Here is a 41577-nt window from a genome sequence, read left to right on the forward strand (position 1 = left end):
ATGCGATGACGAGTGGATGAGCGGAAAAATCTATTTGAACATGAACACCTGATGCACGACCTCAAGAATTTTGCTCGTGAGAACTTTTACAGAAAAGGTGTTGCACAATCGGTTTGGAACCGGTTGAAGGTAATACTATTTGGCTTCGATTTACAGAAAAATTCAAACGGGAAATTGCGGATAACAAGAACACATAACCTGTCATTCGAGAGGGACAGCCCAGAAGCGGGCTGCCCCTCAATTTTACGTTGTACCCTTTTTTAACCCACCACGAAAGGAAACATCATGAAACTGAAACTCACGTCACTCTCCATCATGCTGTGCGCTGGCAGTGCAATGGCTGACACGACGGTGCAATTGTCCATGGTTGATGCAAATGGTGTTGGCTCGAGTGTTGGGCAGGTATCAATCTCCGAATCAAAGTACGGCATGGTGTTTACCCCTTCACTGAAAGGGCTCCCGCCTGGAGTACATGGGTTCCATTTACACCAGAACCCGAGTTGTGACGCAAAGGAGAAGGATGGGAAAATGGTTCCCGCGCTCGCTGCGGGTGGTCATTACGACCCGCTCGACACAAAACGCCATGACACGCCTTGGGGTGAAGGCCACTTGGGTGATCTGCCCGCACTCTTTGTGGACGCAGAAGGCAACGCTAGCCAGCCGGTGCTTGCTCCTCGACTTAAGGCGACAGATATCGCAGGCCGTTCGCTAATGGTGCACGTGGGTGGAGACAATCACTCGGATCATCCTGCCCCCCTTGGCGGCGGTGGCGTGCGAATGGCATGTGGCATTATCAAATAAAAGACTTCGAGGCCCAACCCATCAATCCACCTGACCGCCTCCGGCGGCAGGTGATTTCCACGTTAGGCCATTCAAGGACTGTTTCTATGACACGACTTTTTTATCTAATATCAATATTGGCCTATGGCTTAGTGGCTTCAGGATGCACCACAACCCCTGCGCTACATGTAATCGGAATATACGAGGCGCGCTCAAAGGAAGTTATTGTAAATATCACTGACAACACAAGGCCTGTTGTGCTCGCGCTCACGGCTTACGATAAAACTCTCTGGAAAGTTAACCTCAAAGATGGGGTCAAACTCAAGAGAATCATTCTCGCAGGCTATCACTCGCAGCATGTAATAGGTCTACCACCAAATACTCCCATTGAGGTATATACCTATGATCCATCTCCTTGCGAACTATGTTGGCAAGGGCCAAGCATCATTCATTCCTACGAAAACTCCTATCAAGAGCCAGCTGTAGAGCTAGAAAAAATCACTGGTCTTGAGGTCACTTCGTATCAAGGCGGTTATCAAGGAGCTGAATTCTCCATATTCCCTGGCATGAAAAAATGGTCAGCGCAAAAGGATAAAGTTTTGACGCAACATAACTCACTTAGAGGATCTGTTGCTCCAATTCCAATGGCGTGCGGTTGCCCTGAGGGAACGCCATTTGGGAAATGTAAATGTTCAGTTAGCTCACAGGGCTGTTCTTGTGTAATTGAGCAATAACATTAAGAAGTGCCATATCATTCTGATAGCGAGTGATTGGTGTGAGTTAAGCAATATACCTAACCTTGTAGTCAAGTGGAACTGCGCAAAAGCGCGCAGCCCCTTACTTTTACGTTGAACTAAACCGCTACGCGGTGGCGCTCCCACTGTATCTTCGCGCTGCTTGCCATATCACCTTACTGCAAATGACGTAAAAATCTTCGATCCTTGTCCGACGCCCACCACTCCTTGTTCGCCATGGCCTTCTCCCTTCCTCTTGGTTAAAAATCCTTGACTGGAAGCGCTTCCGCCTCCCCGTGTTCGGCGGCATGCGTCCCGACACACAAGTGCCAGATCGCGTGCGGCGCCAACAGGTAACCGACCAACATGAAAACAACGACCGTCGCCCACAGGGGGGACGCCAGCAGATTGGCGGCGTTCGCCAGCAACAGGGTGAAGGCAAACAATCCGGCATATGAAACGTAAGCCAATGGCATCAGCAACAGCATGGCTTTGATGCGGGAATAGGCGAACAGCAGGGCGTACAGGGCACCGAGCATGATCACCATCGCGGAGCTGAAGAAAATGGTGAAGAAATTGGCGAGATTGGCGGGTTCGATCATATTGCCCCCTGCAAACGAATGTTAATAATGATTCATCAGTTGTCAATGTATTCCTGTTTTTTGAAAGATGCAATAGCCATGAATGTATTAACATGCAACTGCTGACCGCCTTGCTCTCGCCTATAATTGAACCAGCCTACTCAAGGAGCTCCGGATGCAACTCAATCTTTCCACCGATATCGCCCTGCGCACCCTGATCTATCTGGGGCAAAAGAATGCGCCGGCCACGATCGCCGAAATCGCCGAGGCCTTCGACATCGTCAAGACGCACCTGATGAAGGTCGTCATGATGCTGGTCGCTGCCAATCTGGTCAGCAGCGAACGCGGGCGCAACGGCGGTATTCGTTTGGCGCGGGCCGCCAACGAGATTCGCATCGGAGAGGTGGTGCAGGTGATGGAGCCAGGCATGGCGCTGGTGTTCTGCATGAAAGAGGATGCCAGCGACGACGACTGCCCCCTGCTGCCCAGTTGCAAACTGCGCAAGGTATTCGTCAAGGCGCAGAAATCCCTGCTCGCCACCCTGAACGAAACCACGCTGGCCGACCTGCTCGGCAGCAAGACACAGGCGCTGATCAAATGAATCTGCGCGAATTCTTGCGGGCATTCCGGCCTCACCCTTCCCCCGCCCTGTTCTCCGAACGCCTGAAGAGCGGTCTCGCGGGCGGACTGGGCATCCTGTTGCTGGCGTGGGCGCTGCACCTGCTGGCGCAGCCGCAGTTTCCATTGATGCTATTGGGCTCGATGGCGGCCTCGGCGGTATTGCTGTATGCGGTGCCGCACAGTCCGCTGGCGCAGCCGTGGAACCTGATCGGTGGCCACCTCATCTCGGCGCTCGCCGGCTGGCTCACCATCTCCTTCGTGCACGATCCACTGGCGGCCGCCGGCCTCGCCGTGGGCCTGGCCATCTTCCTGATGTATGTGCTGGATTGCCTGCACCCGCCCGGCGCGGCCACCGCGCTAACCCTGGTGCTCGGTGCAACGCAGTTCCAGCAGATGGGCATGGCGTGGACGCTGATCCTCGTCGCGGCCAACGCCTTCGGCTCGCTGCTGCTGGCGTTGCTCATCAACAACGCCCTGCCGCGCCGCCACTACCCGCAAAGGCAGGCCGCTCTTCCCCCCGTGCACGCACCGGAAAAAATGCTCATGATCTTGCCGGAGCAGCAGGATATGGAGTGGGCGCTAACGCAAATGGACAGCGCGCTCGACATCAGCGTTGATGACCTCTCCGAAATCTACTGGATGTCGCAACAGCAGGCGCAAGCCCGTTACGATGCCGCGAAACAACGCGCCTGACCCCGCGATGCCCCTCCTCAAAATCATTCATCTCGGTGCGGTCCTGTGCAGCTTTGCGCTATTCTTCCTGCGCGGCGTGTGGCTGTTGCGCGCCTCGCCCGGGATGCGGCAACGCTGGGTGAAGATCGCCCCGCACGGCGTGGACACCGTGCTGCTCGGCAGTGCGGTCATGCTGGCCTGGCAGCTCTGTGTCACCCCGTTCAACGCGCCCTGGCTGGCCGCCAAGATCATCGCGCTGTTGATCTACATCGCCCTCGGCATGCTGGCGTTCCGCTTCGCGCGCACGACCGCGCAGCGCCTCGGCGCATGGCTGGCCGCGCTGCTCGTGTTCGGCTACATCGTGGCCGCCGCGATCACGCACGACCCGCTCCTTTCACTGTAAAACGCGAACCATGAACGATCCTTTCAACACCCCGGCCGCTCCCGGATTTGACGACCCGCTGGAAATGCTGCGCGCCTGCCACGGCCGCATCACCGCGCAGTGCGACACCCTGAACCGACTGGTGACCCATTTGCAGACGCACGGCAACGACGAACAGGCGGCGCAGGCGGCACGCGCCATCCTGCGCTACTTCGATACGGCCGGTCGGCACCACCATCAGGACGAGGAACAGGACCTGTTCCCCGTGCTGCGCGCCAGCGGCGATGCGCGGGCTGCGCAATACATCGTCCGCCTGCTGGCCGAACACAAGGAACTGGAATCCGCCTGGCGAGCCTTGCGCCCGCTACTGGCGGCGATCGCCGAAGACCGCGCCAACACGCTGGATGCAGACGTTGCCGCATCTTTCATCAACGGCTACGCGCGCCATATCGAATTCGAGAACGGCACCCTGCTGCCGCTGGCTGCAACCCTGCTGCACGCCGCGCAACTGCAAACGCTGGGGCGCAGCATGGCGGCGCGGCGCGGAGCGTCAAAGTGAACAAGGCAGCACCCGTCGCCGTGATTGGCGGCGGACCCGCCGGATTGATGGCGGCGGAAGTGCTGGCGCAAGTCGGGATTCGCGTCGATATCTATGACGCCATGCCCAGCGTGGGACGCAAGCTGCTGATGGCGGGCAAGGGCGGTCTGAACCTCACGCATGCCGAGCCGTTCGCCAGTTTCGTCACCCGTTACGGCACTCGCCGGAAATGGCTTGAGCCAATGCTCGAAGCCTTTTCGCCGCAATCCCTGCGCGCATGGGCACAAGAGCTCGGCGTCGAAACGTTCGTCGGCACCTCGGGGCGCGTATTCCCGCAAGAGATGAAAGCCGCTCCGCTGCTGCGGGCCTGGCTGCACCGGCTGCGCAAACAGGGGGTGCGCTTCCACATGCGCCATCGCTGGCTGGGGTGGGATGAATCAGGCGCCTTGCGTTTTGCCACCCCGCACGGTGAACAGATATTGTATGTCGGGGCCACCCTGCTCGCGCTCGGCGGGGGCAGTTGGCCGCAACTCGGTTCTGATGGCAGATGGGTGGCGTTGCTCACCCGGCGCGGCATCCCCATTGCGCCACTGCGCCCAAGCAACTGCGGCTTCGACATCGGCTGGAGTGAACACTTCCGCCAGCGCTTCAGCGGCGAACCTCTGAAATCCGTGGCTGCCACCTGCGGCACCCTGCACCAACGAGGCGAATGCCTCATCACCGAACACGACATCGAGGGCGGGCTGATTTACGCCCTCTCCGCCCCTTTGCGCGATGCAATCGAGACCAACGGGCACGCCATGCTGATGCTCGACCTGCTGCCGGACTGGACGGCGGAGCGCGTGCAAGAGGCGATTGCGCATCCGCGCGGATCGCGTTCGCTCTCCAGCCATCTCGCCAGCCGCCTCGGATTGAAGGGCGCGAAGGCCAATCTGCTGCGCGAAGTGTTGAGTGCAGCGCAGATGCAGGACGCGCAACGTTTGGCGCAGACCCTCAAACAGTTACCGTTGCGCCTCACCGCTCCGCGCCCGCTCGCCGAAGCCATCAGCAGCGCCGGCGGCGTCCCGTTCGAAGAACTGGATGCAAACCTGATGCTGCGCAAACTACCCGGCGTGTTCGTCGCCGGCGAAATGCTGGACTGGGAAGCGCCCACCGGCGGCTATCTGTTGAGCGCCTGTTTCGCCAGCGGTCGTGCCGCCGGCAATGGATTTCTTAGCTGGCTATCTCAGCCACATCCATGATGGTTGATTAAGAACCCCCGCCCAAAGGCGATGGGTTTGCGGATCCCTATAGCGGGCTTTAACCCCCCCGTTTTTAGCGGCGGCGGTTGCACGATACGCCCGCTTGCCACATGGGGTGTTCACTCAAAACAGACACCGTATTAGAATGGCGCCACTCGCTCTCACCCCTGCTTATACCTTATGTTCGATCCGCTCAAAATATCCCCGGCTGCGCAGTTGAACTCGGCCGCGCGATTCTCCCCCCCTGTCGATGCGGCTGTTGCCGGCGTGAGCCTTTTGAACATCATTCGATACGCACTCTTCCATATCGTGTTTGCGCTGCTGGGTTTGGGTCTGGTCACCTCCGCCAATAGCGCACCGATGCCGCCCGTCAGCGGAGATATCCGGGGACTTTGGGTCAATCATGCGCTTCGCGAAAAACAGAAGTTCGCGGTGTGGATCGACGATTGCGAGGGACGCCTGTGCGGGCGCATTTACTGGCTGAAAAAACCTCTGGCAGCCGACGGTCAGCCCAAACAGGATGCGCATAATCCGGATGACACACTCCGCGCACGCTCGTTGTGCGGACTGAACATCCTGGACGGGTTTCATCGCGTCAAACAAAATTCATGGGCTAAAGGGAAGCTTTACAATCCGCTTGATGGAAAAACCTTTGACGCCGCAATCAACCTGTTGCAGGACGGATCGATCAGCGTTCGGCCTTATATCGGCACCCCTTTATTTGGCAAGACGCTGCGCTGGGTACGCACGCAAAAAACACTCCCGAAGTGTGATTCATCTTCCTGACCCTCAAGGGTGTGGCGGACCACACCAAAAAATGAAGGGCCGCTGACCTTCAGTGGGGAGGGGGGGGACGGACCGATTGCTACGCGCGTTTCACGATGCTAATGTTCCAGCCCGATGCCGGAGCGTCTTGAAGCCCGTTCCCACAATCGCCGCCGCGCCACTCGCTAATTTATAAGTCCCTGCGCCGGATGCTTTTACGAATCAGCATCACCATGAACAGCAGCGGCAAAGCGGCGGCGATGCAAGCAGCCGCGCCCGCGCCGACCAGCCCCATCCATGCGCTAAGCACGACAAACAAAAACAGGTACAGCATGGTTGATACGACGTACATGCGCAAGACTTTTCCGGCATGGCCGATGGCATAGGAGGCCGCGCGCAGGGGTGAGGCCGCAAGATCAAAGGTGGCCGCCAGCAGCAGCAGGGTGAGTATCGGCGCAGCCGCCATATACACCTTGCCCAGCAGTACACCCAGTAGCAGATCCCCCAGAAAATAGCCCGCCAGTACAAATAGCAGGCCCAATGCCCCACCCAGCAACGCAGCGGAATAGGCAACCTGCGCAAAGGCATGCGTGCGCTGCTGCCAATGGCGGGTCAGGTCTGGCAGTGCCACCTCGCGGATGAGCACGCTCGCTTTTGACAATAGACTGGAAAAATCACGTGCCATACGCAACAGCCCCGCTTCGGCGGGGCCGAGCAGGTAACCTGCCAGCAGCATGGCCAGGTGCTTGGGTGCAATGTCCATGTTGGACTGCCAGTAGGTCACCCAGATAAAATGGCGCAACCCGGGAAAATCAGACAGGCGCGCAGCCATGCGTTCACCTTCGGGGGGGCGGCCAACATGCTGGCGGAAAATCTGCCGGCCGTAGTAATGCGCAAAAAGATTATCGGTCACAAAAGCGCCGGCCAGAATCACCACAAACACCCCCAGCGGGGCATCAAACCACCAGGCCAGCAGCACCCCGAAAAAACGGATGGTCGGCGCAATGGTCATCAGCCTTCCAATCAGATCGAATTGGTCATACAGGCGCAGAATGCCACCGGCGGTGCTGTTGCCGCTGGACAGCAGCACCAGACTATAGGCAGCCAGCAAAACAACGTGATCCGATGAAATACTCATCAACGGACCTGCCAGAGGGGCGCCTATCAGCGCGAGTGCGGTGGCCCCCAGACTGGCGCGCAAATCGACACGATGGCAAACTTTGACCAAGCGGCGCAGGGCAGAGGTATCTCGGGCATCGTGGAGCGGCACCCCCACACGGATGACCGCCTCAAACAAGCGAAAGTCGAGCAGGCCGCGCACGAGAAGAACATAGGACTGCATCAGGACCACCATGCCGAATTCGATCGGACCGAGTGCCCGCGCCATCAGCACGAGGGAACCGAACTGCATCACGGCGGCGATACCGCGCCCGCGCACGAGGTGTCCAAAATTACCCAGCAGGCGTCGCATGGGACTTTTCCTGCGCGGGGTCATTTCAGATTCACTCACGTGATTTTTCGGAATATTGAGCGGAGCGGGCAGCCCTTACACGGTGGGTGGGTGTGGCGCTCTAAAGCGAGGAACGCAATTCGGCGAACACCGCGCATACGGCATCGATTTGCTCGGTGGTATGGGCCGCGCTGACACTGCAGCGAATCAGCGATACCCCGTCCGGGGTTGCCGGCGGCAGCATCAGGTTCACATAGACGCCACGGTGCAACAATTGTTTCCAGAATTGCAACGCCTCCAAGGTGCCCTCCACAACGACCGCAATCACCGGGCTGGCTGGTGCACCCAACTTATACCCCAACTTCGTCAGTCCGGTATGCAGGCGTTCGGCATTTTCATGCAGACGTTGGCGCAAATGTGTCCCAGCTTCGAGCTTGCGCAATGCACAACGGGTCGAGGCAATCGTCGCGGGCGAAGGCGATGCGGTAAAGATGTAAGGTCGGCTCGAATAGCGGATCAGATCGAGCTCGACGTGATCGCTGACGCAGAAGCCCCCTGCTCCGCCCAGGCTCTTGCTAAAAGTCCCCACAATAAAGTCGGCGTCAGCCAGCAAGCCCAGCTCCTCAACCAGCCCGCCGCCCTTTTCGCCCAACACCCCGAGCGAATGCGCCTCATCCACCATGAGATAGCCGCCAAACTCGCGTTTCACGTCCACGATTTCCTTCAGCGGAGCGCGATCACCCAACATGCTGTAGATGCCTTCAACCAGAATCAAGGCATCGGCAGCGCGACGCCCCAAACGACGCAGGCGCTTCGCCAAATCTTCCGGATTGTTATGGCGGAAGCGAATGATTTCAGCACCGCCCAGGCGACATCCATCGTAAATACTGGCGTGGCAATCCGCATCCAGCAGCACCACGTCGTCCGGCCCGGCCAGCGCCGCCAACATGCCCAGATTGGCTTGATACCCGGTTGAAAAAATGATGGTGTCACGCTTGCCGTAAAAAGCGGCAAGCTCTTGTTCGAGCTTGCGGTGCCCGGAGTAGCTCCCGTTCGCCATCCGCGAGCCGGTCGTGCCGGTTCCCTCGAACTCCAGTGCCGTGCGCGCGGCGGCAATGCATTCGGGATCCAGGGTCAGACCCAGATAGTTGTTGGTTCCGGCCAGGATGGTGGGACGCCCGTCAATAATCCCTTCAGTCGGTGTAATGATCCGCTCGATCTGGACCCCAAACGGATTGATGCCCAATGCATCCAGTTGCTGCCGGGTGGCGGAAAGCGCCTTGAATTTGTCAAAGATTGCCATTATTGCTCGCTGGTATTGGTAAGTTTTACAACTTGGATCGCAAGATCCCGCACTGTTTTCACATCCGGAAGAATGCTGACCGGAATGGAGATATCAAAACGATCCTCCACAAACAACAACAAATTCATCAGTTGCAGCGAATCCAAATCCAGCTCGCCGACCAATTCAGTATTTTCCTCAACTTTAACGCGGCCATGCGTGAAAGACGCCAACTCTTCGTAAAGTTGGGCGAGAACTCTCTGGTATTCCATTGTTAACTCCTTGTTACCCTGCTGTATTCTGTTTTTTCGAAGGTGGAAGCCAATCCCTGCTCAAGTCTGAAGGCGGGCTGCCAGCCCACGATGCGCATAAATTCTTCACTGTCGCTCACCCAGTCAGCATGCGTGATTTCCTTCACCTTCCCGGGCGTCAGCATCGGGGCATACCCCAACAGCCTGGACGAAGCAAGATTCATATACGCGACCAGATTCAGGAGTGCCACAGGAATCGGTATTCGACGCACCGGAGCGCCGCTGTGCAAGACTCGCCCCGCAATGTCCAACACCATACCCCAGTCGTATCCCCCGACACAGCCATCATCGACCTCAAAAACCCCACCGTACCCGGCATCTGCTTTGAGCCATTCTAGCACAGCGCCCGCCAAATCCTCCACGTATATCATGGAGAAACGCCGTCCCGCGCCCGCAGGAATCGGCGCATAGCCGCGCGCGATACTGCGGAAGAGCGGAAGCAATTCACGGTCTCCCGGCCCGAACACTGCGGGGGGGCGTATCACGGTCCAACGCAAATTTTCAGCAACCGATTTAAGCGCACATTCACCGCGCCACTTGCTCCCGGCATAGTGCGACAACTCCGGCGCACGAGCAGCCAACGAAGATATCAGGAGAAACCGCGGGGATTGGGTCTGGCGCGCCGCAGCCTGGGCGATGCGCAGGGTGCCACGCTCATTGACGCGGTCGAAATCGGCCCGGCTGGCACCGCGCACGACGCCCGCGCAATGAATCACGGCATGCGTGTCCGCCACCAGCGCATTCAAGGCCGCGTCATCGTCAAGATCACCCGGAAGCCATTCAACCCCGGGCAACTCGGGTGGGGTTCGCCCGTTTCGCGGCCGATATAGCGCACGCACCCGCCATCCCGCTGCATTCAGGCGAAAAAGGATGGATCGCCCCACGAATCCAGTCGCACCCGTCAGTGCAAGCACGGCAGGAATGCTCAAACACCGGCACCTGATGCAGAATTTCGCAGGGCCGACCCCGCCGAAGCGCCTGCATTGCCGACCGCCCCCTGCTCGCGCCGCCGCAAATAATCGATTCGTGTTGCAGAGCGCGAAAGCTTCCCGGAAGAAGTGCGCGGCAAGGTGTGGCGCGGAACAAACTCGACGGCGCAACTAATCCCCAGCTCCTCGTGAATCTCACGATGCAGGCGCCGGGTCAGCAGCAGCAATTCCTTCTCCTCGGTTATGTTGCATTGAACCACAACGACCGCTTCCTCGACGCCGTCGTTCACGATCGAAAAGGCCGATGCATCCAACGAGCGCAGCTCCGGCTGCCGCTCCACGATAAGCTCGATGTCCTGTGGCCAAATGTTGCGTCCGTTAATGATCAGCATATCCTTGTGGCGTCCCGTCACGACAATGTTGCCGTCAACCAGATACCCGATATCTCCAGTATCGAGCCAGCCGTCCGGAGAAAGCGCGAGCCGGGTTTGTTCGGGTAACCGGAAGTAGCCCGACATCACGCTCGGACCTCGGACTTTGATCCGACCGACACACAGATCAGGCACGACCCGATCCTGCTCGTCACGGATCTCAACCTCATGCCCGGCCAACGCCACGCCGCAACGCACAAAAGCGCTGCCCATGCCAACGGGCACAGGAACGGCACGCAAATTATCCGCAAGTGCATCGGAATCGATCCAGTCAACTACAACGCCTTGCCGCAACGGGGCGAAACTGATGGCCACCGTTGCTTCCGCCATACCATAACTGGGGACGAAAGCCAGCGGATCAAAACCGGCCGGAATGAGCAGATTGGCAAAACGCTCCAGCACTTCGGCGCGAATCGGCTCCGCACCGATCCCGGCAACGCGCCAGGAGGAAAGGTCGTAACGGGCCACATCTTCCGGGCGAATCCGGCGCGCGCACAGCTCGTAACCAAACGGCGGGCTGAACGCAATCGTTGCCCGGTTCGCGCTCATCAATTCCAGCCAGCGCCGGGGGCGCATGGCAAAATCTCGAGTATCGATATAATCAACCGAACGCTGGGTGGCGACCAGGACCAACAGACAGCCAACCAGCCCCATGTCGTGATAGAACGGCAGCCAGGATGCACAGCGATCATCCGCACGCATCATGACCCCTTGTTGCGCCACCCCAACCAGGTTGGCCATGACCGTCTGCTGCGTGATCACCACCCCCCGGGGGAAGCCGGTACTGCCGGACGTGAATTGCAGGTAAGCCGTTTCGTTCGGACCACTGGGCTGCAACACCACATCCAGCTCCGGCAATTCATCGAATTCGTCCGGCGTACCAACAAAAATGAGGCCAACCCCTTCGGCTGCCTCAATCAGAAAACGCGCCAATTGGTTCGATGCCATTGCGACAGAAGCGCCCGCCCCCTGCAAAAGCCCACGCAACTTGCTGACGTAGGCTGCGTGTCCGCCCAGATTAACCACCGCCGGCAACGCCACCGGAACCAGGCCGGCATATTGGCAGGCAAAAAAGAACCGCACAAAGTCAGGACTCGTCTCCGCGACAATCGCAACCCGCGCGCCCCGCTCCAGATGCAGGGAGCACAGACGCCGCGCCAGGGTAATCGCCTGCAGACGAAGTTCGCGATAGGGGAGGACCGCGGTCAACTTGCCCCCGCCGGAATAAAAATTCGCCCCGGTTTTACCTTGGGCCGCATAGTCGAGCGCATCTGCCAGGGTGGCAAAATCCGCGCCTCTCAACGGCAATGAGCTCTCTATCGGCGTTGGCAACACAGCGCCTTTAACATCAGCCTTCTGATTCAATTTACATTCCCCTATACCGTCGACGCATGAGTCGAACCAACCCGCCCGCAATTCCAAATGGTGCCACCATACTCCCGAACGCCATCCCGATGAAGGTGCTGCCAAAAAAGATTCCCGTACCCAAAGCCCTCAATTGTCAATTGGAACTCGTGTTGCGAAGCGTCAAACACGCTCTGGCATTTTTTCGCAATCTTGCAGTGCGCTGAAAATTTCAAAGCCGATCGGTGGCAAACTGCAAAAAAACGCCCCGCACCCGGAAAAAAATTCACCTTCAAAACCATTTTGATGCCGAATGGTCACAACGCCCAATTTCGGGCTTTGGAATTATAATGTCCCCGGGAGCAAGTCGCAAACCCAAGCGCACAAAGCTCGTGCGGGCAACTCGGCAGAAATACGCCGACACCGCTTCCGGTCAGGCCACCGCAAACGCGCGCAATTCTCACGAACGCCTGTAGCAGGGCAGAATCGACGCGCTTTTTTACCCCGCATGTTGGTATAGTGCGATTTTCCGCGCCCAGCCTGACACGAGCGATGTTGTTTTGGGTTGGCGCGCCAATGAACTGAAGGAACGGGTGGTAATTTACGGGTACGGGAGGGGCTCGCGACCCATATATATTCAGGAAGGCAGTGGCCGGAACTCCCCTTGCAACTCCAGAACACGCCCGGAAGATCAATTTTATCGAGAGCCGCTTTACTTCAACCGTTCAGCCGCACTAATCTATCTATGACACCAGACCCGACCCAAAAACCCACGGTATTCATGAAAATTTCGTTACTCCTGCGGCACCGGCGCCAGATGGTTCCGGTATTCGTTGTCGGGCTACTATCCCTCCTGGGTGCGGCGTGGTACACCGGCTCAACCTCCGCCCAGGATGCAAAAAAAACGGGGGGCGCTGATGCTGCACAGGCAGTGCCTGTTATCGCCGTGCCAGCGCGCAGCGGCCCCTTCAAAATCTACCAGGATGCGCTCGGCACCGTGACGCCGCTCAATGCGACGGTCGTTCGCAGCCGGGTGGAAGGCTATCTGGTCAGTATCGCCTTCGAAGAAGGCACCATGGTCAAGACCGGCCAGATCCTGGCGCAGATCGACTCCCAACCGTTTGAAGTGCAAAACACGCTCGCCCAGATGCAGTTGAATCGCGCCCAGGCCCTGCTCGAAACTGCACGCGCCACGCTGGAACGCTATCGTACCTTGCTGGCACAGAATTCCATTTCCCGGCAGCAGGTCGATACCCAGGAATCCCTGGTGCGCCAATACGAGGCGACAGCGCAGGCGGAACAGGCTGCGTTTGAAAACGCGCAACGTCAGCTCGCCTATACCCGGATCAGTGCACCGATCAGTGGCCGTGTGGGCCTGCGTCAGGCAAGCCCGGGCAATGTGGTGCATCCATCGGATGCCAACGGCATCACTTCGATCACGCAATTGCAACCCATCGGGGTTGTTTTCCCGATCCAGGAAGATGCCCTGCCGCGCGTGCTGCAACGAATGCGTGGGGGCAAAACCATCACCGTCGATGTCTATGATCGCAGCGGAAAGGAAAAGCTCGGTCAAGGCCGGTTGCGGGCAGTGGATAATCAGATTGATCCCAGCACCGGAACCATCAAGCTCAAAGCCGAATTCAAAAATAGTGAAAGCACGCTTTTCCCCAATCAGTTCGTCAACGTCAAAATGCTGATTGACACGCGCCCCAAGGCCATCCAGGTTCCGACGGCGGCCATCCAGCACGGCGTGTCAGGAACGTTTGTTTATGTCGTTAAAGCGGATCAGACCGTCGCCGTCACCCCCGTAAAAATCGGGCCGGCGCAAGGTGACACCACAGTCATCGAGGACGGTATCAGCGCGGGTGCAATGATTGTGGTCGAGGGCGCAGACCGGCTGCGCGACGGCGCCCCGGTTGAACAGATCAAACGCGACAGTACCGCCGCCCCTGCCATACCGGACAAAAGCAACCCCTGAATGGGCCGACCCGCGCACTGCCCGCCCATCCCACGCTCATGAATCTTTCGCGCCCCTTCATTCTCCGCCCTGTGGCGACCTCGTTGCTGATGGTCGCGATTCTGCTGCTGGGCATATTCGCTTACCGGCTGCTGCCTTTATCGGCGCTGCCCAAGTTCGATTACCCGACCATTCAGGTGGTCACCCTCTACCCCGGCGCCAGTCCGGAAGTGGTCACCGCCACCCTCACCGCACCCCTTGAACGGCAATTCAGCCGCATGCCGGGCCTCAACCAGATGACGTCGACCAGTTCCGGCGGCGCGTCGATCATCACCCTGCAATTCAGTCTGGATCTGCCGCTCGATGTGGCCGAACAAGACGTGCAGGCCGCCCTCAACGCCGCCCTCAATATGCTGCCGCCGGACCTGCCCCAACTCCCGGTTTACAGCAAGATCAACCCGGCAGACACGCCCATCATCACGCTCGCATTGACGTCAAAAACCTTGCCGTTGTCGCAGCTGCAACAATTGGCCGAAACCCGCTTGACGGCAAAACTTTCCCAACTCTCCGGGGTGGGACTGGTCAGTGTCAGCGGCGGGCAACGCCCGGCCATTCGGGTTCAGGCCAATCCAAAGATTCTCGCCGCCTACCAGCTTTCGCTCGACGACCTGCGTGGCGCCATCCACACTGCCAATGCCAATCAGGCCAAGGGCGGTTTCGACGGGCCTGCGCTGGCATCCACGCTCAACGCCAACGACCAGCTTAAATCGGCCGACGAATTCCGGCGCATCATTGTCGCGTATCGCAACGGGGCGCCGGTGCGTTTGGCCGATGTAGCCAACGTCGCTGAGGGCGTCGAAAATGCATATCTCGCCGCATGGGCCAACGAATCGCCCGCACTCATCGTCAACATCCAGCGCCAGCCCGGTGCCAATGTCATCGAAGTGGTCGATCGGATCAAGCGGCTATTGCCGCAACTGGAAGCGACACTCCCGCCGGCGGTGGACGTGGCGATACTGACTGACCGCACCGAGACCATTCGCACCTCGGTGCATGATGTACAGTTCGAGTTGCTGCTCGCGGTGGCGCTGGTGGTGATGGTCATCTTCCTGTTTCTGCGCAACGTATCGGCGACTCTCATTCCGGCCGTGGCGGTGCCGCTGTCGCTCATCGGCACGTTTGCCGTCATGTATCTCGCGGGTTTCTCGATCAACAATCTCACCCTGATGGCGCTCATCATCGCCACCGGATTCGTGGTGGACGATGCGATCGTGATGATCGAAAACATCATGCGCCACATCGAGGCCGGCGAAACCCCTCTGGAGGCGGCGCTCAAAGGCGCGCGCCAGATCGGCTTTACCATCGTCTCGCTGACGCTGTCATTGATTGCGGTGTTGATTCCCCTGCTCTTCATGGGTGATGTGGCGGGCCGCCTGTTCCGCGAGTTTGCCATCACCCTGGCGATTGCCATTCTGATTTCGGCACTGGTTTCGCTGACGCTGACCCCCATGCTGTGCGCGCGCCTTCTGCGCCCTGTTCCAGAGGATCAGCAGGGTCGCTGGTTCCGCGCCAGTGGTGCCTGGCTGGATCGCCTCATTGCCCGCTATGGCCAAATACTCGAGTGGGTCCTTGATCGCCGCAGCCAGACTTTGCTGGTCGCGCTGGCAACGCTGGTGTTGACGATTGGCTTGTACCTGATCGTCCCCAAAGGCTTCTTCCCGATCCAGGATACCGGTGCGATTCAGGGGATCTCACAGGCACCCGCCTCTATTTCTTTTGGCGCCATGGCCGAACGCCAACAGGCCATCGGGCGCGTCATCCTGCGCGATCCCGCAGTGCAGAGTCTGTCCTCTTTCATCGGTGTGGACGGCAACAACCCCACCCTCAACAGCGGGCGCTTCCTGATCAACCTGAAACCCCTGGCCCAACGCGATGCCCGCGCCGACGAGGTGATGCGCCGCTTGCAGACCGAGCTTGCCAGCATCGATGGCATCGAATTATTTATGCAGCCGGTGCAGGATCTCACAGTCGAAGATCAGATCAGTCGCACGCAATTTCAGCTCTCGCTCGAATCAGCCGACACCGGCTTGCTGCGCGAATGGCTGCCGCGCCTGATGCAGCGCCTGCGCGATGAACCCAGGCTGGCTGATGTGGCCAGCGACCAGCAGGAAGGCGGGCTGCAGGCGCACGTTGACATGGACCGCGCGCGCGCCAGCCGACTGGGGGTCACGCCGCAGGCGGTGGACGATGCCTTGTACAGCGCGTTCGGCCAGCGCCAGGTCGCCACCCTGTTCACCCCAACCCGGCAACAAAGCGTCATCATCGAAGTCGCGCCCGAATTTCGCCGCAGCCTGGCCGACCTCGACAATATCTACATTGGCGCGTCCAATGGAAGCACGGCGTCCCCGCCGATGCAAATTCCTCTGGCGTCAATCGCGCAGATCAGTGAGCGCACGGCACCGCTGCTGCTGACCCGCATCGGCCAGTTTCCGGCGGCCATGATTTCGTTCAACCTCGCCCCGGGCGTCTCCCTCGGCGAGGCGGTTGACGTGATCGAGCGTGCCCGGCACGAGATTGGATTGCCCCCGGCAGTGGAACTCAAATTCAAGGGGTCGGCACTCGCCTTTCGCGCCTCGCTAACCAGCCAACTGGCCTTGATCCTGGCCGCAATCATCACGGTTTACATCGTGCTGGGGGTGCTCTACGAGAGTTATATTCACCCGCTCACGATTCTATCCACCCTGCCTTCGGCCGGCGTGGGCGCGCTGCTGGCGCTGATGCTTGCCGGCAATGACCTCAATGTGATTTCGGTCATTGGCATCATTCTCCTGATTGGCATTGTCATGAAGAACGCGATCATGATGATTGATTTCGCGCTTGATGCGCAACGCGAGCAGGGAATGCCGCCTCGCGCGGCCATCTTCCAGGCGTGCCTGTTGCGTTTCCGCCCGATCCTGATGACCACGCTGGCGGCGCTATTGGCCGCGCTGCCTCTCATGTTCAGTTGGGGCATGGGTTCCGAACTGCGCCACCCCTTGGGCATTACGCTGGTGGGCGGGCTGATTGTCAGCCAGATGCTGACCTTGTTCACCACACCGGTGGTCTATCTGGCCTTTGACCGCCTGGCACACCCGCCGCATCGGTCGAATGCGGTGCAACCGGTGACCCAGAACGGCGAAGAAACGAGCTGAAGGGGCCCCATGAATTTCAGCGCACCGTTCATCGCCCGTCCTGTCGCCACCACGCTGCTTACGCTCGGGCTGGTCCTGCTGGGCGCGTCCGCCCTGCGCCTGTTATCGATTGCGCCATTGCCCCGGGTGGATATCCCGACGATCAAGGTGACCGCTTCCTTGCCGGGCGCCAGTCCGGAAACCATGGCGGCCGCAGTGACCACGCCGCTCGAACGCTCGCTGGCCCGCATCGCCGGGATCACCGAAATGACTTCAAGCAGCGCGCTTGGCGCGACCCGAATCGTGCTGCAATTCGATCTCGACCGCGACATCAACGGTGCGGCACGCGACGTGCAGGCGGCATTGAATTCGGCACGCACGCTGCTACCCGCCGGGCTGCCGACCACCCCAAGCTATCGCAAAGTGAATCCGGGCGATGCGCCGATCGTGATTTTAAGCCTCACTTCGGACACCCTGAGCCAGGGCCAGATCTACGATGCCGCCTCAACCATCATTTCGCAAAAACTGTCACGCCTCACAGGCGTTGGCGAAATCGAGATCGGCGGCAGTGCATTGCCGGCCGTGCGCGTCGAACTCAATCCGCAAGCCATGCGCCAATACGACATCGGGTTCGAGCAAGTGCGCACAGCGATCGCGGCGGCCAACTCGAATCGTCCCCATGGGATGCTCGACGATGGCACGCGACGCTGGCAGATCTCCAGCAACGGCCAGGCACGCGACGCGGCCGAGTACCTGCCGCTGTTCGTGAAATACAGCCGCAGCGGTACGGCGGTGCAACTCAACGCGGTCGCCGACGTCATTGACTCGGTGGAAAACGTCCGCACTGCCGGCCGAACCAATGGCAAGCCTGCGGTGCTGGTCATTATTCGGCGGGAAGCCGGTGCCAATATCATTGAAACCGTGGAACGCATCCGGCATGCCCTGCCCGCGTTACATGCAGCAATCCCGGCGGCCATTGATCTGACCACCGTCATGGAACGCACCAGCACCATTCGCGCCTCCCTCCTCGACGCCGGGCACACCCTGGTCCTGGCCGTGGTGCTGGTCGCCTTGGTCGTGCTGCTATTCCTGCGCAATGTCCGCGCCGCCCTCATTCCCGCCATCGCAGTGCCGGTTTCGCTGATCGGCACGTTCGCCTTTATGTATTTGCTTGATTACAGCCTCGATACCCTGTCGCTGATGGCGCTCACCATCGCGGTCGGCTTCGTGGTTGACGACACCATCGTGGTGCTCGAAAACATTTCACGCCATGTTGAAAACGGCACACCGCCGTTCGCCGCCGCACTGATTGGCGCACGGGAAGTCGGCTCCACGGTGTTGAGCATGACGCTGGTGCTGATCGCCGTGTTCATTCCGATGCTGTTCATGGGCGGCTACGTCGGCTTGTTCGTTCGCGAGTTTGCCGTGACCCTGACCATCGCGATTCTGATTTCGTTGCTGGTGGCGCTGACCACCGCGCCCATGCTGTGCGCGCGCCTGCTCAAACCGGCCGGTCACCATCCCCGCACCGGCCGTTTCCACGCCTGGAGTGAAAATGCGTTTGCCGCCCTGTCGCAGCGCTATGCGCGCAGTCTGGACTGGACCCTCCATCATGCGCCGCTCGCACTGTTCATCCTGCTCGCCACCATCGGTCTCAACCTCTATCTGTACGTCATCATCCCCAAGAGTTTCTTCCCGCCCCAGGACACCGGCCAACTGACCGGCGGTATTCAAGGGGATCAGAGCGCTTCTTTCCAGATCATGCGAAAAAAACTGGAGGACGTCGTCAACATCGTGCGTGCCGACCGCGCGGTCGAAAATGCGATGGGTTATACCGGCGGCGGCCCGCGCAACACCGGATCGCTGTTCGTCATGCTCAAACCGCTGGCGCAACGCACCGATAGCGCGGAGCAGGTCGTCGCCCGCCTGAACACCCGCCTTGCCCGGGAAGCCGGCGTCAGTGTCTTTCTGAATCCGGTGCAGGACATCCGGGTGGGTGGCCGCCAGAGCCGCTCCTCCTACGAATACACGATCCAGGCGGACGATCTCGAACTGCTGCAACGCTGGGAACCCAGAATTCGCCAGGCGCTGGCGCACGTGCCGCAACTGATGGATGTCAACACCGACACCCAAAGCAAGGGGCTGCAAACGACGCTGGATATCGATCGCGACACCGCGGCCCGTCTCGGCGTCAGCCTGCGGGAGATCGATGCTGTACTCAACGACGCTTTTACCCAGCGGCCCGTCTCGACCCGCTACCTGCCGATGAACCAATACCAGGTGGTGATGGGAGTCGCCCCCGAGTACGCGCAGTCGCCGGCCGCGCTTGACCCTCTTGCGGTCAGTGATGCACAGGGACGGCAAGTGCCGCTGTCGATGCTGGCCCGCCATCAACAAACCGAAACCTCACTCGGCGTCAACCACCATTCCATGCTTGCCGCCTCCACCATTTCGTTCAATCTGCCCCGCGGCGTTTCGTTGTCGCAAGCGACGCAGGCCATTGAAAACGCCATGCGCAATATCGCGGTTCCCAGCACGATACGCGGCGCCTTTCAGGGCTCGGCCCGCGCCTTCCGGGAAGTGCTTGACAGCCAGCCCGCGCTCATCCTGGCCGCCGTGCTGACGCTGTACATCGTGCTCGGCATCCTGTACGAAAGTTTTGTGCACCCGCTGACCATCCTCTCGACCCTGCCCTCTGCCGGGGTCGGTGCCTTGCTGGCGCTGATCGTGTTCCAGACCGACTTCAGTGTCATCGCCCTGATTGGCATCTTCATGCTGATCGGCATCGTCATGAAGAATGCAATCATGATGATCGACGTCGCGCTCGAGACCCAACGCAATTCGGCCGCCGCTCCCCGCGACGCGATTTTCCACGCATCTTTGCTGCGTTTTCGCCCGATTCTGATGACCACGCTGGCCGCGCTGCTAGCGGCGATTCCGCTGGCATTGGGCAGCGGCGACGGCGCCGAGATGCGCCAGCCGCTGGGCATCGCCATCGGCGGCGGTCTGGTGGCCAGCCAGTTGCTGACGCTTTACACCACCCCCGTGGTTTATCTTTATCTCGACCGCGTCAGCCGGTGGCTCAGTACGCTGTTCCGTCGCCGGTCGCGGCATGCGCTAGGCACCGCATCCCCTTTCATGGCAGACTCGACCCAATGACATCCCTGCTCAAATATCCCATCTCGCGCACGCTGTTGCTGACCGGCCTGGCGTTGGTCAACGCCGCCTGCACGGTCGGCCCCGACTATGTGCGCCCCCCCCTCAACCTCCCTCCGGCCTACAAGGAACACACGTTCTCGCAGCCGGGGGCATTGCGCGCCGTACCGGCAGAGGGGCGCTGGTGGAAAATTTACAATGATCGCGAACTCGACGGCCTGCTGGAACAGATCGAGATGCAAAACCCGTCGTTGCAGGCCGCCGAAGCGCGCGTGCGGCAAGCCCGCGCGCTGACCGGTCTGGCACGCTCGCAACAGGTCCCCACCGTCACCGCCGGCGGTACCAATGACCTGGGGCTGATCGCCAATTGGGAAATCGATTTGTGGGGGCGCATCCGGCGCACCATCGAAGCCAACGGCGCATCTGCCGAAGCCAGTGCCGCCGATTTCGCTGCGGCAAAACTGTCGTTCCAGGCACAATTGGCGCAGGACTATTTTCTGCTGCGCGCGCGCGACGCGGAGATTCACCTGCTGCAGGACCTGCTCGCTTTGCACACGCGCGGCGTGCAGATTGTCCATAACCAATACGCGGCGGGAATCCTGGATCGCAGCCAGGTCAGCCAGGCCCAGGCGCAACTCGGCAACACTCAAGTCAAACTCCAGGATGCGCGCCTGGCCCGCGCCCAGCTTGAGCATGCGATTGCATTACTCGTCGGCAAAGCACCGGCAGACTTTTCGCTCACGGAGACGGCGCTGGCTGCCGAAGTACCCGAGTTGCCGCCCACCCTGCCCGCAGAATTGCTGCAACGGCGTCCCGATATTCAAGCCACCGAGCGCAGGATGGCCGCCGCCAGTGCGCAAATCGGTGCCGCCGAAGCCACCGGTTACCCATCGCTCAATCTCTTTGCCGGGGTGAGCATTGGCAAAGGGCTTCTGGGCGGCGCAGAAGTGGCGGCACCGGTGTATGCCGGCGAAGCGCCGCAGGCGCGGCGCATGCAAGCCTCGGCTGCATATGACGAAGCCGTTGCCAATTACCGGCAGACGGTTTTCAACGCCCTGCGCGAAGTTGAAGACAACCTGGCCGCGCAGCGGATTCTTGAAACGGCAGCCGGCGCGCAGCACGATGCCGTCAGTGCGGTACGTGAAGCGGCGCGCATCAGCGACAATCAATACCAGGCAGGCATCCTCGATTTTTTGGCGGTGGTGGATGTCCACACCTCGGCCACTGAAAGTGAACGTGTCGCGCTGGACCTGTTGAGCCGCCGCTTGGTCACCAGTGTGACCCTGATCAAGGCGCTGGGCGGAAGCTGGTTGGACACAACCGGCGAAACCCACCAGGCTCCCTAATCCGCGCGTCAATCGGCGTCCAACTCCCGCTCGAAAACGCGATAGCGCTTGTAGGCAATCCCGCCGATCGACTCGATGATATGACACATGCCGATGTTGTCCTCCAGAATCCAGGACAGTTCGATTTGTTTCGCGCCATGGCGGTGTAAGGGTACGCGCACCGCATCAATGACCAGAAAAGCCAGGGCGGAGCCAAGACGGGTGCGTTGAAATTTGCGCCTGACTCCCATCAGGGGAACCCGGGCGGTACCGGGGAAACGCACTTTCAGGCGCCACAGGAGCTTGAGCCAGCCGAAGGGCAACAGGCGGCCGCCGAGATCACGGATGGCCTCGTTGATATTGGGCAGCCCCACAATGAAAGCGGCCGCCTCGCCGTCCACTTCGGCGATCTGGATCAAGTCGCGGGCAACCAGAAAACGCAGGTTCTGCCCCAGCGCATCAAACTCGGCCGCAGTGAACGGCACAAACCCCCAGTTTTCCGACCAGGAATCGTTGAATATGTCGCGCAACAGCGCGATCTCGCGCGCAAAGTTCTTCAGATCGATCGGACGAATCCGGATGCGCTCCGAATGGATGCTGACCAGGCGCTGCATGACCGCAGGCGCTGCAAAATTCGGCGCCACCATGTAAGCCAGCACATCCTTGGCCTTGCGGTAACCGCAGGCTTCAAGATGATCGCGGTAATACGGCCTGGCATGCCCCATCATGAATACCGGTGGGGTGTCGAACCCTTCGACCAGCAGTCCCGTTTCTTCGTTGATCGACAGGCTGAACGGGCCGCGCACGCGCCGCATCCCCTGGGCGCGCAACCACTGTTCCGCCGTGGCAACCAGCGCGGCAAACGTCTCGGCGCGATCTTCGGCATCCAGCATCCCGAAAAAACCGGTCGCATCGGCATAGCGCTCCAGATGCAGCGCGTCCACCTGGGCACTGATGCGGCCCACGGTCAGGTTGCCGCGGACGGCGATCCACGCTTGCCAGCGGGCGTGCTGAAAATACGGATTGTGCTTCGCTGAAAGATGCATGCGGCGCTCGACCCGCAGCGGCGAAATCCAGACCGGATCCGATTTTAGGACGTTATTCTGAACGTCAATAAAACGCTCCAGATCGGCATTACCACTGACCGGAATGATGCGCAGCGCAGAAGAATCACTGGACACGGCGTTCGTCATTGTCATTGATGATGGGCGCACCGGGGTGCAAACAGGAAAGTGTTCATCGATACCACCGTGTTGAAGTATATGCGGGAATCCAGACCAAGCTTGAATTCTCGCCGTGGATTGTATCACCCCCCCTTTGGCGACTAAACAATGCTTCATGCGGGCACACCAACGCAGTGCACGCTTGGGTACACCTGGTGTAGTGCTGCACTCTTAACGATACTTATTGCAAACCTTTGTGGGTCGGACTTCAGTCCGACATGTCGGGTTAAAACCCGACCCACAAGGGCTTCCCGCACCTTGGCATAAGTTCCAGATAGCGTGCAACACTACACCAGCTCCTTGCGCTTCATCCAGTACAGGTAAATTTCTGAAGATTCCCATCAAGCATGGGTACAGCTTAATGAAAGATCGACAGAGGAACGCCCCCTGCAGCCGCGTCCCGGCCCCACGTCTGAAGACCGGCTTGTTCTACTCCGCAGGGCGGTAAAGATGTCCCGACAACAGACTCGCGGCAACGATCAATACCGCCCCCAGCCAGTCTCGAATTTCCAGCACCTCCTGTGCCAGCAGGCTGGATGAAATGGCGGCGAACACCAACTCCGACAGAAACAGCACGATGGCACGATTGGCAGGCAAGCGCGTGACCCCGTATTGCACGGCAAAACTGGTCGCGCACAGCACCACGCCCATCAGTGCCAGCAACAGCCACGACCCGGCGGTGAGCGTGGCAACCTGAGCCGGCATCCCACCTTGCCACCCTAAAAATGGCGCGGTCAGTGCAACCGTTCCGATCCACAGACTAAATGATTTCACTTCGACCGAGAGGTGTCCGGCACGGCGCGAAACGACGTTCGACAACGCAAAGCCCATGCCGGCGGACAGCCCCAGCCATTCAGCCGGACCTTGTGGCAACGGAAAACCGAATCCCGGTCGCCACAGCATGATGAATGCGCCGCCCAAGGACAGCGCAACGATGGCATAGCCATAACGATTGAGCCGCTCACCCAGCAGCCAGTACGAGAACAGGATTGTCCAGACTGGCGCAAGGTAAAACAACAACAGCACCCGCATCACCTCGCCCTGCAACATCCCCAGCACATAGCCCAGGTTGGCCCATCCGGCACTGAATACCAACAGCAACGCCCAGCCCCCCAGGGTTGCGCGTTCGCGCCAAACGCGCGGCAACACAAAAGCGCCGCACAACAGTGCCAGCAAGTAGGTCAGGAAAGTCGCCGTCACGCCGGAGATGCCGGCATCCTGGAGTGCGCGATAGGGATACCAGATCAAGCCCCACACCAGCGCCCCACTCAATACACCCGCGACCGGCAATACATTTCGTTTTGTAGGCAATTGGCCGACCCTTATAATGCCCGCTCTTTCGCAACGCGAGTTTGCAGATGAATCCAGACCTGGAGAAGCTTCAACCCTACCCGTTTCAAAAACTCGCCAGATTGCTCGGCGAAGTTGGCACCAACACCGCGTACCCGCCGATCAGCCTGCATATCGGGGAACCGAAACATGCGACGCCCGCGTTCATCCGCGACGCATTGAGCGCGGGGCTGGATGGCCTTGCCCATTATCCCACAACGATCGGCAGCCCCGCGTTGCGCAACGCCATCGCGGGCTGGTTGGCGCGCCGCTACGGCATCCCCGTACCGGATGCCCAAAGCCAGGTTCTGCCGGTGAACGGCAGCCGCGAGGCATTGTTTGCTTTTGCCCAGGCCGTGGTTGACCGCGGCCGACCCGACCCGGTCGTGGTCTGCCCCAACCCCTTCTATCAAATTTACGAAGGTGCGGCATACCTCGCCGGTGCGACGCCGCATTTTTTGAACGCCGACCCCGCAGACAATTACGCACTGAATTTTGCACAGTTGCCGCCGGCCATCTGGCAACGCGCGCAACTGGTCTATGTCTGCTCGCCTGGCAACCCGACCGGGCGCGTAATGACGCAGACCGAATGGAAACTTTTGTTCGAAATGAGCGACCGCTACGGCTTTATCATCGCGGCGGACGAGTGCTATTCCGAAATCTATTTTGGCGAAAACAAGCCGCTGGGCGCATTGCAAGCTGCACGCCAGCTCGGTCGCCACGATTACCAGAATCTGGTGGTGTTCTCCAGTCTGTCAAAACGTTCCAACGTACCCGGTATGCGTTCCGGCTTCGTCGCGGGAGATGCGAAAATACTGGAACGGTTCGCCCTGTATCGCACCTATCACGGCTGCGCGATGAATCCCGCGATCCAGGCCGCGACCATTGCGGCCTGGAACGACGAAGCGCACGTGGCGGAAAACCGCCGGCTGTACGCGCAAAAATTCGATCAAGCCATCCAACTGCTCGCGCCGATATTGCCCGTAACACAACCCGATGCCGGCTTTTATCTTTGGGCACGCACCCCCATCGCCGATCCCCTCTTCGCGCAACACCTCTACCGAGACTACAACGTATCCGTTTTGCCGGGCAGCTTCCTCGCCCGGGAAGCGCACGGGATCAACCCCGGTGCAAATTTCATCCGAATGGCATTGGTGGCCGGTCTCGACGAGACGCTGGAGGCCGTACGACGCATCGTGCAATTTGTTGCAAGGATAGGTTGAATAGCCGGGTATTCCTGTTCCGGTTTTTCGTTTTCCAACCAGCGTCGGTCAGATGCCCCCAGCTTCGAGGGAAAATCAGAACAGGGCGTGATTGAAGATAAGATGGGTGGCGATGCTGCCGGCGTAGCCGAGCGCGATGACCGGCGTCCATTTGAGGTGGGCGAAGAACGTATAGGTGCCGCGCGCCTGCCCCATCAGCGCCACCCCCGCCGCCGAGCCGATGGACAACAGCGAGCCGCCGACCCCGGCGGTCATCGTGACCAGCAGCCATTGGCCGATGGACATATCCGGCTGCATGGTAAGCACCGCAAACATGACAGGAATGTTATCCACCACCGCCGAGATCAGGCCAATCGCGATGTTGGCGTTGGTCGCCCCCCAGTCGCCGTAGATCACTTGCGAGACCAGGCCGAGGTAGCCGATGAACCCAAGCCCCCCGACGCACATCACCACGCCGTAGAAAAAGAACAACGTATCCCATTCGCTGCGCGCCACTTCGCGATAGATATCGAAGGCCGCCGGACTGCCGATCTCGCCGACCCCCTTCTGCGCGCGACCACTTGTGGATTTGCGCAAAAAGAACGCATAGAACTTGAGGATTGCCATGCCGGTGAGCATGCCGATCACTGGCGGCAATTCGAGCACGCTGTGGAAACTCACCGCCAGCGCGATGGTGCACAGGAACAGCGCGGCGATGACCAGCGCGCCGCGCTTCATCTCGACCATCTTGCCGCCGCTTCCGGGCTTGGCCCGGGGCAGGAACCCATGCATGATCGCTGCCGGAATCAGCCAGTTCATGAGCGACGGCAAAAAAAGATGGAAGAACGTCCAGAAGCCGATCGGGCCATTGCTGGCCACGATGTTCTTCTGCCACACCATCAGCGTGGTGATGTCGCCGAACGGCGAGAAGGCACCGCCTGCGTTGGCGGCGACGACCAGATTGATCAAGGCCAGCACCACGAATTTCGGGTTGTCCTTGCCCACAGCCAACACCACCGCCCCCATCAGCAAGGCGGTGGTCAGATTGTCGGCAACGGCGGAAATGAAGAACGCCAGCACGCCGGTGACCCAGAACAGGGCGCGGTAGCTGAAGCCCTTGCGGATCAGCCAGGAGCGCAGCGCCTCGAATACATTACGCTCATCCATCGCGTTGATGTAGGTCATCGCCACGATCAGGAACAGCATCAGCTCGGCATATTCCTCCAGATTGTGGCGCAGTGCCGTCTCCACCACATGCGGGATGTCGTGCCCTTGGTAATACCACGCGATCAGCCCCCAGATGATGCCTGCCGCCAGCATCACCGGCTTGGACTTGCGCAGGTGAGTGAATTCTTCCGCCATCACCGCGAGGTAGGCAATAAAGAACAGCAGCAACGCGGTCATGCCCACCCATTGTCCGGTCAGATCCAGCCGCGCGCCATCGCCCGCCGCGTGCGCCAGTACAGGCATGAAAAGAGTGATCAGCAACAGGATGCAGCGGTTCATCTGGAATTCTCCATGCAGTAGGATGTACCGCGCAGAACGGCGGCGTCGAATTGTACCGCAGACGGGAAACCGGCCGGATGCAACTCAACGTAGAATGGCCGTCGTCAACCGATTTCAGGAGTGCCGGATGTTCGTCGAATTATTCATTCTGGTCGTGCTGGTCGCAGTCGTGATCTTTGCACTGCGTCCACCGCGCAAATGAAAAGGGGGCTGAAAGCCCCCTTTTTTGTGGGTCGGACTTTAGTCCGACAGAATTTTGAATAGCCCTCGTCGGACTAAAGTCCGACCCACACTATCTCATGCGGCTTTGCAGCGAAACGCGCTGCAAACCGCCCTCCACCCAGTTCTTGATCCGGTTGGCATCGCCGACGCGGGTGTGTTTGCCCCAGGAATCGAGCAGCACGATGACCGTCGGCCGGTCGGACAATCTGACCTTCATCACCAGGCAACGCCCGGCCTCGCTGATGTAACCGGTCTTGCTCAAACCGATATCCCACGCCTTGCTACGCACCAGGGGATTGGTGTTGCCAAAGCGCAGGGTCTGCCGGGCACTGACCTGCACCGTATGGGCGGCTTGGGTGGTGGCGCGCCGGATTTCGGGGTAGGTCTCTGCCGCCTGCACCAGCTTGACCAGATCCTGCGCGGTCGAGACGTTCTCGCTTTGCAGGCCTGCCGGCCCGGTGAAACTGGAGTCGTCCATTCCCAGTTCGCGCGCCTTGGCATTCATCAGGGCCACCAGCACCGGAGTTCCGCCCGGGAAGGTGCGTGCCAGCGCCGAGGCGGCACGGTTCTCCGAAGCCATCAGCGCCAGCGCCAGCAGATCGCCCCGGCTCAAGGTCATGCCGTCACGCAGGCGCGACTTGGTTCCCTTGAGGCGGTCGCGGTCCTCGCGCGTAATGGTGATCGGCTCATCCAGCGGCAGGCGCGCATCCAGGACAACCATGGCGGTCATCAGCTTGGTGATCGAGGCGATCGGCACCACCTCGTTTTCGTTCTTGCGATAAAGCGGCTGTTGCGTCTGTTCGTCATAAATCAGGGCAATGGCGGAACCGAGCTTGGGTAATTTGCCAGTGTGATAGGGCGTGTCAGCCGCTTGCGCGGCACCCGCCGATACCCACAGCAGAATCGCCAACAACCCATGGAAAATCTTCATTTTTCAGTCTTTCAGAATCAAGCGGGGCGGAGGATAGCGGAATATCCGGTGCCGGCAAGCATTTGTGTTGCAAAAACGCAAAGGGAACCGGATTCCCTTTGCCGAATAACCCGCGCTTTCAATGTTTTTTGCGGCAGTTATTCCGGAGTACCGGCGAAATCAGCGCAAGATAAGGTAAAAGCCGCTCGTCTGCCGGCACCCGCCATTCATCCTTCCAGCGTCTTGCCGTGTGCCTGTTGCTGTTGCAAGGCCCACATCTGGGCGTAGGCAGCGTTCTGGTCCAGCAACGCGCGGTGACTGCCGCGCTCGATGATGCGCCCCTTGTCCATCACCAGAATCTGTTCGGCATCGACCACGGTGGAAAGGCGGTGGGCGATGACCAGCGTGGTGCGGTCGCGGGCGATACTGCGCAACTCATCCTGAATGGCCCGCTCCGATTTCGAGTCCAGCGCCGAAGTCGCCTCGTCAAAGATCAGCAGCGCCGGATTCTTGAGCAAGGCACGCGCAATGGCGACACGCTGCTTCTCGCCGCCCGAAAGTTTCAGCCCGCGCTCGCCCACCATCGTCTCGTAACCCAGCGGCAGCGACGCAATGAAATGCTGCAGGTGCGCGGATTGCGCGGCGCGCATGACCTCATCGCGCGTGGCATCCGGGCGGCCGTAGGCAATGTTGTAAAAGATGGTGTCGTTGAACAGGACGGTATCCTGCGGCACGATGCCGATGGCGGCGCGCAAACTTTGTTGCGTGACCTGGCGGATGTCCTGCCCGTCGATCAGGATCGCGCCGTCATCCACATCATAGAAACGGAACAGCAGGCGCGACAGGGTTGACTTGCCCGCACCGCTCGCCCCGACTACCGCCACCGTGTGCCCGGCGGGAATCTCGAAACTCACGTCATGCAGAATCTGGCGCGTCGGGTCGTAGGAAAAACTCACGTGCTCGAACCTGACCGCCGCCTGTTCGACGCGCAACGGGGCCGCATTCGGCGCGTCCTGCACCTCCAGGTTCTCGTTGAGGATCTTGAACATGCGCTCCATGTCGGCCAGCGCGTTCTTGATCTCGCGATAGACGAACCCGAGGAAATGCAGCGGCATGTAAAGCTGCAACATGAACACATTGACCAGCACCAGATCGCCCACCGTCATTTTGCCTTGTGCCACTTCCTGGGCTGCCAGCAGCATGAGCAGGGTCACGCCGATGGCGATGATCAAACTCTGCCCCGCATTCAGCGTCGCCAGCGAGGTCTGGTTGCGCACCGCCGACACTTCCCACTGCCGCATCTGTTCGTCGTAGCGCGCCACTTCGTAGTGCTCGTTGCCGAAATACTTGACCGTCTCGTAGTTGAGCAGACTGTCGATGGCGCGCGTGTTGGCCTTGGAGTCCATCTCGTTCATGGTGCGCCGGAACACCATTCGCCATTCGGTGACGACCAGCGTGAACACAATGTAGGCCGCCAGCGTCACGAAGGTGATGATGGCGAACCACGGGTCGTATTTGACGAACAGGATGGCCGCCACCAGAAAAATCTCCAGCAGCGTCGGCAGAATGTTGAACAGCATGAAGGTCAGCAGAAAGCTGATGCCGCGCGTGCCGCGCTCGATGTCGCGCGAGACGCCGCCGGTCTGGCGGTCCAGATGGAAGCGCAGGCTCAGGCTGTGCAGATGCTCGAACACCTGCAGCGCGACGCGCCGGATGGCGCGCTGGGTGACCTTGGCGAACAGCGCATCGCGCAACTCGCCGAAGGCGCTGCTCAGCAGGCGCAGCACGCCGTAGGCAAGGATCAGCAGCACCGGCACCGCCAGCAGCGCCTGCGGCCGGCTCATCGCATCGACGATCTCCTTCAGCAGCAGCGGCACACCGACGTTGGCCAGCTTGGACGCGATCAACAGCAGCACGACCGCGGTCACCCGCCATTTGAATTCGAGCAGATAGGGAACGAGACTGCGGATGGCTTTCCAGTCGCCGGGACTCAGCGGCGGAACGAAATCGGAACGGTTGTGGCGCATCAAGCGGTAATTCGTGGCATGGGGCGCGCATTATAACGTCTGATTCCACCCTCCACCGGGGAACCCCGTCGTGCCACAGCCTGCCCACGCAGGCTATTCCGGCCGGGCGGGACGGCCGAAGTAATAGCCCTGCGCGCAATCCACGCCGATCTCCACCAGCATTCTGGCCGTCGCCTCGTCTTCCACATATTCCGCGATGGTCTTGAGACCGAACCGGTGCGCCATGCTGTTGATGTGCTCGACCATGATGCGGTCGCGTTCGTCGTGGACGATCTGCTGCACGAAGCTGCCCTCGATCTTGACGAAATCCACCGGCAGGTATTTGAGCCACAGGAAGGAGGAGAAACCGCTGCCGAAATCATCCAGCGCGACGCGGATGCCGGTGCCGCGCAATTCCTCGATCGCCGCACGCACCTGGGTTATGTTCGGCAAGGCTTCGCGTTCGGTAATCTCCAGCACGATGCGCTCGCAGGGTACGCCCGCCTCACGCAGCATCTGCGGGATGCCGCGCACCCAGTCGAGATCGTTGAAACTGCGCGGAAACAGGTTGAAAAAGAACAGCGCCTCGGGGTGGCGCGCGCTCACCCGCGCAAAATGCGCCAGCCCCTTGCGGAACACCTCCTTGTCCAGCGCCTGCGCCATCCCCAGCGTCTCGGCCACTTCGATGAATTCGCCCGCCGGCACGATCACTTCGCCATCGCGGATGCGCACCAGCACCTCGAACGCCATGACGCTGCCGTCAGACACCCTGACGATGGGCTGCAAATGCGCCTCGATACGGTCTTCGTGCAGCGCGGCGCGCAGGAAATCACCCTGTTTGAACACCGTCATCATGCTGCGGTCGGCTTCGTTGTCGGCGGTCATCACCTGGTTCTTGCCGTGCGTCTTGGCCTTGTACAACACGACATCCATGGAGGTATAAATCTCTTCCTCGGTCTTGCCGTCCTCGGGAAAACTTACCAGGCTAAAGCTGGCGGTACAGCGTATCTTGCCGACCGGCAACTCGAACACCTTGTCCGCCAGCGACAGGTGCAATTTGTTCGCCACCTGCATACCGCTGGCCGCCTCGGTTTCCGGCAGCATGATGGCAAACTCGTCCCCGCCCAGGCGCGCCAGCACGTCGCCCTTGCGCAAACCGTCATGCAGCAGCGAGGTCAATTCCTCGAGCACCAGATCGCCGATGGGATGGCCGAAGGTGTCGTTGATGTACTTGAAATTGTCCAAGTCAATCATGATCACCGAAAAACTGTGCTGGTGGCGGGTGGCGCGGATGATCTCGTAGCGCAGAAAATCCTCGAACTTGCGCCGGTTGTACAGCCCGGTCAGCGGGTCGTGGGTCGAAAGTTCCTCCAGCTTCGCGTTGTAATCATGCACGGTCTTGAGCAGGCCGTTGAAATACGCCGCGAGATGCTGCAACTCGCGCAGCGGCGTGCCGAATTCGACCCGGCGCGACAAATTCAGGTCGGACGAAATTTCCCGCATCACGCCGACCAGTTGGGCGATCGGCAGCACCAGCAGATGGCGCAACTTGAAATACAGCAGCAGGAACACCAGCGCAATGATGGACAGGGTGTAGCCGACCATCATGTTCAGCATGCCGCCGAGCGACACCTTGAGGTGGGTGACCGGATAGGTGATGTCGATCACCCCGTGCACGGCCCCGATGTGTGATTGGGTATGGCAGGCGAGGCACTCGGCCGTTGCATGCACCGGGTAGAGGTAACGGATCGAGTGCGCATCCGGAATGAGCAATACTTCATTGCCCTCGCGCAGGGCACGCTGCACGACCGCATCCCGCGCCACTTCATCCGCCTCGTGCGGCATGGCGCCGAATTGCGCCGCAACCACGGCGCCACGATAAATTCTGATCTTGAGGTCGGGGAACTGTGCGTTCAGGCGCGTGATGGCTTCGTTGATCTCGGCCTTGCTCCAGCCCTTGCGCATCGCGGAATACAGGCTCTGGAACACCAGTTGCGAGGTCTGCCGCGCTTCCTCGCGCGACAGTTCATGCACGGCGCGGTCGCGCATCAGGCTGGACATGCCGAACACCAGCAGAAAAGACAGAAAAAGTGCGATCAGCGACAAGACGAGCAACAGCCGTCCCAGCGAAATCTGCTTCACTAAGCCAAACAGATAGGCCATGCCCCGGGCTCCCTTTGCCGCTTATCGGCGCCTTGATTATTGGAGGCGCAATACTAGCATTGGCGACAGGGTTTTGCGCAAAGGAAACATTCTTTTTGCATGAATTATCCGGGTTCAATGCGGCTGGCGCACCAGCAGATGGACCAGCATGCGGATGACGCCATAGCTCACCAGGGACAGCAACGCGACCAGGGGCGAGCGGCGGACCATCTCCACCCGTCGCGCATCGGACTTGACCGCGCGCAGCACCTGTTTTCGCAAGTCGCGCGCAAACGGCTCATCGCGCACCGAGAGATTCGCCTCGCGCGCCAGCAACAGGCTGAACGGATCGAGATTGGACGAGCCGACGGTCGCCCACTGGCCGTCCACCACGGCGACTTTGGCGTGCAGATAACTGGCGCGGTATTCGTAAATCTCGATCCCGGCCCGCAGCAACTGGCCGTGCAAGGCGAGCGTGGCGTAATGCTGCAACCGGTATTCCACCCGGCCCTGCAGCAACAGCACGACGCGCACCCCGCGCCGCGCCGCCTGTTGCAGGGCGTGGCGGAGGGCGAAGCCCGGCAGAAAATACGCGTGCGCCAGCACGATCTCGCGCTCGGCCTGGCGTATGGCTTGCAGATAGGCCTGCTCGATGTCGTGCCGGTGGCGCAGGTTGTCGCGCAACAGCAAACTGACCGCAGCGCGGCCGGTGGATCGATCGGGCGTGCGCAAGCGCGCGCGCCAATGGCCGATGCGTTTTTTCAAGGTCGCGCGGCTGAGACTGAACCATAGGCGGCGCATCGCCTCCTCCACCTCGTGCACCAGGCGGCCCTGTACCCGGACGGCGAAATCAAGACGCGGCATGTCGATGTCTGCGCTTTCCGGGATGTCGTTGATGATGTTGATACCGCCGATATAGGCGATCTTGCTGTCGACCACCGCCAGCTTGCGATGCATGCGGCGCAAGCGATGGCGGCGCAGCCGGAACTGGCCGCGCTCGCGGCGGAACCATTGCACCTCGACGCCGGCCATGCGCAATTCATCCGTCCACTCCTGCGGCAGATCGGCCGAACCGAATCCGTCCAGCACCAGGCGCACCGCCAGTTGCCGCTGCGCCGCGCGTTGCAGGGCCTGCATCACCATGCGTCCGGTCTCGTCGGCAGCGAAGATATAGGTTTCCAGATGCACCGCATGCTGCGCCGCATCGATGTCGGCACAAAGCTGCGGAAAGAAGCGCTCCCCGTTCTGCAGCAGGGTAAGACTGTGCCCGCCGACGCGGAAGGTGTCTTTCATCGTTTTTTCAATTGCGCCAGCAGCGCCGCGTGATCGGAGGCATTCCGTCCGCCCCGCACCTGGCACTGCACCAGGTCGAAACCGCGCATGTAGATGCGGTCGAGTTTCAGCAGCGGCAGTGCGGAAGGGAAACTGCGCGCCGGCTTGCCGTGCTGCAGGCAAAACACATCCTGCACGCCCAGCGCGGCATCCAGACCCGCACTCAACTGGCCGCGCCAGTCATTGAAATCGCCGGCGATCAACAGCGGCGCGGTGGCCGGTATCGCCGCCTGCGCATACCCGATCAGCGCCTGCAATTGGGCGCGGCGCCCGCGCGCGAACAGGCCGAAGTGCGTGCACAGGCAATGCACGCGCCGCCCCTCGATATCGATCTCGCAATGCAGCAGACCGCGCTGCTCGAAACGGTGGGCGGACACATCAGTATTGTGCGTCAGGACGATAGGAAAGCGGCTGAGGATGGCGTTGCCGTGGTGCCCGGCCTCGTACACCGAATTCATGCCGTAAGCGTGATGCAGCCAGAACGGGTCGGCCAAAAACTCGTGCTGCGGCATGTCGGGATAATCCGCATGCTGTTGCGCGTGACCGGCATGCTCGCCCTGCACCTCCTGCAAGAACACGAGGTCCGCGTCCAGTTCGCGCAGGCGCTCGCGCAGTTCATGCAGCACCACGCGCCGGTTGAACGGCGAGAATCCCTTGTGGATGTTGTAGGTGGCGACCTTGAGCATGAGGTTCCCATGAATGAATCAGGCGTTGCCGATCCCGCGGGTCGGCAACTTGATCTGTCGCGCAAAATCCAGCATGCGCTCGATCGGACGCACCGCGCGCGGAATGATGGCCGGATCGACGAACACCTCGTTCTTTCCGGTCTCCAGCACCTCGGCCAGGTTTTGCAGCCCGTTCATCGCCATCCACGGGCAGTGGCTGCAACTGGTGCAGGTGGCGCCAACTCCGGCGGTGGGGGCTTCCAGGAAAATTTTGTCCGGACACAGCGTGCGCATCTTGTGCAGGATGCCATTGTCGGTGGCGACGATGAACTCCTGCGCCGTAGAATTCTGCGCGGCCCTGATCAACTGTGTGGTGGAGCCGACCACGTCGGCGAGTTGCACCACCGAACGCGGGGATTCCGGATGCACCAGCACCCGTGCGCCCGGATGCTGCACTTTCAGCTCGATCAGCTCGCGCGCCTTGTATTCGTCGTGCACGATGCACGAACCCTGCCATAGCAGCATGTCGGCACCGGTCTGTTCCTGCACGTAGCTGCCGAGGTGTCGATCCGGCGCCCACAGAATTTTCTTCCCCTGCTCGTGCAGGTGCTTGACCACCGGCAAGGCGATGGAGCTGGTCACCATCCAGTCGGCGCGCGCCTTCACGGCCGCGCTGGTGTTGGCGTACACCACCACCACACGGTCGGGATGCGCATCGCAGAAGGCCGCAAACTCGTCCGCCGGACAACCCAGATCAAGCGAACACTCGGCATCGAGATCGGGCATCAGCACGCGTTTTTCCGGATTGAGGATTTTGGCGGTCTCGCCCATGAAGCGCACACCGGCCACAACGATCGTCCTGGCCGGATGCTGATGGCCGAAGTTCGCCATATCGAGCGAGTCGGACACGATGCCGCCGGTCTGCTCGGCCAGGTCCTGCAGGTCGGGATGCACGTAGTAGTGCGCCACCAGCACCGCATCCTGTTCCTTCAACATGCGCTTGATGCGCGCGACCAGCCCGGCTTTTTCGCCCGCTTCCGGTTCGCCGGGTTTTCTGGCCCACGCCTGCGCGATGCTGCAACCGGTCTGCGCTGCATCGGGATGCTCATAGACGACGGGGATGATGTTTTCAGGCATGGTGTTCGCGTTCCGGTAATTGCAATATCGCCGCCCGGTTGCTCGGCGAAAAAACGGTGTCCGCCGCCTGTCGCCACGGCAGCCACACAAAATTCAGATGCTCGCGCGGGGCGAGGCGCACCGCAACATCGCGCGGCACTTGCAACCCGAACACATGCTCGGTGTTGCGCGTCACCCCCGGCGGATAACGGTGGCGCCAGTGCGGATAGATCTCGTACTCGTTCTGCTGCTGCCAGTCGCGCAGGTCATGGCGCGCCGCATCCAGCCCGGTCTCCTCCCGCACCTCGCGCAGCGCGGTCTCGCGCAGGGTCTCGTCGCCGTCGCGGCTGCCGGTCACGGATTGCCAATAACCGGGATGGTCGGCGCGCTCCAGCAGCAGCACATCAAGCGCCGCGCTGTAGATGACGACCAGGACCGAGATGGGTTGCTTGTTGCCGGATTTCAAGCGATGAACACCCAGAAAGGTTTGCCCTGGGATTTCCAGTAACTGACCGTGTCGGCGAAAATTTGCCTGACTGCAACCTGATCCGCCTCGTCCAGGTGCAACGACTCGCCGCCGTTGCAGAGGAGCAGCACATAGCCCTTGCCGTTGTCGCACGTCCACGTCAGATCGCCCAGCGCATCGGCCAAAGCGTCCAGGTTGTGGCCGAACCAGTCCGGCGCATGGAGCGCCTTGGCCACGGCGGCGAGAAACTTGCCCTTGCCCTGCACCTCGGCCAGATCGACTTCAAAGAAACACAGTTCGGACAAATCCACATTGCCGCGCAACACTTCGACCGGGCAACTCAGCCGATAGACACCCGCCTCGGTCAAATTCTGCAAACGTTCGCACAAATCGCTCATGGTCACTCCCTGATTCGCCTGAAAGTGCGGTAATGGTCCGCGCTGTAATAGCATTCCACCGGCACGATGCCGCACACGATACGCCGTGCGCCGCGATGGCGCACGCCCGGTGTCGGTACGGTGTACTCACGATAATGGCCGCGCGGCTGTTGCGGCAACCTGTGTTCGTAATTGCCGAACACCACGCCGTCGCGCGGATAGGAAAAGGGGCCGCCTTGCTGGATACGCTGCAACGTCACACGCCCTTCGGGCGGCAGTTCGGCGACGCTGATGGATGGAACGTCAGCGCCGTCCGCACGGGCGAACGACAGGCACAGCAGCAAGCCAACCAGCAGCCCCCACCGCACCCGCGTCGCGCATCGCATGGTCAGACTTTCGGTGTTTCCGTGGTTGCCGGCTGGCGCAGACGGATGTGCAACTCGCGCAACTGTTTCTCGTCCACCGGCGACGGGGCTTGCGTCAACAGGCATTGCGCCCGCTGGGTTTTCGGGAAAGCGATTACATCGCGGATGGATTCGGCGCCGGTCATCATGGCGACGATGCGATCCAGACCGAAGGCCAAGCCGCCATGCGGCGGGGCGCCGTATTGCAGCGCATCAAGCAGGAAGCCGAATTTGAGTTGAGCTTCTTCCGCGCCGATGTTGAGGGCGCGGAACACCTGGCTCTGCACTTCTTCCTTGTGGATGCGCACCGAGCCACCGCCGATTTCGGAGCCGTTCAAGGCGAGGTCGTAGGCCTTGGCCAGACACTTGCCCGGATCACTTTCCAGCAACGCGAGATGTTCATCCTTGGGCGCGGTGAACGGATGGTGGCAGGCATTCCAGCGCTTCGCTTCGTCGTCGTATTCGAACATAGGGAAGTCCACGACCCACAGCGGCTCCCACGCCTTGCCGTTGGTGTAACCCTTCTCATGGCCGATCTTTGTACGCAGGGCACCCAGCGCGTCGTTGACGATCTTGGTCTTGTCCGCGCCGAAGAAGATGATGTCGCCGTTCTGGGCATCGGTGCGCTCGGTGATGGTCTTCAGCGCAGTTTCGTGCAGGTTCTTGACGATGGGCGATTGCAGGCCATGCTCGTTCAACTGCGTGATGTCGTTGACCTTGATGTAGGCCAGCCCTTTCGCGCCGTAGATGCTGACAAACTTGGTGTAGTCGTCGATCTCGCCACGGGTGAATGCGCCGCCGTTGGGTACGCGCAAGGCGGCCACGCGACCATTCTCCGAATTCGCCACACCGGCAAACACCTTGAACGCGACATCTTTCACCGCATCCGTCACCTCGGTGATCTCCAGTGTCACGCGCAGATCCGGCTTGTCCGAGCCAAAACGCCCCATCGCTTCCGCATAAGTCATGCGCGGGAAGGGATTCGGCAAAGCGACATTCAGCACTTCCTTGAACACCACGCGGATCATCTCTTCCATCAGCACCATGATCTGCTCTTCGCTCAGGAACGAAGTCTCGATATCCACCTGGGTAAATTCAGGCTGGCGGTCGGCGCGCAGGTCTTCATCGCGGAAACATTTGGTTATCTGGTAATAACGGTCAAAGCCCGCCACCATCAGCAATTGTTTGAACAATTGCGGCGACTGCGGCAGCGCAAAGAATTCTCCGGCATGCACACGCGACGGCACGAGGTAGTCACGCGCGCCTTCCGGCGTGGACTTGGTCAGCATCGGCGTCTCGATGTCGATGAAACCGGCATCGTCCAGAAAGCGGCGGAACGCGCGCGCGGTCTGGTAGCGCAGGATCATGTTCTTCTGCATCTGCGGACGGCGCAGGTCGATCACGCGATGGGTCAGGCGCACGTTCTCCGACAGGTTCTCGTCATCCAGCTGGAACGGCGGCGTAACCGAGACGTTCAGCACTTCGATCTCGTGGCACAGCACTTCGATCTCGCCACTGGGCAGATTTCTATTCTCGGTGCCCTCGGGACGGCGACGTACGCGCCCAGTGACCTTGAGCACGAATTCATTGCGCACTGATTCGGCGATGGCAAACATGTCGGCACGATCCGGATCGCACACGACTTGTGCCAACCCCTCGCGGTCGCGCAGGTCGATGAAGATCACCCCGCCGTGATCGCGGCGGCGATGCGCCCAGCCGCACAGGGTGACGGTATTGCCCAGATGATTAACGTTAAGTTGTCCGCAGTAATGAGTACGCATATTGATTCAGTTGGGGTGGATCGAAAAAAGGAAAGTTATTGGGTGGGTTCAGCCAAGTGGACAACTGCTTCCGGGGTGGTGACGACACCCATCGAAATGATGGCCTTGAAGGCCGCATCGACACTGATATCCAGCTCGATGGTCTCGGATTTTTTTACATAGAAATAGAATCCATTCACCGGGCTGGGGGTGGTCGGCACGAACACGCCGACATATTCTTCGCCATGCAATTTGCGCGTCACCTCGGCGGGCACACTGGTCTGGAAGGCCAGCGACCACGCGTCGGCATGCGGGTAGCGCACCAGCAACACCTTGCGGAAGGAATTGCCGCTGCCGGAAAGCAGGGTGTCGCTGACTTGCTTGACGCTGTTGTAGATGGCATTGACGAACGGGATGCTGCGCAACAGCCGGTCCCAGTACTCCAGCAATTGCTGGCCGAACACATTGCGCACCAGCAAGCCGGTCAGCAGCACGGTACCCACCGTCAGAATCACGCCCAACCCCGGGATATGGATGCCGAGCAGATTGTCCGGATGCCAGGCGGTCGGCAGCAGCAGCAGCGACTGGTCCAGAATGCCGATGATGAAGCTCAGCACCCACAGGGTAATGACCAGTGGCACCAGCACCAGCAAGCCGGTCAGCAGGTATTTTTTCACGCGTGCATCCCGGCGGCGGGGCAGGACGCGCAACCCGAGGGTTCGCACGCCGGACCAGTCGCCAGCACCGGTTCGCCGATTTTCTGCATCACGTCTTTCTGCACACCGCTGCTCCTGCAACGATCGTCGTAGATAGGCATGGTCTTCTCTTGGGATTTGGAAAGGCGCGCATTATACCCTGCACCCCGATGCCGGGAAATGCGAGTTTGCGCCGGATCGTGAAAGCAATGCACAGCGTTGCAAAATCCTTTACTGCAACATAAAGGTCTCGTATTCCAGCAGGTCCAGCTTGCGCGACAGCAGATGCATGCCTGCCAGGACGGTAATCAGCAACGACAAGGCGAAGCCGTAACCGTAAAAGCTCGCCCCAAGGTAGATGCTCAACGCAGTCAAGGCGACGTTCGAGATGAGGAACAGCGCACATAGAAACACCACGATGTGACGCTTGTCGAGGTAAAAAAAGATGTTCAGCACACCGAGCAACACCACCTGCAAGCCCACTGCCACCACATCGACGTACAACAACGGCAGGTACAGGGTGGAAATGCCCAGCCAGGTGAGCAGTTTCGCGCCCAGCACGAATACCAGCAGCACCGCGATGGCCTGAATTTTGACGATTTCAAACAGCCCCTGACGCACGGTGAACAGCATGTTGTCGCGCATGTTCATGATGTGGTCAAGCGAGCCGCCTTCGCGCACCGCTTCGTAGAACTTGTCGTAATACTCGACGAAGTCGGTTTCGATGCGCACCAGGAACACCGCCATACCGGGAATGATCTCCAGGTAGGCGAGAAAAATCGGAAAATCGTAAATCAGCGACGCGCGCAACGGGCCAATGATGGCCTGACTGGTATCCGGATGGAACCAGAAGATGAGTTTGTCCGCCCATACCGCCAGGTTGTACAGAAATCCGGACCAGAGCAGGCTGACGTACATCGCGCCCGGACGCATGAAATCGAACGAAAAGGTCCGGATATTCAGCGGAAATTCCCGCAGGATCAGCGTAATCATGCCGAACAGCAGCACGACATGACCAACGACGAAACCGAGCAGCAGGCCTTCCATCCCCTCCGTGCGCAGGAGCAATGCGCACAGCACGGTGACGGCATAACCGGCCGCAAACATGAGCACGATTTCTTTGTACTGTTTCATGCCGGAAAGGAAGATCGTCGCCACCCAGATCGCGCACAGGATGACAAAACCGGACACCATCAGCATCCGGTATGACAGGCTCGTGCTGCCAAAAAACAGATGCAGCAACAGCATGCCAAACATCCCGCTGACACTGGTTACCAGCAGCAGCACGGCAGCAAAATTCGGCAATACGATCTCGTCTTTTTTGCTGAACAAACTATCCGCGATGAACCGGGTAAAGCCGAGCTGGATGAACCCGGTGAGGATGAGCGAACTCATGATGAGATAGGTGACCGATACCTGGAACTGCACGATCGCCGCGTGCGGAAACACCACGCCCAGGCTCAAGAAACCGACAAACAGGATGCCGATGATGGACAGCACCCACGGCCCCGAGCTGATGATGCCCGCGTAGGCGTAAGCCTGGAACAACCCGAAATAACTGTCTTTCTCCAGCAGTTTGCGCAGCTCGAAACCTATGCCCGCCATGACAGGGCCTCCTCATAGAGGGCGCGATAACTGTCGAACATCCGTTCCTGGGTGTAATAGGTCTCGACGCGCTGGATGCCCGCCTCGCTGGCGGCGCGCCAGGCGGCTTCGTCACCCAACAGTTCCAGCGCGGCTTCCGCCAGCGCCTGCGGATCGGCGATGCCGACGATGCGGCCGGCCGCACCCAGCGCCCGATCCGCCTCATCCAGTCCGTGGATCAGTTGCCGGCAGGAGCCGACATCGGTGCTGACAGCGGGCACGCCGGCGGCGAATCCTTCCAGCAACACCAGCGGCAACCCTTCACTGATCGAGCTGAGCACGTTCAGCCCGATCTTGGGCAGCAGCTCCGTCATCTGCTGGAAGCCAAGCAATTTCACCTTGTCAGTCAGACCCAGACCATCGACCAGATCGCGGCATTCGGCAACATAATCCGGATCCTCGTCTTCCGGCCCCGCGATCCACCCTTCCGCCTGCGGCAAGCTGTTGACGATGATGCGCATGGCACGGATGTAGGTTTTGATGTCTTTGATCGGCACCACGCGGCCGATCAGGCACAGGATGGGGGGCGGCGAGGCCGGGCGCAATTCGCGCAAGGCGGAAAAACGCGGCACGTTCACGCCGTTGGGAATGTTGCAGGTGCGCCCGGCCTCGGCACCGTCTTCCACCTGGCGCAAACGATTGGCTTCGAACAGGGCCACAATGCGGTCGGCGCTGTCGTAGCAACGCCGACCCAAGGTCTGGAAAAAACGGATCCACAACTGGCGGAAATAACTGATCTCGGTCGGGTCGCGCTGAAACACGTTGCGGTTGTCGCGCACCCATTGCGCCTGAAACAAATGGGTCTTCGTGAAAGAGTGTGGGTAAATTTCATGTTTTTTAGAGCCTCGGGAGCATGGACGTGAGTATTTTCAGCCGCAGATATTCTTCATCGCGCAGTCCATACGCACG

At 60.1% G+C, this 41577-nt stretch carries 36 protein-coding genes; 13 read left to right on the top strand and 23 right to left on the bottom strand.

Translation table 11 applies throughout. The annotated features are described in order from the left end of the window. Positions 1–285: 285 nt before the first annotated feature. Together sodC and ACKTSJ_RS08840 are read left to right on the top strand one after the other, a co-directional pair. A complete protein-coding gene (gene sodC / locus ACKTSJ_RS08835; protein WP_407899406.1) occupies positions 286–801 on the top strand; it encodes a superoxide dismutase [Cu-Zn] SodC in 516 nt (171 codons plus the stop codon). Between the two features lie 86 nt (positions 802–887). Next, a complete protein-coding gene (locus ACKTSJ_RS08840) occupies positions 888–1514 on the top strand; it encodes a hypothetical protein (RefSeq protein WP_407899408.1) in 627 nt (208 codons plus the stop codon). A gap of 260 nt (positions 1515–1774) precedes the next feature. Here the strand turns inward: ACKTSJ_RS08840 and ACKTSJ_RS08845 are convergent, their stop codons facing one another. After that, positions 1775–2116, bottom strand: coding sequence for a hypothetical protein (locus tag ACKTSJ_RS08845; RefSeq protein WP_407899410.1), 342 nt, complete (start codon positions 2114–2116; stop codon positions 1775–1777). A 154-nt stretch (positions 2117–2270) separates the two neighbouring features. Here ACKTSJ_RS08845 and ACKTSJ_RS08850 point away from each other — a divergent pair, with 154 nt between their 5' ends. From ACKTSJ_RS08850 to ACKTSJ_RS08875, 6 genes are all read left to right on the top strand, one after another. Then, on the top strand, positions 2271–2696 hold the full coding sequence (locus ACKTSJ_RS08850; protein ID WP_407899412.1) for an RrF2 family transcriptional regulator: 426 nt from the start codon (positions 2271–2273) through the stop codon (positions 2694–2696). Next, positions 2693–3409: an HPP family protein gene (locus ACKTSJ_RS08855; protein ID WP_407899414.1), complete on the top strand. Its 717-nt coding sequence runs from the start codon at positions 2693–2695 to the stop codon at positions 3407–3409. Before ACKTSJ_RS08850 ends, ACKTSJ_RS08855 begins: the two co-directional genes overlap by 4 nt. Positions 3410–3416: 7 nt before the next feature. Beyond that, the gene (locus ACKTSJ_RS08860) at positions 3417–3791 is read left to right on the top strand and encodes a SirB2 family protein (protein WP_407899416.1); all 375 of its coding nucleotides are present in this window, start codon (positions 3417–3419) and stop codon (positions 3789–3791) included. 10 nt (positions 3792–3801) lie between these two features. Beyond that, positions 3802–4329 (top strand): hemerythrin domain-containing protein, encoded by a 528-nt coding sequence (locus tag ACKTSJ_RS08865; RefSeq protein WP_407899418.1) that lies wholly within the window; start codon positions 3802–3804, stop codon positions 4327–4329. Continuing rightward, positions 4326–5549, top strand: a complete 1224-nt coding sequence (locus ACKTSJ_RS08870; RefSeq protein WP_407899419.1) for a TIGR03862 family flavoprotein — start codon at positions 4326–4328, stop codon at positions 5547–5549. The genes ACKTSJ_RS08865 and ACKTSJ_RS08870 overlap by 4 nt, the downstream gene beginning before the upstream one ends. 180 nt (positions 5550–5729) lie before the next feature. Next, positions 5730–6335: a DUF2147 domain-containing protein gene (locus tag ACKTSJ_RS08875; RefSeq protein ID WP_407899421.1), complete on the top strand. Its 606-nt coding sequence runs from the start codon at positions 5730–5732 to the stop codon at positions 6333–6335. Between the two features lie 169 nt (positions 6336–6504). Here the strand turns inward: ACKTSJ_RS08875 and ACKTSJ_RS08880 are convergent, their stop codons facing one another. The 5 genes from ACKTSJ_RS08880 to ACKTSJ_RS08900 form a co-directional block, all read right to left on the bottom strand. Continuing rightward, positions 6505–7785, bottom strand: a complete 1281-nt coding sequence (locus ACKTSJ_RS08880) for a lipopolysaccharide biosynthesis protein (RefSeq protein ID WP_407899423.1) — start codon at positions 7783–7785, stop codon at positions 6505–6507. Between the two features lie 100 nt (positions 7786–7885). Further along, positions 7886–9067 carry a serine palmitoyltransferase gene (gene spt / locus ACKTSJ_RS08885; protein WP_407899425.1) on the bottom strand — a complete coding sequence of 394 codons (1182 nt, stop codon included), beginning with the start codon at positions 9065–9067 and terminating at the stop codon, positions 7886–7888. Beyond that, the gene (locus ACKTSJ_RS08890) at positions 9067–9318 is read right to left on the bottom strand and encodes an acyl carrier protein (RefSeq protein WP_407899427.1); all 252 of its coding nucleotides are present in this window, start codon (positions 9316–9318) and stop codon (positions 9067–9069) included. Before ACKTSJ_RS08890 ends, spt begins: the two co-directional genes overlap by 1 nt. Positions 9319–9320: 2 nt before the next feature. Beyond that, entirely contained in the window at positions 9321–10286 is a 966-nt protein-coding gene (locus tag ACKTSJ_RS08895; protein ID WP_407899429.1) for an NAD-dependent epimerase/dehydratase family protein, read from the bottom strand. After that, positions 10283–12052 carry a fatty acyl-AMP ligase gene (locus ACKTSJ_RS08900; protein ID WP_407899470.1) on the bottom strand — a complete coding sequence of 590 codons (1770 nt, stop codon included), beginning with the start codon at positions 12050–12052 and terminating at the stop codon, positions 10283–10285. The genes ACKTSJ_RS08895 and ACKTSJ_RS08900 overlap by 4 nt, the downstream gene beginning before the upstream one ends. 673 nt (positions 12053–12725) lie before the next feature. Between ACKTSJ_RS08900 and ACKTSJ_RS08905 the strand changes: the two genes are divergently transcribed. The 4 genes from ACKTSJ_RS08905 to ACKTSJ_RS08920 are packed head-to-tail and all read left to right on the top strand — an operon-like array spanning position 12726 to position 21690. Beyond that, entirely contained in the window at positions 12726–14039 is a 1314-nt protein-coding gene (locus tag ACKTSJ_RS08905; RefSeq protein WP_407899431.1) for an efflux RND transporter periplasmic adaptor subunit, read from the top strand. Between the two features lie 38 nt (positions 14040–14077). Continuing rightward, on the top strand, positions 14078–17209 hold the full coding sequence (locus ACKTSJ_RS08910; RefSeq protein ID WP_407899433.1) for a multidrug efflux RND transporter permease subunit: 3132 nt from the start codon (positions 14078–14080) through the stop codon (positions 17207–17209). Positions 17210–17218: 9 nt separating this feature from the next. Next, entirely contained in the window at positions 17219–20347 is a 3129-nt protein-coding gene (locus tag ACKTSJ_RS08915; RefSeq protein ID WP_407899435.1) for an efflux RND transporter permease subunit, read from the top strand. After that, the gene (locus ACKTSJ_RS08920; RefSeq protein ID WP_407899437.1) at positions 20344–21690 is read left to right on the top strand and encodes an efflux transporter outer membrane subunit; all 1347 of its coding nucleotides are present in this window, start codon (positions 20344–20346) and stop codon (positions 21688–21690) included. Before ACKTSJ_RS08915 ends, ACKTSJ_RS08920 begins: the two co-directional genes overlap by 4 nt. Before the next feature lie 8 nt (positions 21691–21698). Here ACKTSJ_RS08920 and ACKTSJ_RS08925 read toward each other — a convergent pair whose 3' ends face one another. Both ACKTSJ_RS08925 and ACKTSJ_RS08930 read right to left on the bottom strand, forming a co-directional pair. Further along, entirely contained in the window at positions 21699–22868 is a 1170-nt protein-coding gene (locus ACKTSJ_RS08925; protein ID WP_407899439.1) for a GNAT family N-acetyltransferase, read from the bottom strand. A gap of 453 nt (positions 22869–23321) precedes the next feature. Then, on the bottom strand, positions 23322–24203 hold the full coding sequence (locus tag ACKTSJ_RS08930; protein ID WP_407899441.1) for a DMT family transporter: 882 nt from the start codon (positions 24201–24203) through the stop codon (positions 23322–23324). Positions 24204–24250: 47 nt separating this feature from the next. Between ACKTSJ_RS08930 and dapC the strand changes: the two genes are divergently transcribed. Next, positions 24251–25444 carry a succinyldiaminopimelate transaminase gene (dapC, locus tag ACKTSJ_RS08935; RefSeq protein WP_407899442.1) on the top strand — a complete coding sequence of 398 codons (1194 nt, stop codon included), beginning with the start codon at positions 24251–24253 and terminating at the stop codon, positions 25442–25444. 75 nt (positions 25445–25519) lie between these two features. On the opposite strand, the gene nhaD is transcribed toward dapC, so the two are convergent. The 15 genes from nhaD to pelF all read right to left on the bottom strand — a co-directional run bounded on the left by nhaD (position 25520) and on the right by pelF (position 41495). Continuing rightward, on the bottom strand, positions 25520–26929 hold the full coding sequence (nhaD, locus tag ACKTSJ_RS08940) for a sodium:proton antiporter NhaD (RefSeq protein ID WP_407899444.1): 1410 nt from the start codon (positions 26927–26929) through the stop codon (positions 25520–25522). Between the two features lie 292 nt (positions 26930–27221). Beyond that, a complete protein-coding gene (gene pbpG, locus ACKTSJ_RS08945; RefSeq protein ID WP_407899446.1) occupies positions 27222–28082 on the bottom strand; it encodes a D-alanyl-D-alanine endopeptidase in 861 nt (286 codons plus the stop codon). A 206-nt stretch (positions 28083–28288) separates the two neighbouring features. Continuing rightward, positions 28289–30088, bottom strand: a complete 1800-nt coding sequence (locus ACKTSJ_RS08950) for an ABCB family ABC transporter ATP-binding protein/permease (RefSeq protein ID WP_407899448.1) — start codon at positions 30086–30088, stop codon at positions 28289–28291. A 93-nt stretch (positions 30089–30181) separates the two neighbouring features. Further along, complete coding sequence (locus ACKTSJ_RS08955) at positions 30182–32230, bottom strand: putative bifunctional diguanylate cyclase/phosphodiesterase (protein ID WP_407899450.1); 2049 nt, start codon at positions 32228–32230, stop codon at positions 30182–30184. Between the two features lie 114 nt (positions 32231–32344). Further along, positions 32345–33502: a cardiolipin synthase ClsB gene (gene clsB, locus ACKTSJ_RS08960; protein ID WP_407899451.1), complete on the bottom strand. Its 1158-nt coding sequence runs from the start codon at positions 33500–33502 to the stop codon at positions 32345–32347. Continuing rightward, complete coding sequence (locus ACKTSJ_RS08965; RefSeq protein ID WP_407899453.1) at positions 33499–34227, bottom strand: endonuclease/exonuclease/phosphatase family protein; 729 nt, start codon at positions 34225–34227, stop codon at positions 33499–33501. The genes clsB and ACKTSJ_RS08965 overlap by 4 nt, the downstream gene beginning before the upstream one ends. Before the next feature lie 18 nt (positions 34228–34245). After that, complete coding sequence (gene nadA, locus ACKTSJ_RS08970) at positions 34246–35343, bottom strand: quinolinate synthase NadA (RefSeq protein WP_407899455.1); 1098 nt, start codon at positions 35341–35343, stop codon at positions 34246–34248. Continuing rightward, a complete protein-coding gene (gene nudB, locus ACKTSJ_RS08975; RefSeq protein WP_407899457.1) occupies positions 35336–35788 on the bottom strand; it encodes a dihydroneopterin triphosphate diphosphatase in 453 nt (150 codons plus the stop codon). The genes nadA and nudB overlap by 8 nt, the downstream gene beginning before the upstream one ends. Then, positions 35785–36186, bottom strand: coding sequence for a barstar family protein (locus tag ACKTSJ_RS08980; protein WP_407899459.1), 402 nt, complete (start codon positions 36184–36186; stop codon positions 35785–35787). Before ACKTSJ_RS08980 ends, nudB begins: the two co-directional genes overlap by 4 nt. A gap of 2 nt (positions 36187–36188) precedes the next feature. Further along, entirely contained in the window at positions 36189–36551 is a 363-nt protein-coding gene (locus ACKTSJ_RS08985; RefSeq protein ID WP_407899461.1) for a ribonuclease domain-containing protein, read from the bottom strand. A 2-nt stretch (positions 36552–36553) separates the two neighbouring features. Continuing rightward, positions 36554–38350 carry an aspartate--tRNA ligase gene (gene aspS, locus ACKTSJ_RS08990; protein ID WP_407899463.1) on the bottom strand — a complete coding sequence of 599 codons (1797 nt, stop codon included), beginning with the start codon at positions 38348–38350 and terminating at the stop codon, positions 36554–36556. A 35-nt stretch (positions 38351–38385) separates the two neighbouring features. Next, positions 38386–39006, bottom strand: a complete 621-nt coding sequence (locus tag ACKTSJ_RS08995; protein WP_407899465.1) for a DUF502 domain-containing protein — start codon at positions 39004–39006, stop codon at positions 38386–38388. After that, positions 39003–39146, bottom strand: coding sequence for a hypothetical protein (locus ACKTSJ_RS09000; RefSeq protein ID WP_407899467.1), 144 nt, complete (start codon positions 39144–39146; stop codon positions 39003–39005). The genes ACKTSJ_RS08995 and ACKTSJ_RS09000 overlap by 4 nt, the downstream gene beginning before the upstream one ends. Positions 39147–39255: 109 nt before the next feature. Beyond that, positions 39256–40629, bottom strand: coding sequence for an exopolysaccharide Pel transporter PelG (gene pelG / locus ACKTSJ_RS09005; RefSeq protein ID WP_407899468.1), 1374 nt, complete (start codon positions 40627–40629; stop codon positions 39256–39258). Next, positions 40617–41495, bottom strand: coding sequence for a GT4 family glycosyltransferase PelF (gene pelF / locus ACKTSJ_RS09010; protein ID WP_407899472.1), 879 nt, complete (start codon positions 41493–41495; stop codon positions 40617–40619). Before pelF ends, pelG begins: the two co-directional genes overlap by 13 nt. Positions 41496–41577 lie beyond the last annotated feature (82 nt).

This window comes from Ferrigenium sp. UT5 (assembly GCF_045866295.1).
Lineage (GTDB): Bacteria > Pseudomonadota > Gammaproteobacteria > Burkholderiales > Gallionellaceae > Sideroxyarcus.

What these genes read in the sequence shown, in the direction of transcription:
- sodC (WP_407899406.1), top strand. Translation starts at nt 286, where the DNA reads ATGAAACTGAAACTCACGTCACTCTCCATCATGCTGTGCGCTGGCAGT.
- ACKTSJ_RS08840 (WP_407899408.1), top strand. Translation starts at nt 888, where the DNA reads ATGACACGACTTTTTTATCTAATATCAATATTGGCCTATGGCTTAGTG.
- ACKTSJ_RS08845 (WP_407899410.1), bottom strand. Translation starts at nt 2,116, where the DNA reads ATGATCGAACCCGCCAATCTCGCCAATTTCTTCACCATTTTCTTCAGC.
- ACKTSJ_RS08850 (WP_407899412.1), top strand. Translation starts at nt 2,271, where the DNA reads ATGCAACTCAATCTTTCCACCGATATCGCCCTGCGCACCCTGATCTAT.
- ACKTSJ_RS08855 (WP_407899414.1), top strand. Translation starts at nt 2,693, where the DNA reads ATGAATCTGCGCGAATTCTTGCGGGCATTCCGGCCTCACCCTTCCCCC.
- ACKTSJ_RS08860 (WP_407899416.1), top strand. Translation starts at nt 3,417, where the DNA reads ATGCCCCTCCTCAAAATCATTCATCTCGGTGCGGTCCTGTGCAGCTTT.
- ACKTSJ_RS08865 (WP_407899418.1), top strand. Translation starts at nt 3,802, where the DNA reads ATGAACGATCCTTTCAACACCCCGGCCGCTCCCGGATTTGACGACCCG.
- ACKTSJ_RS08875 (WP_407899421.1), top strand. Translation starts at nt 5,730, where the DNA reads ATGTTCGATCCGCTCAAAATATCCCCGGCTGCGCAGTTGAACTCGGCC.
- ACKTSJ_RS08880 (WP_407899423.1), bottom strand. Translation starts at nt 7,785, where the DNA reads ATGCGACGCCTGCTGGGTAATTTTGGACACCTCGTGCGCGGGCGCGGT.
- spt (WP_407899425.1), bottom strand. Translation starts at nt 9,067, where the DNA reads ATGGCAATCTTTGACAAATTCAAGGCGCTTTCCGCCACCCGGCAGCAA.
- ACKTSJ_RS08890 (WP_407899427.1), bottom strand. Translation starts at nt 9,318, where the DNA reads ATGGAATACCAGAGAGTTCTCGCCCAACTTTACGAAGAGTTGGCGTCT.
- ACKTSJ_RS08910 (WP_407899433.1), top strand. Translation starts at nt 14,078, where the DNA reads ATGAATCTTTCGCGCCCCTTCATTCTCCGCCCTGTGGCGACCTCGTTG.
- ACKTSJ_RS08915 (WP_407899435.1), top strand. Translation starts at nt 17,219, where the DNA reads ATGAATTTCAGCGCACCGTTCATCGCCCGTCCTGTCGCCACCACGCTG.
- ACKTSJ_RS08920 (WP_407899437.1), top strand. Translation starts at nt 20,344, where the DNA reads ATGACATCCCTGCTCAAATATCCCATCTCGCGCACGCTGTTGCTGACC.
- ACKTSJ_RS08925 (WP_407899439.1), bottom strand. Translation starts at nt 22,868, where the DNA reads ATGACAATGACGAACGCCGTGTCCAGTGATTCTTCTGCGCTGCGCATC.
- dapC (WP_407899442.1), top strand. Translation starts at nt 24,251, where the DNA reads ATGAATCCAGACCTGGAGAAGCTTCAACCCTACCCGTTTCAAAAACTC.
- nhaD (WP_407899444.1), bottom strand. Translation starts at nt 26,929, where the DNA reads ATGAACCGCTGCATCCTGTTGCTGATCACTCTTTTCATGCCTGTACTG.
- pbpG (WP_407899446.1), bottom strand. Translation starts at nt 28,082, where the DNA reads ATGAAGATTTTCCATGGGTTGTTGGCGATTCTGCTGTGGGTATCGGCG.
- ACKTSJ_RS08950 (WP_407899448.1), bottom strand. Translation starts at nt 30,088, where the DNA reads ATGCGCCACAACCGTTCCGATTTCGTTCCGCCGCTGAGTCCCGGCGAC.
- ACKTSJ_RS08955 (WP_407899450.1), bottom strand. Translation starts at nt 32,230, where the DNA reads ATGGCCTATCTGTTTGGCTTAGTGAAGCAGATTTCGCTGGGACGGCTG.
- clsB (WP_407899451.1), bottom strand. Translation starts at nt 33,502, where the DNA reads ATGAAAGACACCTTCCGCGTCGGCGGGCACAGTCTTACCCTGCTGCAG.
- ACKTSJ_RS08965 (WP_407899453.1), bottom strand. Translation starts at nt 34,227, where the DNA reads ATGCTCAAGGTCGCCACCTACAACATCCACAAGGGATTCTCGCCGTTC.
- nadA (WP_407899455.1), bottom strand. Translation starts at nt 35,343, where the DNA reads ATGCCTGAAAACATCATCCCCGTCGTCTATGAGCATCCCGATGCAGCG.
- ACKTSJ_RS08980 (WP_407899459.1), bottom strand. Translation starts at nt 36,186, where the DNA reads ATGAGCGATTTGTGCGAACGTTTGCAGAATTTGACCGAGGCGGGTGTC.
- ACKTSJ_RS08985 (WP_407899461.1), bottom strand. Translation starts at nt 36,551, where the DNA reads ATGCGATGCGCGACGCGGGTGCGGTGGGGGCTGCTGGTTGGCTTGCTG.
- aspS (WP_407899463.1), bottom strand. Translation starts at nt 38,350, where the DNA reads ATGCGTACTCATTACTGCGGACAACTTAACGTTAATCATCTGGGCAAT.
- ACKTSJ_RS09000 (WP_407899467.1), bottom strand. Translation starts at nt 39,146, where the DNA reads ATGCCTATCTACGACGATCGTTGCAGGAGCAGCGGTGTGCAGAAAGAC.
- pelG (WP_407899468.1), bottom strand. Translation starts at nt 40,629, where the DNA reads ATGGCGGGCATAGGTTTCGAGCTGCGCAAACTGCTGGAGAAAGACAGT.